The sequence below is a fragment of the Streptomyces sp. NPDC088923 genome, assembly GCF_044749745.1.
Lineage (GTDB): Bacteria > Actinomycetota > Actinomycetes > Streptomycetales > Streptomycetaceae > Streptomyces.
In genome coordinates, this window is sequence record NZ_JBIVIO010000001.1 from 2050600 (window position 1) to 2107583 (window position 56984).

47 protein-coding genes and 1 riboswitch (1 of these 48 running past the window's edge) are annotated in these 56984 nt (G+C 72.7%); of the genes, 27 read left to right on the plus strand and 20 right to left on the minus strand.

Going from position 1 to position 56984, the window contains the following annotated elements:
* The first annotated feature begins 300 nt into the window (after positions 1–300).
* The gene (locus tag ACIP4O_RS09280; protein ID WP_361329787.1) at positions 301–1887 is read left to right on the plus strand and encodes a regulator; all 1587 of its coding nucleotides are present in this window, start codon (positions 301–303) and stop codon (positions 1885–1887) included.
* A 188-nt stretch (positions 1888–2075) separates the two neighbouring features.
* On the opposite strand, the gene ACIP4O_RS09285 is transcribed toward ACIP4O_RS09280, so the two are convergent.
* Positions 2076–3392, minus strand: a complete 1317-nt coding sequence (locus tag ACIP4O_RS09285) for an NAD(P)/FAD-dependent oxidoreductase (protein ID WP_401573206.1) — start codon at positions 3390–3392, stop codon at positions 2076–2078.
* A 195-nt stretch (positions 3393–3587) separates the two neighbouring features.
* The gene (locus tag ACIP4O_RS09290; RefSeq protein WP_401573208.1) at positions 3588–4568 is read right to left on the minus strand and encodes a TIGR01777 family oxidoreductase; all 981 of its coding nucleotides are present in this window, start codon (positions 4566–4568) and stop codon (positions 3588–3590) included.
* Between the two features lie 70 nt (positions 4569–4638).
* On the opposite strand from ACIP4O_RS09290, the gene ACIP4O_RS09295 reads away from it, so the two are divergent.
* Positions 4639–5187: a GNAT family N-acetyltransferase gene (locus tag ACIP4O_RS09295; protein WP_401573210.1), complete on the plus strand. Its 549-nt coding sequence runs from the start codon at positions 4639–4641 to the stop codon at positions 5185–5187.
* A 115-nt stretch (positions 5188–5302) separates the two neighbouring features.
* The gene (locus tag ACIP4O_RS09300; protein ID WP_401573212.1) at positions 5303–6532 is read left to right on the plus strand and encodes a PP2C family protein-serine/threonine phosphatase; all 1230 of its coding nucleotides are present in this window, start codon (positions 5303–5305) and stop codon (positions 6530–6532) included.
* 39 nt (positions 6533–6571) lie between these two features.
* On the opposite strand, the gene ACIP4O_RS09305 is transcribed toward ACIP4O_RS09300, so the two are convergent.
* The 8 genes from ACIP4O_RS09305 to ACIP4O_RS09340 form a co-directional block, all read right to left on the minus strand.
* Positions 6572–7099, minus strand: coding sequence for a DUF4240 domain-containing protein (locus ACIP4O_RS09305; RefSeq protein WP_401573919.1), 528 nt, complete (start codon positions 7097–7099; stop codon positions 6572–6574).
* Between the two features lie 161 nt (positions 7100–7260).
* Positions 7261–8046: a VOC family protein gene (locus tag ACIP4O_RS09310; protein ID WP_401573214.1), complete on the minus strand. Its 786-nt coding sequence runs from the start codon at positions 8044–8046 to the stop codon at positions 7261–7263.
* A gap of 163 nt (positions 8047–8209) precedes the next feature.
* Complete coding sequence (aceE, locus tag ACIP4O_RS09315) at positions 8210–10906, minus strand: pyruvate dehydrogenase (acetyl-transferring), homodimeric type (RefSeq protein ID WP_401573216.1); 2697 nt, start codon at positions 10904–10906, stop codon at positions 8210–8212.
* 681 nt (positions 10907–11587) lie between these two features.
* Entirely contained in the window at positions 11588–12211 is a 624-nt protein-coding gene (locus ACIP4O_RS09320) for a GntR family transcriptional regulator (RefSeq protein ID WP_361329767.1), read from the minus strand.
* A 174-nt stretch (positions 12212–12385) separates the two neighbouring features.
* Positions 12386–14197 carry a 2-oxoglutarate dehydrogenase, E2 component, dihydrolipoamide succinyltransferase gene (gene sucB / locus ACIP4O_RS09325; protein ID WP_401573219.1) on the minus strand — a complete coding sequence of 604 codons (1812 nt, stop codon included), beginning with the start codon at positions 14195–14197 and terminating at the stop codon, positions 12386–12388.
* A 52-nt stretch (positions 14198–14249) separates the two neighbouring features.
* Complete coding sequence (gene lpdA, locus ACIP4O_RS09330; RefSeq protein ID WP_164283098.1) at positions 14250–15638, minus strand: dihydrolipoyl dehydrogenase; 1389 nt, start codon at positions 15636–15638, stop codon at positions 14250–14252.
* Positions 15639–16019: 381 nt separating this feature from the next.
* Complete coding sequence (locus tag ACIP4O_RS09335) at positions 16020–17525, minus strand: leucyl aminopeptidase (RefSeq protein ID WP_401573221.1); 1506 nt, start codon at positions 17523–17525, stop codon at positions 16020–16022.
* A 293-nt stretch (positions 17526–17818) separates the two neighbouring features.
* Positions 17819–18586 carry an adenosylcobinamide-GDP ribazoletransferase gene (locus tag ACIP4O_RS09340; RefSeq protein ID WP_401573223.1) on the minus strand — a complete coding sequence of 256 codons (768 nt, stop codon included), beginning with the start codon at positions 18584–18586 and terminating at the stop codon, positions 17819–17821.
* 85 nt (positions 18587–18671) lie between these two features.
* Between ACIP4O_RS09340 and ACIP4O_RS09345 the strand changes: the two genes are divergently transcribed.
* Positions 18672–19430: a hypothetical protein gene (locus tag ACIP4O_RS09345; protein WP_401573225.1), complete on the plus strand. Its 759-nt coding sequence runs from the start codon at positions 18672–18674 to the stop codon at positions 19428–19430.
* A gap of 9 nt (positions 19431–19439) precedes the next feature.
* On the opposite strand, the gene cobT is transcribed toward ACIP4O_RS09345, so the two are convergent.
* Both cobT and ACIP4O_RS09355 read right to left on the minus strand, forming a co-directional pair.
* On the minus strand, positions 19440–20501 hold the full coding sequence (gene cobT / locus ACIP4O_RS09350; protein WP_401573227.1) for a nicotinate-nucleotide--dimethylbenzimidazole phosphoribosyltransferase: 1062 nt from the start codon (positions 20499–20501) through the stop codon (positions 19440–19442).
* A 71-nt stretch (positions 20502–20572) separates the two neighbouring features.
* On the minus strand, positions 20573–21814 hold the full coding sequence (locus ACIP4O_RS09355; protein ID WP_401573229.1) for a bifunctional adenosylcobinamide kinase/adenosylcobinamide-phosphate guanylyltransferase: 1242 nt from the start codon (positions 21812–21814) through the stop codon (positions 20573–20575).
* An 80-nt stretch (positions 21815–21894) separates the two neighbouring features.
* On the opposite strand from ACIP4O_RS09355, the gene ACIP4O_RS09360 reads away from it, so the two are divergent.
* Positions 21895–22212, plus strand: a complete 318-nt coding sequence (locus ACIP4O_RS09360) for a hypothetical protein (protein WP_361329746.1) — start codon at positions 21895–21897, stop codon at positions 22210–22212.
* Between the two features lie 243 nt (positions 22213–22455).
* Here the strand turns inward: ACIP4O_RS09360 and ACIP4O_RS09365 are convergent, their stop codons facing one another.
* The 3 genes from ACIP4O_RS09365 to ACIP4O_RS09375 form a co-directional block, all read right to left on the minus strand.
* Positions 22456–23517, minus strand: coding sequence for a S1C family serine protease (locus tag ACIP4O_RS09365; RefSeq protein WP_401573231.1), 1062 nt, complete (start codon positions 23515–23517; stop codon positions 22456–22458).
* Between the two features lie 51 nt (positions 23518–23568).
* Positions 23569–24381 (minus strand): class I SAM-dependent methyltransferase, encoded by an 813-nt coding sequence (locus ACIP4O_RS09370; RefSeq protein WP_401573233.1) that lies wholly within the window; start codon positions 24379–24381, stop codon positions 23569–23571.
* A gap of 167 nt (positions 24382–24548) precedes the next feature.
* Positions 24549–25172: a DUF3043 domain-containing protein gene (locus tag ACIP4O_RS09375; protein WP_361330100.1), complete on the minus strand. Its 624-nt coding sequence runs from the start codon at positions 25170–25172 to the stop codon at positions 24549–24551.
* Positions 25173–25476: 304 nt separating this feature from the next.
* On the opposite strand from ACIP4O_RS09375, the gene ACIP4O_RS09380 reads away from it, so the two are divergent.
* The 5 genes from ACIP4O_RS09380 to ACIP4O_RS09400 all read left to right on the plus strand — a co-directional run bounded on the left by ACIP4O_RS09380 (position 25477) and on the right by ACIP4O_RS09400 (position 32317).
* Complete coding sequence (locus ACIP4O_RS09380) at positions 25477–26274, plus strand: PspA/IM30 family protein (protein WP_401573235.1); 798 nt, start codon at positions 25477–25479, stop codon at positions 26272–26274.
* A 58-nt stretch (positions 26275–26332) separates the two neighbouring features.
* The gene (locus ACIP4O_RS09385) at positions 26333–26614 is read left to right on the plus strand and encodes a hypothetical protein (RefSeq protein ID WP_007828100.1); all 282 of its coding nucleotides are present in this window, start codon (positions 26333–26335) and stop codon (positions 26612–26614) included.
* A gap of 286 nt (positions 26615–26900) precedes the next feature.
* On the plus strand, positions 26901–28196 hold the full coding sequence (locus ACIP4O_RS09390; RefSeq protein WP_401573237.1) for a sensor histidine kinase: 1296 nt from the start codon (positions 26901–26903) through the stop codon (positions 28194–28196).
* Positions 28193–28873 (plus strand): response regulator, encoded by a 681-nt coding sequence (locus tag ACIP4O_RS09395; protein ID WP_401573239.1) that lies wholly within the window; start codon positions 28193–28195, stop codon positions 28871–28873. The genes ACIP4O_RS09390 and ACIP4O_RS09395 overlap by 4 nt, the downstream gene beginning before the upstream one ends.
* Positions 28874–29176: 303 nt before the next feature.
* Entirely contained in the window at positions 29177–32317 is a 3141-nt protein-coding gene (locus tag ACIP4O_RS09400) for an efflux RND transporter permease subunit (RefSeq protein ID WP_401573241.1), read from the plus strand.
* Between the two features lie 90 nt (positions 32318–32407).
* Here the strand turns inward: ACIP4O_RS09400 and nadA are convergent, their stop codons facing one another.
* Complete coding sequence (gene nadA, locus ACIP4O_RS09405) at positions 32408–33589, minus strand: quinolinate synthase NadA (protein WP_401573243.1); 1182 nt, start codon at positions 33587–33589, stop codon at positions 32408–32410.
* A 292-nt stretch (positions 33590–33881) separates the two neighbouring features.
* On the opposite strand from nadA, the gene ACIP4O_RS09410 reads away from it, so the two are divergent.
* Positions 33882–34238, plus strand: coding sequence for an iron-sulfur cluster assembly accessory protein (locus tag ACIP4O_RS09410; RefSeq protein ID WP_164291724.1), 357 nt, complete (start codon positions 33882–33884; stop codon positions 34236–34238).
* Positions 34239–34383: 145 nt separating this feature from the next.
* On the opposite strand, the gene ACIP4O_RS09415 is transcribed toward ACIP4O_RS09410, so the two are convergent.
* Complete coding sequence (locus ACIP4O_RS09415) at positions 34384–35394, minus strand: hypothetical protein (protein WP_401573246.1); 1011 nt, start codon at positions 35392–35394, stop codon at positions 34384–34386.
* A gap of 383 nt (positions 35395–35777) precedes the next feature.
* On the opposite strand from ACIP4O_RS09415, the gene ACIP4O_RS09420 reads away from it, so the two are divergent.
* Positions 35778–36755, plus strand: a complete 978-nt coding sequence (locus ACIP4O_RS09420; protein ID WP_401573248.1) for a carbohydrate kinase family protein — start codon at positions 35778–35780, stop codon at positions 36753–36755.
* Positions 36756–36770: 15 nt separating this feature from the next.
* Here ACIP4O_RS09420 and ACIP4O_RS09425 read toward each other — a convergent pair whose 3' ends face one another.
* On the minus strand, positions 36771–38168 hold the full coding sequence (locus ACIP4O_RS09425; protein WP_401573249.1) for a cysteine desulfurase/sulfurtransferase TusA family protein: 1398 nt from the start codon (positions 38166–38168) through the stop codon (positions 36771–36773).
* Positions 38169–38609: 441 nt separating this feature from the next.
* Between ACIP4O_RS09425 and coxB the strand changes: the two genes are divergently transcribed.
* From coxB to ACIP4O_RS09445, 4 genes are all read left to right on the plus strand, one after another.
* The gene (coxB, locus tag ACIP4O_RS09430; protein ID WP_164288019.1) at positions 38610–39575 is read left to right on the plus strand and encodes a cytochrome c oxidase subunit II; all 966 of its coding nucleotides are present in this window, start codon (positions 38610–38612) and stop codon (positions 39573–39575) included.
* Entirely contained in the window at positions 39572–41308 is a 1737-nt protein-coding gene (gene ctaD / locus ACIP4O_RS09435) for a cytochrome c oxidase subunit I (RefSeq protein ID WP_401573251.1), read from the plus strand. Before coxB ends, ctaD begins: the two co-directional genes overlap by 4 nt.
* Positions 41305–41703, plus strand: a complete 399-nt coding sequence (locus tag ACIP4O_RS09440) for a cytochrome c oxidase subunit 4 (RefSeq protein ID WP_361325071.1) — start codon at positions 41305–41307, stop codon at positions 41701–41703. Before ctaD ends, ACIP4O_RS09440 begins: the two co-directional genes overlap by 4 nt.
* 131 nt (positions 41704–41834) lie before the next feature.
* On the plus strand, positions 41835–43094 hold the full coding sequence (locus ACIP4O_RS09445) for an Ig-like domain-containing protein (RefSeq protein WP_401573253.1): 1260 nt from the start codon (positions 41835–41837) through the stop codon (positions 43092–43094).
* 102 nt (positions 43095–43196) lie between these two features.
* Here ACIP4O_RS09445 and ACIP4O_RS09450 read toward each other — a convergent pair whose 3' ends face one another.
* A complete protein-coding gene (locus ACIP4O_RS09450; RefSeq protein ID WP_401573255.1) occupies positions 43197–43598 on the minus strand; it encodes a hypothetical protein in 402 nt (133 codons plus the stop codon).
* Between the two features lie 175 nt (positions 43599–43773).
* On the opposite strand from ACIP4O_RS09450, the gene ACIP4O_RS09455 reads away from it, so the two are divergent.
* From ACIP4O_RS09455 to ACIP4O_RS09480, 6 genes are all read left to right on the plus strand, one after another.
* Complete coding sequence (locus ACIP4O_RS09455; protein WP_361325080.1) at positions 43774–44394, plus strand: heme-copper oxidase subunit III; 621 nt, start codon at positions 43774–43776, stop codon at positions 44392–44394.
* Between the two features lie 62 nt (positions 44395–44456).
* On the plus strand, positions 44457–45266 hold the full coding sequence (locus ACIP4O_RS09460) for a c-type cytochrome (RefSeq protein ID WP_361325082.1): 810 nt from the start codon (positions 44457–44459) through the stop codon (positions 45264–45266).
* A complete protein-coding gene (locus tag ACIP4O_RS09465) occupies positions 45263–46315 on the plus strand; it encodes a Rieske 2Fe-2S domain-containing protein (RefSeq protein WP_361325085.1) in 1053 nt (350 codons plus the stop codon). The genes ACIP4O_RS09460 and ACIP4O_RS09465 overlap by 4 nt, the downstream gene beginning before the upstream one ends.
* On the plus strand, positions 46312–47961 hold the full coding sequence (locus ACIP4O_RS09470) for a cytochrome bc complex cytochrome b subunit (protein WP_361325088.1): 1650 nt from the start codon (positions 46312–46314) through the stop codon (positions 47959–47961). Before ACIP4O_RS09465 ends, ACIP4O_RS09470 begins: the two co-directional genes overlap by 4 nt.
* 168 nt (positions 47962–48129) lie before the next feature.
* On the plus strand, positions 48130–49194 hold the full coding sequence (trpD, locus tag ACIP4O_RS09475) for an anthranilate phosphoribosyltransferase (RefSeq protein ID WP_401573260.1): 1065 nt from the start codon (positions 48130–48132) through the stop codon (positions 49192–49194).
* A 99-nt stretch (positions 49195–49293) separates the two neighbouring features.
* Positions 49294–49411: riboswitch (SAM riboswitch) on the plus strand.
* 241 nt (positions 49412–49652) lie between these two features.
* Complete coding sequence (locus tag ACIP4O_RS09480) at positions 49653–51017, plus strand: aminotransferase class V-fold PLP-dependent enzyme (protein WP_401573262.1); 1365 nt, start codon at positions 49653–49655, stop codon at positions 51015–51017.
* A gap of 87 nt (positions 51018–51104) precedes the next feature.
* Here the strand turns inward: ACIP4O_RS09480 and ACIP4O_RS09485 are convergent, their stop codons facing one another.
* Positions 51105–51386 (minus strand): Lrp/AsnC family transcriptional regulator, encoded by a 282-nt coding sequence (locus ACIP4O_RS09485; RefSeq protein ID WP_007828132.1) that lies wholly within the window; start codon positions 51384–51386, stop codon positions 51105–51107.
* A 142-nt stretch (positions 51387–51528) separates the two neighbouring features.
* On the opposite strand from ACIP4O_RS09485, the gene ACIP4O_RS09490 reads away from it, so the two are divergent.
* The 5 genes from ACIP4O_RS09490 to ACIP4O_RS09510 all read left to right on the plus strand — a co-directional run.
* Positions 51529–51768: a hypothetical protein gene (locus ACIP4O_RS09490; RefSeq protein WP_007828133.1), complete on the plus strand. Its 240-nt coding sequence runs from the start codon at positions 51529–51531 to the stop codon at positions 51766–51768.
* 33 nt (positions 51769–51801) lie between these two features.
* Complete coding sequence (locus ACIP4O_RS09495; protein ID WP_401573263.1) at positions 51802–53277, plus strand: NYN domain-containing protein; 1476 nt, start codon at positions 51802–51804, stop codon at positions 53275–53277.
* Between the two features lie 462 nt (positions 53278–53739).
* Positions 53740–54786: an NlpC/P60 family protein gene (locus ACIP4O_RS09500; protein ID WP_401573265.1), complete on the plus strand. Its 1047-nt coding sequence runs from the start codon at positions 53740–53742 to the stop codon at positions 54784–54786.
* Positions 54787–55128: 342 nt separating this feature from the next.
* Positions 55129–56196, plus strand: a complete 1068-nt coding sequence (locus tag ACIP4O_RS09505; RefSeq protein WP_401573267.1) for an NlpC/P60 family protein — start codon at positions 55129–55131, stop codon at positions 56194–56196.
* Between the two features lie 89 nt (positions 56197–56285).
* A protein-coding gene (locus ACIP4O_RS09510; protein WP_401573268.1) for a hypothetical protein crosses the window boundary here: on the plus strand, positions 56286–56984 show its 5' portion. 522 nt of this gene lie beyond the right edge of the window; the window shows 699 of its 1221 coding nt (coding positions 1–699); the start codon lies at positions 56286–56288; its stop codon lies beyond the right edge, outside the window.

Consider the following 56984-nt stretch of genomic DNA (forward strand, 5'->3'; position numbering starts at 1 on the left):
GATGGGAGCGGGCGAAGGTCCGGAGGGGGGCCGGCGGGGGTGAACCGCGGGGCGGCCGGCTCCCGGGAGGGAGATTTCACGTAGCCGCGAAGCACCCGGTTCAGCGGAAAAACTGACGCGCCACGAAAGAGTGAACGCGTACGGCCTCCAGGGCCCGCTTTCCGTCAGTTCTCCGGGCAATCCTCACACGATCGGATGAACGAGGGGCGAAGGGCGTGATGGGGCGTTCGCCGACCGTTACATTCGCGCCGTTCCACGAGGGCAGCTTTCGGGCCCGGAAGGCAGGAGACCGCACAGCTGATGACGGACCGAACCCCTCAGCGCACCCCCAACCGACAGCTCGCCGCGCTCATCGCGGAGGCGGGGTTCTCCAACGCGGGGCTCGCCCGGCGGGTGGACCAGCTCGGCCTGGAACACGGGCTCGACCTGAGATACGACAAAACCTCCGTGACCCGCTGGCTACGCGGCCAGCAGCCGCGCGGCACGACCCCCGCACTCATCGCCGAGGTCTTCACCCGGCGCCTCGGCCGCAGGCTCAGCGCCCAGGACCTCGGTCTCGACGCCTGCGCCCCCGTCTACGCGGGGCTCGAATTCGCCGGGACGCCCGAGGAGGCCGTCGACATCGTCGGCGGCCTGTGGCGCAAGGACTCGGGGAGCCACGCCGAACTGCGCAAGATCGCCTTCACCCCCGCGGGCCTCGTCGTCCCGAGCCGTGACTGGCTCATCGGGCGCCCCGACGAGCGCGTGGGACGGTTCGCGGACGAACGCGCGGCACGGACCGGCCGCCCGGAACCCAAGGAGGGCGCGGAGAACGCGGAGACCCCCCGGCAGGACCCCGTCCCCGTGGGCGCGCTCGCCGTCCCCGCGCAGCCGACGGGAACCGCGGGCCGCGTCCCCCAGCAGGCCAGGCCGGGAGCCCTGCGCGGACCGGCCCCCGCGCCGGGCGCGTCCTGGGGACGCTCGGGGAGCGAACGCGGCCCCGGGCAGAAGGTCACGAGCGGCGACATCGCCGCGCTGCGCTCCGTCGCCGACCTCTTCCGCTCCCTCGACCACGCCTACGGCGGCGGCCACGCCCGCCAGGCCCTCGTCCGCTACCTGGAGCACGAGGCCGAGCCGATGCTGCGCGGCGTCTACGGCGAGCAGACCGGCCGCCGCCTCTTCGCCGCGGCGGCCGACCTCACCAGGCTCGCGGGCTGGACCTCGTACGACATCGCCGCGCACGGACTCGCGCAGCGGTACTTCGTGCAGGCCCTGCGCCTCTCGCAGGCCGCCGACGACCGCGTCTACGGCGCGTACGTCCTCATCACGATGAGCCGCCAGGCCGTCTACCTCGGCCACGGCAGGGAGGCGGTGCAGCTCGCGCGGGTCGCCCAGCAGGGCGTCGGCTCCGCGGTGCCGCCCGCCGTGCAGGCACTCCTGCACGCGGCGGAGGCGCGCGGGCACGGGGTGCTGGGCGAGACGCGGTCCTGCACGGCCTCGCTGGTACGCGCCGAGCGGGCGCTCGAAGCGGCCCGCCCCGGCGACGAAGTCCCGGGCTGGGCCCGCTTCTTCGACGAGGCGCAGCTCGCCGACGAGTTCGGCCACTGCTATCGCGACCTCCAGCAGTACCGGGCCTCGGCGCAGCACGCCGAACGCTCCCTGCAGCTGCGCGGGAGCGGCTACGCCCGCAGCCGTCTCTTCTGCCGCGTCGTCCTCGCCACGGCCCGCCTCGGCCTCGGCGACCTCGACGCGGCCTGCGCCCACGGGGCCGAGGCCGCCCAGGCGGCGGGCGAGATGCGCTCGGTCCGCGCGGTCGAGTACGTACGCGACTTCGAACGCCGCCTGGAGCCGTACCGCGACGCGGGCCCGGTGCGGGGGTACCGGGACCGGGTGGCGGCATATCAGTAACGGGGGGTGGCTGGAAGCGGTCTGTGGACAACTCGGGGTCCGCACGGAAAACGCTCACCGGATCGGGTGAGGGGCGTTGCGGGTTCACCGGAGTTGTCCACAGATTTGGCGGGGTGGTCGGGGGAGGGCGGCGATTTGCGGAAGACTGTTAACAGGGGAGCCCCCCGGGTGGGAGGGGGCTGTTCCGGTCAAGCCGCCACCACCTCCGGCAACCCCCGCGTCCGCGCCGTGGGCGTCACGCCGAAGTCGCGCAGGACCGCGTGGGCCGCGCGGCGGCCCGAGCTGAGAGCGCCCTGGACCGAACCCGTGTCGCGGTGGTCGCCGCACACGTAGAGGCCGTCCAGGACGCGGACCACGCGGCGCGGGTCGTGCGGTGGCGCCATCGCGGGGACCGCCGCCGCGTCGTGGTGCACGGCGAGCAGCTCCCAGTCCCCGGTCGGCACGCCGTACAGGGCCGCGAGGTGCGCCCGTACCGAGGCGTCGAGACCGGCCGGAGGACGGCCCGGGACCGTCGAGGAGACGAGCGTGCGCCCGGCGGGGGCGCGGCCGGGGTCCACGGCGCTCAGCACCGCCGTGTGCGAGACCGGGCCCGAGCGGTCGCCGTCCAGGACGAGCGAGGAACCCGTGGCGGGCGCCACCGGCGCGCTGTGATGGAAGACCGTCACCTCGTGGAAGCGCGGCACGCGGAGCCCGGGCAACAACTCCGCCGCGTCCCGCGCCCCCGTCGCCACGAGCAGCGCCCGGCAGCCGAGTTCGCCGTGCTCCTTCGTCGTCACGGAGGACGTCGACGCCGCCGTGACATGCACACCGGTACGGATCGTGCCCGGCGGCAGCGTCGCGGCGAGCCGTTCGGCGAGCGCCCCCGAGCCGCCCTCGGGCACGCACAGCCGGCCCCGCGCGAAATCGCGCAGCGCGAAGTCCGCGACGCGCGAGGACGTGGACAGCTCGGGGTCGAGGAGCAGCGCGGTGAGCAGCGGGCGCAGGAAGGTCTGCGCGGTACGGCGCGGCAGGCCCTGCGCAGCGAGCGCGTCGGCCGCCGTGCGCTCCTCGCGCGCGCTCAGCCGGGCGTCGTCGGCGTGCGCGAGCCGGGTGAGGACGGCGGAGAGGCGCGCCTGGTCGAGCGCGCGGACCCCGGCCCCGTACGGGCGGGGGGCGCTCGCGAGGGCGCGTGCCGCTGTCAGTGCGCCCCTGGTGCGCCTGCCGTCGCCGATACGGTGCAGCCGCCCCGCGCTGTGCACGAGCGCGCCGGGGGCGAAGGGCCGCAGCACGAGCCCTTCGAGCCCCGGCGTGCGGCGCAGTTCGGGGTGCGCGGTACTCAGCAGCCGGCCCACACGGTCGAGCCGGAAGCCGTCCACCTCCTCGGTCGCCATCCGGCCGCCGACGCGCGCTCCCGCCTCCAGGACGGAGACCGTCACTCCCGCGCTGACCAGGTGATGCGCCGCCGAGAGGCCCGCCACTCCGGCTCCGACGATGATCACATCCGCTTGCTGTGCCGTATCGAACACGGCCCCTCCCTCGGGGTCGGGCGTCTGCCGCTGGGGCGTGTGCCCCGAACAGCCCGCGCTATGAGCCCAGTTCCTCGACGAGCCTAGGAGCGGGGCACAGGGCCGGGGGAGCGCTCGCACGGGGGCGCGGGGTGGCACGGGGTGGCTCGGTACGGGGCACGGCGGGCCGCGCGGCCGCGCGAGGTCCCCGCCGCCTCAGCCCCGTTCCGCCGCCGCGATCGCCTCGTCCGCCAGCGGGAAGGCGAAGCGGAAGCCGGAGTCGAGGAGGCGGCGGGGGAGGACGCGCTGACTGCTGAGGACGTCGCCCGCGAACTCGCCGAGGGCGAGGCGGAGCGCCGGGGCCGGGACGGGGAACGGCGTGGGCCGGTGCAGGACACGGCCCATCGCCGCCGTGATCTCACGGTTGGTCACCGGCTCGGGCGCGGTGAGATTGACGGGCCCTTCTAGAGTGGGCGTGTCGATGAGGTGACGCAGCGCCGCGACGTGGTCGTGGAGCGCGATGAAGCTCCAGTACTGCCGCCCGTTCCCGATCCGTCCCCCCAGCCCCGCCTTGAAGAGCGGGAAGAGCCGCCCCCACGCCCCGCCCCCGCGCGAGACGACGAGCCCCGTCCGCGCGAACACCGTCCGTACCCCCGCCTCGGCCGCGGCCCCCGCCGCCTCCTCCCACTCCACGCACACATCCGGCAGGAAGCCCTCGCCCGGGCCCGCGCTCTCGTCCACCGCACGCTCGCCGGTGTCGCCGTAGTAGCCGATCGCGCTGCCGCACACGAAGACCTCGGGCCGCTGATCGAGCGAGGCGACCGCGTCGGCGAGCGTCGCGGTGCCCAGCACGCGGCTGTCGCGGATGGTCCGCTTGTACGCGTCGGTCCAGCGGTGGTCGCCGATGCCCGCACCCGCCAGGTTCACGACGGTGTCGCAGCCCGCGAGGGCCGCCGTGTCCACGTCGCCGCCCTCCGGGTCCCAGCGCGCCTCGTCCCCGGCCCGCGCCTCCCGCCGTACGAGCCGCACCACCGCGTGCCCGTCGGCACGCAGCGAGCGGGCGAGCGCACCGCCGATGAGACCGGAGGCCCCCGCGATCGCCACCCGCCGCCGCGCGGGCCCCTCCCGCCCCGCCGCCTCGTCCTCGTCGAAACCCAAGCCCGCCGCCGCGCCCGTCTCGTCCTCGTGCTCGTCCATGCCGTCATCGTGCCCCGCCGGGCCGGGAAAATGGCGTGAGCGAGGAGCGGCCCCGGTGAAGGATGACCCCATGCCGACCGAACAGCCCATAGCCCCGTCCGCCCAGCGGCCCGCGGCTCCCCTCGTCCGCCCCGCCCGCACCGGGGACGAGGCCGCGCTCGCCGCCCTCGACGCCGCCACCTGGTCCACGCTCCACGCCATCACCCCGCGCCCCGTGCCTCCGCTCCCGTCCTTCTTCCGCCCGGACCGCGGCCCCGAGGCCCACCTCGTCGCCGAAGTCCCCGAGCGCCCGGGCCACCCGGTCGGCTACCTCCGCCTCGTCCCCTCCGTCCCCCTGCCCGCCAACGCCCACGTCCGCGCCATCCAGGGCCTCGCGGTCGATCCGGCGGTACGGGGCCGGGGCGTCGCCCGCGCCCTGCTCCGCGCCGCCGTCGCCCGCTGCCGCGCGGAGGGCGCCCGCCGCCTCACGCTGCGCGTGCTCGGCCACAACACGCCCGCACGGCGCCTCTACGAGAGCGAGGGCTTCGTCGTGGAAGGCGTCCTGCCGGGGGAGATGTATCTCGACGGCGCGTACGTCGACGATGTCCTCATGGGCCGCCCGGTACACCCCGAGGAGTGACGCCGGGCCCACCCGGCGTGCGGCGCGGGCGGCACCGTACGAGGGTGGGACCCGCGCCGTACGAAGGCGGGGCGAGCGGTCCGGATCGACAGCGGGCCCGGAGGGAGCACACCCAATGCAGGGGCCGGAGCCCGTCAGGACGAGCCGCGGCGAGAACCGGCCGTGGCGGGTCGCGGTCGCGGCGCGCGCGGTGCTGCGCCGCCAGGACCGCGCCGACGACCCGCTGCGCGTGGCGCGCCCGCCCAGGTGGCTGCGGTGGCTCCCCGTCTACCTGCTCTTCGCGCTCGGCGTGATCCAGGGGATCGTGGGCAACAGGTTCGAACTCGGCTTCCTCATCGGCGCGATTCCCCCGCTCGCCGCGCTCACCTACAAGGCCTTCGGCACCGCCGTCTTCGGCGGCATCGTGCTCGTCCTGCTCTGGGTGCCCGCGATCCGGCTCGGCCGCGCCGGCGACTCCGACCTCGTCACCGTCGCCTTCGTCGCCGTCCTCAGCGTCGTCATCGCCTGGGCGCGGCGCCGCAGGGACGAACAACTCGTCACCGTCCGCACGGTCGCCCAGGCCGCCCAGTTCGCCGTCCTGCCCCCACTGCCGCCACACGTCGGCCCGGTGCGCTGCGCGGGCCTGTACCGCGCGGCCCAGCACGGCACGCTCGTGGGCGGTGACCTCTTCGACGTCCGGCAGGGCCCGTACGGGGTGCGCGCCCTCGTCGGCGACGTGCAGGGGCACGGGCTCCAGGCGGTCGGCACGGTCGCCGCGCTGCTCGGCGCCTTCCGCGAGGCCGTGCTCGACCAGGAACGGCTCACCGGAGTGGCCGGACAGCTCGACCGCAGGCTCAGCGTCGACGCCGAATCCGTCCTCGCCGCCGGGCGCCTGGAGGGCCTCCCGGACACCGTCTCCGAGCTGTTCGCGACCGCCGTGCTCCTCGAATTCCCGCCGGGCTCCACCGAGGTGCGGATCGTCTCCTGCGGGCACCCGCCGCCGCTGCTCATCCACGCGGGCGGTGCCCGCGAACTCCCCGTCATCGCGGGCCCCCCGCTCGGCCTCGGCGTGCCCTCCGAGGGCTACCGCACGCTGACGGTGCCGCTGCGCTCGGGGGAGTGGCTCTTCGCCTACACCGACGGCGTCACCGAGACCCGCGACCGCTCGGGCACCTTCTACCCGCTCACCGCGCGCGCGGCCCGGCTGCGCACGGACGACCCGATCGCCTTCACCGACACCCTCTGGGACGACCTGCGCGCGTACGCGCGCGGCGACATCACGGACGACGTCGCGATGCTCGTCTTCGCCCCCGACCCCCCGGACCTGCCCGACCCGGTGGTGGGACCGGAGGGCGGCGCGGACTGAGCGCCGGGGGCGTACGCGGCCCAGCTCCCCTCCGCCACCTCACCCCCCGTACCGCTCCCACAGCCGCGGATACCGCGCCGACAGCTCGTCCTCGTCGTCGAGCGGGAACGGCGTGCCCTCGGGGACCTCGGGCTCGGGCGGCAGGCCGAGCGCGGGCAGCGGGGCGCCGGTGAGCTGCTCGTAGGCGTCCTCGGCCGCCTCGCCCAGCTCGCCCGCGTCCCCGTCGATCTCCTCGTCGAAGTCGGGGAGCAACTCGGCGAGCGAGTCGGCGTCGGCGAGGCCGCCCTCGAAGACGGAGCGGCCCTGCGCGATGAGCCAGCAGCGGAAGTAGTCGAAGCTCTCCTCGTCGGCCCCCTCGGGCGCGGCGAGCAGCACCCCGGCAGCCCCCCACAGCTCCCACGTCCAGGCCCGGCGGAAGCGCACCGTGAAATGACGGGCGAAGTCCGCGACCGACTCGGGGTCGAGCTGGAGCAGTCGCTCGACGACCACCTCAGCCTGCTCCTCCGGATCGCCGTCCGCCGCCTCGCGCGCGGAGTCGATGAGCTCCCAGAACTGCGTCTCGTCCATCACCAGCACAGCATCCGCCCTCACCGCGCCCGGCGCACGCCGGACCGGGCGGGAACGTACGTTCTGCGACGTACGCGCGGGTTATGACGGCGGGAGAGCGGGGTAGAGGGCCGATGCCGCGCCGCGGGCGGGACCGCGCGGCGGGCCGGACGGCGCCCGGCTCAGGCCAGCTCCGCCAGGCCGCTCAGCGCGTTCAGCGCGAGCGCCCCGAAGACGGCACCCTGCGGGTCGCTCAGCACGGTGAAGCGGCCCGAGGCGATCGTGCGCGGCGGGACGAGCACGCCGCCGCCCGCCTTGGCGCAGCGCGCGGCCGTCGCGTCGCAGTCCGCCGTCGCCACGTACACCATCCAGTGCGGGGGCACGTGCGGCGGGAAGGAGTCGTTCATGCGCAGCAGCCCGCCGAACGGCTCGTCGGCGACGGTCCACATGCGGTAGCCGTTCTCGTCGGGACTCGTCGTCGCCCAGCCGAGCACGGTGGCGTAGAAATCGGTCGGCACGGCGGGTTCGCGGCTCGCCAGCTCGAACCAGCAGAAGCCGCCGACCGCGTTGACGACGCCGAAGCCGGGATGCGCGCGGCGCTGCCACAGCCCGAAGACCGCGCCCGCCGGGTCCGCGCACACCGCGTACCTGCCCTGGTCGAGCATGTCCGAAGGCCCCGCCGTGACCGTGCCGCCCGCGCCCTCGACGCGCGCGGTCACCGCGTCCACGCCCTCGGCCTGGAAGTACGGCAGCCAGGCGGCCGGGCGGTCCGCTCGCGCGGTCGGCGCGAAACCGCCCACGGCACGGCCGTCGTCGAGCGCGAAGAGCCCGTAGCCCCCGGCGTCCCGGCCCGGCAGCTCCCTGCCCTCCCAGCCGAGGACGGACCGGTAGAAGCGGCGTGCGGCACTCGGGTCGGGGGTCGTCAGATCGGCCCAGCAGGGGGCCGAGGGCACGTTGGCGATCTTCATGGACCGTGCTCCCGCTCCGGTCGGTGACACGGGCGGCGGCGAGGTGCGCGGGCGCCCGGGGACGAGTCCATTCACGCACGGGTCAGGGAAGCGGGCAAAAGGGCGGATACGGGTACGGGGCGGGGCGCGACCCGAAGGCCGCGCCCCGCCCCGTACCAAAGGCTCAGAGGCCGTAGCGCTCGCGGGCCTCCTTGACGGCGGCCGGCTTGACCAGGCCGCGGCGGGCGAGCTGGGCGAGCGTCGCCACGACGACGGACTCGGCGTCGACACCGAAGTAGCGGCGGGCCGCGTCACGCGTGTCGGAGATGCCGAAGCCGTCCGCGCCGAGCGAGGTCCAGTCCTGCTCGACCCACTGCGCGATCTGGTCGGGGACCTGGCGCATGTAGTCGCTCACCGCGACGACCGGGCCCGGCGCACCGGAGAGGGCGCGCGTCACGTACGGGACGCGCTCCTCGCCGCGCAGCAGCGCCTCGTCCGCCTCCATGGCGTCCCGGCGCAGCTCGCTCCACGAGGTCGCCGACCACACGTCGGAGGCGACGCCCCACTCCTCGGCGAGCAGCCGCTGCGCCTTGAGCGCCCAGTGGATCGCGGTGCCCGAGGCGAGGAGCTGGGCCCGGGGGGCCTTCTCGCCGAGGCTGATCCCGGCGGTCTCGGCCGTGTTGAAGCGGTAGAGGCCCTTGAGGATGCCCTCCTCGACGCCCTCGGGCTTCGCCGGCTGCGGCATCGGCTCGTTGTAGACGGTCAGGTAGTAGAAGACGTTCGGGTCCTCGTCGGGGCGCGCCTCGCCGTACATCCGGCGCAGACCATCCTTGACGATCGCCGCGATCTCGTACGCGAAGGCGGGGTCGTACGTGAGCGCCGCCGGGTTCGTCGCCGCGATGGCCGGGGAGTGGCCGTCCGCGTGCTGGAGGCCCTCGCCCGTCAGGGTCGTACGACCGGCCGTGGCACCGACGAGGAAGCCGCGGCCGAGCTGGTCGCCGAGCTGCCACATCTGGTCGCCCGTGCGCTGCCAGCCGAACATCGAGTAGAAGATGTAGAGCGGGATCATCTGCTCGCCGTGCGTCGCGTACGACGTGGCGGCGGCGATGAAGTCCGCCATCGAACCGGCCTCGGTGATGCCCTCGTTGAGGATCTGGCCGTTCTGCGCCTCGCGGTAGTACATGAGCTGGTCGCGGTCGACCGGCTCGTACGTCTGGCCCTTGGGGGAGTAGATCCCGAGGGACGGGAAGAGCGACTCCATACCGAAGGTGCGGGCCTCGTCGGGGACGATCGGGACCCAGCGCTTGCCGGTCTCCTTGTCGCGGATGAGGTCCTTCAGGAGCCGCACGAGGGCCATCGTGGTCGCGACCGGCTGCGTGCCGGAGCCCTTGTCGAAGGCGGCGAACGCCTTCTCGGCGGGGGCGGGCAGCGGCGCGAGCGGCTGGGTGCGGCGGGCCGGGGCGAGACCGCCGAGGGCCGCGCGGCGCTCGTGCAGGTAACGGACCTCGGGCGAGTCGGCGCCGGGGTGGCCGTAGGGGACCTGGCCGTCGACGAAGGCGGAGTCGGGGATCGGCAGGCCGAGCAGGTCGCGCATGTCCTTGAACTCGTCCACCGTGAGCTTCTTCATCTGGTGGTTGGCGTTCTTGGACTCGAAGCCCTTGCCGAGCGTGAAGCCCTTGACGGTCTGCGCGAGGATGACGGTCGGCTGTCCCTTGTGGGAGAGCGCGGCGCGGTAGGCGGCGTAGACCTTGCGGGGCTCGTGGCCGCCGCGGGAGGTCTTGAAGCACTCCAGGATCTTGTCGTCGCTGAGCAGCTTGCCCAGTTCGACGAGGGCCGGCTCGGCGCCGAAGAAGTGCTCGCGGATGTAGGCGACGTCGCGCGTCTGGTACGTCTGGAACTGCGCGTCCGGTACCTCGCGCAGGCGCCGTACGAGCGCCCCCGTCGTGTCGAGCTGGAACAGCTCGTCCCAGGCGGAGCCCCACAGCGTCTTGACGACGTTCCACCCGGCGCCGCGGAACTCGGCCTCCAGCTCCTGCACGATCTTGAAGTTCGCGCGGACCGGGCCGTCGAGGCGCTGGAGGTTGCAGTTGATGACGAACGTCAGGTTGTCGAGACCCTCGCGGGCCGCGAGCGTGAGAGCGGTCGTCGACTCGGGCTCGTCCATCTCGCCGTCGCCGAGGAAGGCCCACACGTGCGACTGCGAGAGGTCCTTGATGCCGCGGCTGGTCAGGTAGCGGTTGAAGCGCGCCTGGTAGATCGCGGAGAGCGGGCCGAGGCCCATGGACACCGTGGGGAACTCCCACAGCCAGGGCAGGCGGCGCGGGTGCGGGTAGGACGGCAGGCCCTTGCCGCCGGCTTCCTGCCGGAAGTGGTCGAGGTGGTCCTCGGTGAGGCGGCCGTCGAGGAAGGCGCGGGCGTAGATGCCGGGCGAGGCGTGACCCTGGACGTAGATCTGGTCGCCGGAGCCGTCACGCTCCTTGCCGTGGAAGAAGTGGTTGAAGCCGGTCTCGTAGAGCCAGGCCGCGGAGGCGAAGGTGGCGATGTGGCCGCCGACGCCGTGCTTCGAGCCGCGCGTCACCATGGCCGCCGCGTTCCAGCGGTTCCACGCGGTGACGCGGGCCTCCATCTCCGGGTCGCCGTCGATCTCGGGCTCGGCGGCGGTCGGGATGGTGTTGAGGTAGTCGGTCTCAAGGAGCTTGGGCAGCGCGAGACCGTTGCCCTCTGCGCGTTCCAGCGTGCGGCGCATCAGGTACGCGGCGCGGTGCGGCCCGGCCGCCTCGGTCACGGCGTCCAGGGACGCCTGCCATTCGGCGGTCTCCTCGGGGTCGCGGTCCGGGAGCTGGTCGAGCTCGCTGGGCTGGATGCGGGTGGGGTCGGTCATGTCGCCGCCTTCCGTGTCGAAGGGGGGTGTTAAGCCCTGTGGAGGCAGGACAGGGCGCGGGACTCGGTGGAGTCCGTCCTCGACTGTAAGCCGCTGATCGATGATCGATCAAAGGCTGAGAGGGAAAAACTTGCCCGGAACGGGAAATTGGCATCCAGTGCCCATCGAATCGGCACCGAGTGTCGCTTGACCTGGGGCGATTTGCCGGACTCGACGCTCGGGTGGCGGGTACGGCGCTCAGGTGGGGCGGGGTGATGCGCCTGTGGATAACTCGGGGGCCACGCGGAAACCGCTCACCGGATCGGGTGAGGGGTGTGGTGGGTTTCGCGGAGTTGTCCACAGATTGGCGGGGGTGGTCGGGGGGAGGGGGCGATTTGCGGAAGACTTGTATACGGGGCGCCCCCCGGGCGGGAGGGGGCTGTGCGCTGTGCGGGGGCGGCAGGGGCTGTGCGCTGTGCGGGGGCGGCAGGGGCTGTGCGCTGTGCGGGGGCGGCAGGGGCTGTGCGCTGTGCGGGGGCGGCAGGGGCCGTGCGCTGTGCGGGGGCGGGAGGGGCCGTGCGCTGTGCGGACGGGAGGCGGCTGCGCGCGGCGGCTGCGCGTGCGGCGGCTGTGCCCCCTCCGGGCGGCAAGGAGCTGTGCGCCCCCTTCGGGAGGACACTCCTTCCCCCCCCGCACCACCTCTCACGCCCTCGGCGCGCACCCCAGCACATGCGCCTTCACCAGCGGCCCGATGTGCGGGTCCCGCGCCCTGAAGGCGCGGACCAGTTGCTCGTGTTCCTCCGCGTACGACTGCTGCCGGGTCCCCAGCCAGCGGATCGACAGCGCCGTGAAGACCTCGATGCCCAGCCCCTCCCACGTGTGCAGCAGCACCGCGTTCCCCGCCGCGCCGACCAGCGCCCGGTGGAAGGCGACCGTGTGCCGCACCTGGCCCGTGCCGTCCGAAGCGTTGTCGGCCTCGTACAAAGCCGTCACGTGCGGCTCCAGGGCCGAGCAGTCGGCGGCGAGCCGTTCGGCGGCCAGTTCCGCCGCGATCTGTTCGAGCCCGGCCCGTACCGGATAGGACTCCTCCAGGTCGGCCGCCGTGATGTTGCGGACCCGGACGCCCTTGTTCGGCGCCGACTCGATGAGCCGCAGGCTCTCCAGCTCGCGCAGCGCCTCCCGCACCGGCGTCTGCGAGACCTCCAGCTCGACGGCGATACGCCGCTCCACGATCCGTTCGCCCGGCTTCCAGCGACCGCTCACGATCCCTTCCACGATGTGCTCGCGGATCTGGTCACGCAGCGAATGGACGACGGGCGCGGTCATGGGGGCTCCTACGACTCCTTCGACAGGGTGTCGCTACGAACCATACGGCGGCGCCCCCGCCCGGACATGGTCCGGACGGGGGCGCCGTGGGTGAGGAACCTTACAGAAAGCGGCGGAGTGCCACCCTCCGTGCTCCCCGGACCGCTGCGGTATGCACCGGTCCGTGCGGGAAGGTCACAGACCCAGTTCGACCTCGAACTCCCCGGCCTCCAGGATCGCCTTGACGGTCCCGAGGTAGCGGGCGGCGTCGGCGCCGTCCACCAGGCGGTGGTCGTAGGAGAGCGACAGGTACGTCATGTCGCGCACGCCGATGACGGTGCCCTCGGCGGTCTCGATGACGGCCGGACGCTTGACGGTCGCGCCGATGCCGAGGATCGCCACCTGGTTCGGCGGGACGATCACGGTGTCGAAGAGCGCGCCGCGCGAACCCGTGTTGCTGATCGTGAAGGTCGCGCCCGACATGTCGTCGGGCGTCAGGCCGCCACCGCGCGCCTTGCCGGCGAGCTCGGCGGTCTTCTTCGCGATCCCGGCGAGGTTCAGGTCGCCCGCGCCCTTGATGACCGGCGTCATCAGGCCCTTCTCGGCGTCCACGGCGATGCCGATGTTCTCCGAGTCGAAGTACGTGACGGTGCCCTCGTCCTCGTTGAGGCGGGCGTTGACGACCGGGTGGGCCTTGAGCGCCTGCGCCGCGGCCTTCACGTAGAAGGGCATCGGCGAGAGCTTGACGCCCTCACGCGCGGCGAAGGCGTCCTTGGCCTGCGCGCGCAGCTTCATGAGCCGCGTCACGTCGACCTCGACGACCGTGGTGAGCTGCGCCTGCGAGTGCAGGGCCTTCATCATGTTGTCGCCGATGACCTTGCGCATGCGGGTCAGCTTGACGGTCTGGCCGCGCAGCGGTGAGACCTCCAGCTTCGGCGCCTGCTTGCCCGCCGGGGCGGCGGGGGCGGCGGCCGGGGCGGCCGGAGCCTGGGCCTTGGCGGCCTCGGCGGCGGCGAGCACGTCCTGCTTGCGGATGCGGCCACCGACACCGGAGCCCTTGACCGCGGAGAGGTCCACGCCCTGTTCGTGGGCGAGCTTGCGCACGAGCGGGGTCACGTAGGCACCCTCATCGCTCGCCGAAGCGGCGGGCGCGGGAGCCTGCGCGGGCGCGGGGGCCTGCGCGGGGGCGGGCGCCGGGGCTGCCTGCTGCGGCGCGGGCTGCGGTGCCGGAGCGGGTGCCGGGGCCTCCTGCTTCGGGGCCTCCTGCTTCGGCGCCTCCTGCGCTGGGGCCTCCTGCTTCGGCGCCTCCTGCTTCGGGGCCTCCTGCTTCGGCGCCTCCTGCGCCGGGGCGGGCTGGGCCGGGGCCGGGGCGGCGGCCGGGGCGGCACCGGGCTGACCGATGACGGCGAGCTTCGCGCCGACCTCGGCGGTCTCGTCCTCGGCGACGGTGATCTCCAGGAGAACACCCGCGGTCGGGGAGGGGATCTCGGTGTCGACCTTGTCGGTGGAGACCTCGAGGAGCGGCTCGTCGGCCTCGACCGAGTCGCCGACCTCCTTGAGCCAACGGGTGACGGTGCCCTCGGTGACGCTCTCGCCGAGCGCCGGGAGGACCACGTCGGTGCCCTCGGCCGAACCGGAGCCGGAGGCGGCCTCGGCGGTCGGGGCGGGCGCGGGCGCCTCGGCCTCGGTGGAGGGCGCGGCCTGGGCGGGCTGCTGCGGCTCGGCGGCCGGGGCGGCCTCCTGCGCGGGGGCCTCGGCCGGGGCGCCGGAGCCGTCGTCGATGAGCGCCAGTTCGGCGCCCACCTCGACGGTCTCGTCCTCGGCGACCTTGATCGAGGAGAGGATGCCCGCGGCGGGCGAGGGGATCTCGGTGTCGACCTTGTCGGTCGACACCTCCAGCAGCGGCTCGTCGGCCTCGACGCGCTCGCCCTCGGCCTTGAGCCAACGGGTGACAGTGCCCTCGGTGACGCTCTCGCCGAGCGCCGGAAGGGTGACGGAAACCGGCATGGTTCCAGTTGCTCCTTACGAAAGTGGAAAAAGTCCGTGATCCCGAGGGATGTCAGTCGTGCGAGTGCAGGGGCTTGCCCGCGAGCGCCAGGTGGGCCTCGCCGAGCGCCTCGCTCTGCGTGGGGTGCGCGTGGATGAGCTGCGCCACCTCGGCGGGCAGCGCCTCCCAGTTGTAGATCAGCTGGGCTTCGCCGACCTGCTCGCCCATGCGGTCACCGACCATGTGCACGCCGACGACGGCGCCGTCCTTGACCTGGACGAGCTTGATCTCGCCCGCGGTCTTCAGGATCTTGCTCTTGCCGTTGCCCGCCAGGTTGTACTTGAGGGCGACGACCTTGTCCGCGCCGTAGATCTCCTTGGCCTTGGCCTCGGTGATCCCGACCGAGGCGACCTCGGGGTGGCAGTACGTGACGCGCGGGACACCGTCGTAGTCGACCGGCACGCTCGCGAGGCCCGCGAGGCGCTCGGCGACGAGGATGCCCTCGGCGAAGCCGACGTGCGCGAGCTGGAGGGTCGGGACGAGGTCGCCCACGGCCGAGATCGTCGGCACGTTGGTGCGCATGTACTCGTCGACGAGGACGTAGCCGCGGTCCATCGCGACGCCCTGCTCCTCGTAACCGAGCCCCTGCGAGACCGGGCCGCGGCCGATCGCGACGAGCAGCACCTCCGCCTCGAAGGTCTTGCCGTCGGCCAGCGTCACCTTGACGCCGTCCTGCGTGTACTCGGCGCCCTGGAAGAACGTGCCCAGGTTGAACTTGATGCCGCGCTTGCGGAACGCGCGCTCCAGGAGCTTCGAGCTGTTCTCGTCCTCGACCGGGACGAGGTGCTTGAGGCCCTCGATGATCGTGACGTCCGTGCCGAAGGACTTCCACGCCGAGGCGAACTCGACGCCGATGACGCCGCCGCCCAGGATGATCGCGGACTTCGGGACGCGGTCGAGCTTGAGCGCGTGGTCCGAGGAGATGATCCGGTTGCCGTCGATCTCCAGGCCGGGCAGCGACTTCGGCACGGAGCCGGTCGCGAGCAGCACGTGGCGGCCCTGGACGCGCTGGCCGTTGACGTCGACCGAGGTCGGGGACGACAGGCGCCCCTCGCCCTCGATGTAGGTCACCTTGCGCGAGGCGATCAGACCCTGGAGGCCCTTGTACAGGCCCGAGATGACCTCGTCCTTGTACTTGTGGACGGCCTCGATGTCGATGCCCTCGAAGGTGGCCTTCACACCGAACTGCTCGCTCTCGCGAGCCTGGTCGGCGATCTCACCGGCGTGCAGCAGCGCCTTGGTGGGAATGCAGCCGTTGTGCAGGCAGGTACCGCCGACCTTGCCCTTCTCGATCAGGGCGACGTCCAGACCCAGCTGCGCCCCGCGCAGCGCCGCGGCGTAACCGCCGCTACCACCGCCGAGGATCACTAGGTCGAAAACGGTGCTGGCGTCGTTCGCCACGTCACGTCCTCCATGCATGTGCGCCGTGCTCCGGTCGCGAGTGACCGGTCGGCGGCGGTCGTCGGCCGCTCGTTACTTCGGCCCTCGGGTGGGGCCCTGTCCTGCCAATCACCCATCTTCGCACCTGCCCGGGGGCGAAAGGACGCGCCCCCGGGGTGTGAGACGAGCGACACGCGGGACAGCGGTCCCACTTCGTCGCCCGCGTCAACGAAATAGACCGCTTTGTCATTCCCTGGAGCTCTTTGCCCGCTCTTGGCGGGCGGAGGCGGGCGGAGGCGGGCGGAGGCGGGCGGAGACGGCCGGAGGCGGGCGCGCGTACGGGAACGGCCGGTGCCCCCGTGGGGGACACCGGCCGTCTCACCGTCGTACGGGTGCGGGGCCTCAGCCCAGCTCGCCCTCACCGGCCGCCTCGATGAGCCGCACCAGGGTGCGCACCGCGCTGCCCGTGCCGCCCTTCGGGGTGTAGCCGTACGGGGCGCCCTCGTTGAAGGCGGGACCCGCGATGTCGAGGTGGGCCCAGCGGATGCCCTCGCCCACGAACTCCTGGAGGAAGAGCCCGGCGGTCAGCCCGCCGCCCATGCGGCCGCCCACGTTGGCGAGGTCGGCGACGGACGAGTCGAGGCCCTTGAGGAGCGACTTCGGCAGCGGCATCTCCCAGGACGGCTCGCCCGCCGACTCCGACAGCTCGTGCAGCGTCGCGCGGAAGTCGTCGTCGTTCGCCATGACACCGAACATCTCGTTGCCCAGCGCGACCATCATCGCGCCGGTCAGCGTCGCGACGTCCACGATCACGTCGGGAGCGTCCTCGCTCGCCTTCGCGATCGCGTCCGCCATCACGAGGCGGCCCTCGGCGTCCGTGTTGAGCACCTCGACGGTCTTGCCGCCGTACATGCGCAGCACGTCGCCCGGGCGCGTCGCCGAACCGGACGGCATGTTCTCGGCGAGCGCGAGCCAGCCGGTGACGTGCGCGGGGAGCTTGAGCTTCGCGGCGGTGAGGACGGAGGCGAGCACCGCGGCGGCGCCGCCCATGTCGCACTTCATCGTCTCGTTGTGCCCGGCCGGCTTGAGCGAGATACCGCCCGAGTCGTACGTGATGCCCTTGCCGACGAACGCGAGCGAGGCCTTGGCGCGCGCGCCCTTGTACTCGACCTTGACCAGCCGCGGCGGACGCTGCGAGCCCTGGCCGACGCCCATGATGCCGCCGAAGCCGCCCTTGGTGAGCGCCTTCTCGTCGAGCACGGTGACCTTGACGCCGTAGTCCTTGGCGAGGCCCTGGACGAGCGCGGCGAAGGACTCCGGGTAGAGGTCGTTCGCGGGGGTGTTGACGAGGTCGCGGGCGCGGTTCAGCTCCTCGGTGAGGACCTGCGCGCGCTCGGCGGCGGCCTTGTGCCCCTTGTCGCGCGGCTTCGCGCCGACGAGGACCACCTCGGCGAGCGGCGCCTTGACGCCCTCGTCGTCCTTGTACGTGGTGAAGGAGTACGCGCCGAGCAGCGCGCCCTCGCCGATCGCGGCGACGTCGGCCGCCTCGCCGACGGGCAGCGCGTAGACGGCCTTGGCCTTGCCGGCCAGGGAGCGGGCGACGACGCCGGCGGCGCGGCGCAGGGTCTCCGTGCCGAAACCGCCCTCGTCCTCCTCGGCGCCGAGGCCCACGGCGATCACGAGCGGGGCCTTGAAGCCGCTCGGCGCGGCGAGGCGGGTCAGCTCACCGGGCGCACCGGTGGCGCCCAGCGTCTCCAGGACGTCGGCGAGCTTCCCGTCGTAGCCCTTGTCGACGGCCTCGGCGCCGGGGGCGAGTCGCGGCCCCTCGTCGTCCTTGACCACACCGACGACGATCGCGTCGGCCCGCAGGCCGGGAACGGCGGCGGTGCTGAGTGTCAGAGCAGTCACGGTGGTGAAATCTCTCTCTCGTGTCTCGGGGCCTCGGATGCGCGAAGGCGCCTGCGTGCTCGTGCAGGGGTGACGGCCCGGCGCGCGGGGTCCGATGGGACCGGCGCCGGGGCAGAGCCTACGCTCCGTGACGGCTCTCGCCCATGGCGGCGGGGCCTACGGAGTGCGGAGCGCGGCGGGGCGGTACGGGACGCCGACCCCCCACACCCCGTCAAGTCCCGCACCACAGCCCCCACTCGGCACCCCCTCCGGCACCCCGCTCACCGCCTCCGCTCGCCCCTCCGGCACCCCGCTCACCGCCCCAGCGCCAGGACCACCAGCGCCACCGTCGTCGCCGCCTCCTCGACGCCGCCGAAGACGTCCCCCGTCACGCCCCCGAAGCGCCGCACACAGTGCCGAAGGAGCAGCGCCGCGCCCGCCGCGCCCGCGAGCACCGCCGCACCGAGCCGCACCACCGCGCCGGGGCCCTCGCCGAGCCCGGCCGCCGCGCACGCGAGCAGGCACAGGGCCCCGACCCCGTACGCCTCCCCGGGCGGCACCGTCCCCGCGACCGCCGCGCCGAGCCCCTCGGGGCGCGCCGCCGGGACCCCGCGCCGCGCCGCGAGCGTCATCGCGAGCCGCCCCGTCACCCCGGCGACCGCCGTCCCGACCGCGCCCTCGGCCCACCCGAGCCCGTACAGCCGGTCCAGGACCGCGACCTGCGCGAGGAGTACGAGCAGCAGCGTCACGACCCCGAAGGGCCCGATGTCCGAGCGCTTCATGATCGCGAGCGCGTCGGCGGACGGTTTCCCGCTCCCGAGCCCGTCCGCCGTGTCCGCGAGCCCGTCCAGGTGCAGCCCGCGCGTCAGCGCCGCCGGTACGGCCACGCTCGCGACCGCCGCGAGGAGCGCGCCCGCGCCGAGCGCGCTCAGCACCCCGCCGAGCGCCGCCGCGCAGAGCCCCACCACGAGCCCGGCGAGCGGCGCCCACAACATGCCCGCGCGCGCGGCGCCGCGATCCCAGCGCCGCACCCGTACCGGCAGCACGGTGAGGGTGCCGAAAGCGAAACGTATGCCGTCCATGGGGGGATTTTCGCAGGTACGGGGCCCGGGAAGAGACGGGCGGGGGATAGACAAGGGGCACACGGCGGCACGACGGGAGGCGCACATGGGGCACTGGCTGGACCGCAACTTCGTCGAGCCGGGCAAACTGCCCCTCCTGCTCGCCCTGCTCGCCTTCGTGCTGACCTTCCTCGTCACACGCACCATCACGCGCCTCATCCGCGCCGGACGCGGTCCCTTCCGCAACATCACCCCGGGCGGCGTGCACGTCCACCACTGCGTGCCCGGGATCATCCTCGCCGTCGTCGGCGGCTTCGGCGCCGTCGGCAGCGGCAAACACGGCATCGCCGCCGGGATCTGCGCCGTCGTCTTCGGCATCGGCACGGGCCTCGTCCTCGACGAGTTCGCCCTGATCCTCCACCTCGCCGACGTCTACTGGAGCGAGCAGGGCAGGCAGAGCGTCGAGGTCGTCGTCCTCACCACCGCGCTCGGCGGGCTCGTCGTCGCCGGAGCCGTACCGATCGGCGTCGACCAGGTCTCGCAGGGCGAGGCAGCCGGACGCGCCACGGCGATCGGGACGATCCTCTTCGACCTGTGCTTCGTCGTCGTCTGCCTCGCCAAGGGCAAGATCCGTACGGGCCTGATCGGCGTCTTCGTGCCCTTCGTCGCGCTCATCGGCGCGATCCGCCTCGCCCGCCCCGCCTCCCCCTGGGCCCGCCGCCGCTACGCCGACCGCCCCCGCCGCCGCGCCCGCGCCCTCCTGCGCGCCTACCACGCGGACCGCACCTGGTTCCGCTGGGCCCGCCGCTTCCAGGACCTCGTGGGCGGCGCCCCCGACGCGGACGTGCCGCCGACGGGCCCGTGAGCGCGGGGCTCAGCCGGCCGCGGTCTCCGCGCGCTCCGGGAGTTCGCCCGTCAGCGAGGCGGCGGCGCGCACCAGCGGCAGCGCGAGCAGCGCCCCGAGCCCCTCACCGAGCCGCACCCCCTGGTCGAGCAGCGGTTCCAGGGCCATCCGGTCGAGGGCCTTGGCCTGCGCGGGCTCCCCGCTCGTGTGCCCCGCGAGCCACCAGTCCGGTGCGCGGAACGCGGCCCGCTGCGCGACGAGCGCGCACGCGGCCGAGACGACGCCGTCGAGGATCACCGGGGTACGGCGCACCGCGCACTGGAGCAGGAAGCCCGTCGTCGCCGCGAGGTCCGCGCCGCCCACGGCCGCGAGGAGCGCGAGCTGGTCCCCGAGCACCGGGCGGGCCCGGCGCAGCGCGTCCCTGATCGCCGCGCACTTGCGCATCCACGTGAGGTCGTCGACCGGCTCGCCGCCGCGCCCCGTGACGACCGAGGCGTCGACCCCGCACAGCGCCGCCACGAGCGTGCCCGCCGCCGTCGTGCCGCCCACGCTCACGTCCCCGAGCACCACGAGGTCCGTGCCCGCGTCGGCCTCCTCGTCGGCGACGGCCATCCCGGCCCGTACGGCCGCCTCGGCCTCCTCGATCGTGAGCGCGTCCTCGCGGTCGATCCGCCCCGAGGAGCGCCGCACCCGGTGCCGCGTCACCTCGGCGGGCAGCTCGGCGGGATCGCAGTCGAGCGAGAGATCCACGACCCGGACGGGCACGTCCTGCGCCCGCGCGAGCACCGCGACCGGCGCGGTCCCCTCGAGCACGGCCCGTACGAGCGCGGCGGCCCCACCGGCCGGCCGCCGCGACACCCCCGCCTCGGCGACTCCGTGATCCCCGGCGAACAACACGACGCGGGGCCGCCGCACGGGCGCCACGGGCACAGCCGACTGCGCGGCGGACAACCACTCCCCGAGCACGTCGAGCCGCCCGAGAGCGCCGGAGGAGACGCTCAACCGCGTCCGTCGTTCCTCAGCGGCCCGACGTACCTTGCCGTCCGGCCGCTCGATGAGATCGGAGAAGTCGTCAAGATCAAGGGCGCTCATTCGCAAGACGGTACATCCATTCAGCCCCTCCGGCGTTTGCGGAGCGCGGTCCGGGGCGGAGCCCCGGGAACTCACCCCGGCAGCGGGATCACTCGCCCCGCGACCACGAGCACCACCTCCTCGCACTCCCCGGAAACCCCCGCGTTCACCCGCCCCAGCTCATCCCGGTACCGCCGCCCCGAAGCGGTCGCGGGCACGACCCCCGCCCCCACCTCGTTGGAGACCAGCACCACCCGCCGCCGCGCGCACCGCACCGCCTCGACCAGCTCGGCCACCCGCTTGCGCAGCGCGCTCCGCCCCCCGCCCGCCCACGCCGTGTCGTCCCACGCGTCGACCTCGTCCATCGCGTCCGTGAGCCACAGCGAGAGGCAGTCGACGAGCAGCGGGGGGCCCTCCTCGGCGAGGAGCGGCACGAGGTCGCAGGTCTCGGCGGTCCGCCAGCTCGCCGGGCGCCGCTCGCGGTGCGCGCCGACCCGTTCGGCCCACTCGGGGTCGCCCGCGCGCGTGCCGCCCGTCGCCACGTACAGCACGTCCGGGTACGTCTCCAGGCGGCGCTCCGCCTCGACGGACTTGCCCGAGCGGGCGCCGCCGAGCACGAGCGCGCGGCGCGGGACGCGCGGGGCGCGGTACGGGCGCTCGTCGCGCGAGAGCTCCCGTACGCCCGTGCCGGGCACCGGAGGGGTCCGTACGGACGTGCCGTCCGGCACCGCGCGGGCCCCGGCGGCGGCGAGGCGGCGCTCCAGCTCGACGCCCTGGGGGACGTCGTGGTCGAGGTGGACGGCGAGGAGGACCGTGTCCTCGCCGACGGCACCCGCGCGGCGCAGTCGCGCCACGGCGTCGGGGCGGCCCGTCACGTCCATGACGACGGTGTCGTACGGCTCGGCGGTGCCGCGGACGCCCGCGACCCCGGCGGCGGGCGGCAGGTAGAGCAGCCGCTCGCCCTCCGGGCCCGTCACCGCGTAGCCGGTCCCCGGGGCGTCCAGGGTCAGGGCGCGCACCCGGTGACCGCTCATCAGAGCCAGCTCGCGGCCGTCGGGGACGCGGGCCGGCTGCGGCAGTCCCGGGGGCACCTCGACGGGCGGGCCCTCGTGCGGATGGCTGAGGAGCACCTGCCGCACCCCGCTCAGCGCGTGGCCCGCACGGGCGGCGGCGAAGGCGGCGCCCGGGGTCAGGTCGAAGAGCAGCGTCCCGTCGACGAGCAGCGCGGTCGCCGCGCGCGCCCCCGCGTCGAGGGCGCGGGCGCAGCGGGCGCAGGGGCAGTCGGTCCTGGGCAGTCCGGCGGGGGCGCCGGTGCCGAGCAGAGTCACATCCACGGTGCTGATTTTCGCCTGCCCTTCCACCGGCCGCCCGTCCGGCTAGGCTTCGGGGAGGACCCGGATCATGGAGGCTTTCAATGGCGGCATGGACGTGGCGGTTCGAGAACGGTGACGGGGCGGAGATCCAGCCCGCCGTACAGCCCGAGGAGTTCACGACGCAGGGGGACGCCGAGTCGTGGCTGGGGGAGCAGTGGCGCGCCCTGCTCGCCGGCGGCACCGACCGGGTCCACCTCCTGGAGGAGGACGGAATCGTCTACGGCCCCCTGAGCCTGAGCGAGGCCGCCGCGACCGACGTCTCCGAGCCCGCCCTGACGGCGGACGAGGAGACGGCGGTCCCTGGGGACCCGCAGCCGGCCGAACCGGGGCAGGGCCTCGGCATCGGCGGCCTCGGCTGAGCGCCTGAAGGGGGCGGCGGTACGGGGGCGGGGGCGCCCCCCCCCCCGACCCCCCCCCCCCCCCCCCCCCCGCCCGGGCCCCCCCCCAGCCCCCCCCCCCGCCCCCCCGCCCGGGGGGGGGGGGGGGGGGGGGGGGGGGGGGGGGGGGGGGGGGGGGGGCGGGCGTGGGGGGGGGGGGGGGGGGGGGGGGGGGCCCCCCCCCCCGCCCCCCCCCGCCCCGCCCCCCGCCTCTCCGGGACCCGCCTACATCTCGCCCAGCGTCACCCGCGCCGTCTTCTCGTCCCCGTTCCGCGTGTACGTCAACTCCACCCGCTCGCCGGGGCGTTCGGCGGCCAGGAGGGAGGTCAGCGACTCGATCGTGGTGAGGTTCTGCTCGCCGAGGCGGGTGAGGATGTCGCCCGCGCGCAGGCCCGCCTTGTCGGCCGGGCCGTTGTCGCTGACGCTGACGATCGCGACGCCCGCCGGTTCGAGGTCGCGGCCGAGGACGGTGCGGCCCGTGATGCCGAGCGCCGCCCGGCCCGAGTCCGTGACCTTGCCGTTCTTCACGATCTGGCCCGCGATCGAGCGGACCGTCGCCGCCGGGATGGCGAATCCGATGCCCGCGGCGGCGCTGTCGCCGAGGCCGGGGTCCGTCGCCGCGAGCGTCGGGATGCCGATGACCTTCCCGTCGAGGTCCACGAGCGCGCCGCCGCTGTTGCCCGGGTTGATCGCCGCCGAGGTCTGCACCATGTTCGCGATCGTCGCGCCCGTACCGCCGCCCGAGCGTCCCTCCGTCACCGTGCGGCCCGTCGCCGAGACGATGCCCTGCGTCACGGAGGAGGAGAGGCCGAGCGGGGAGCCCATCGCGAGGACGATCTGCCCGACGCTCGCCTTCGTCGAGTCGCCGAAGGAGGCCGCCTTGAGGCCCTTGGGCGGATTGCTCAGCCTGATCACGGCGAGGTCCTGCTGCGGATAGCTGCTCACGAGGTCCGCGCTCAGCTCCTGCTCGCCCGTCGCCGTCGTGACCTTGAAGGACTTCTCCTCGCCGACGACGTGCGCGTTCGTGACGACGTGGCCCTTGTCGTCGTAGACGATCCCCGAGCCGAGCGAGTCACCGGCGGTGATCTGCACGACCGAGGGCAGGACGTCCTCGATGACCTTCTCGTAGTCGCTCTGCAACTCGCTCGACGCGCGCGGCAGCCCGGCCCGCTGGGCTCCCGCGGTCTTCTCGCGGGGTGCCTGGGCCTTTGCCGAGCAGCCGGTGAGCAGGGCGGTGGCGCAGAGGGCGGCGAGCAGGACGCGGGGCCGGGCGGCGAGGGAGTTCATGGCCCGGATTATGCGGAAGCGGGCGGTTTCGTACGGGCGGCGCGCGGCCGCTCAGCCCCGCACCCCGCACAGATGCAGCAGCGCGGCGACGCGGCGGTAGGGGTCGGTGCGGCCCGCCCGGTCCTCGGCGTCGAGGATGCGGTCGAACTCCTCGGCGCGGGGCGGGGCCGCGTGCGCCGGGTAGCGGTCCGTGAAGACGCGGACGCCGTACCAGGCGGAGAGCGGCGCGCCGATCGAGCCGAGGGTCTGCGTGAGGCGGCCGAGCCGGTCGGCGCGTACCGTACGGCCCCCGCTGTCACGCGTGAGGGGCGAGTCGAAGGCGGCGAGCGCCGTGTCCCAGTCGCCTTCGAGACCAGGGCGCAGGGCCAGCGCGTCCGCGTTCCGTACGAGCAGCGAGAGCAGTCCGCCGGCCGCGAGGACCCGCGCGAGGCCCGCGAGGACCGCGTCGGGCTCCTCGACGTGCATGAGGACGCCGTGGCACAGGACGACGTCGAAACTGCCCGGGGTGAAGTGTGCTCCGGTCCTGGTGCTCTCGGCCTCCAGGAGCCGCACGCGTTCCCGTACCTGCGGTGCCTCGGCGGCGAGGACCGCGCGGACCGCCGCCAGCGTCCCGGGGTCGGACTCCATGCCCGTGACCTCGTGCCCCGCGCGCGCCAGGCGCAACGCCTGGGTGCCCCGCCCCGTACCGACGTCGAGGACCCGCAGCCGGCGCCCGGCGGGGAAGGCGGCGGCGAGGCGCTCGTCGAGCTGGCGGGCGACGAGGACCTGGCGCACCGCGCCCGGCACGCCGCCGAGTGTGCGCAGCCACAGCTCGGTGGGTGAGGTCTCGCGGGAGGCGCCGCGCTGTCCGGGGACGCCGCCCACCTGCGGGAGGGGCGGCGGAGTGTCACCACCCGCCGCCCGCGTCTCACCGTCCGTACGTCCCCGTGCCGGGAGATGCGGGTGCCCCTGCCCGGCGAAGCCCGTACGCCCCTGACCCGCGAAACCGTCGAAACCGTCGAAGTGTTCGGAGTATCCGGAAGGGGCTGTACTCAGGGCCTCTCCCCGCGCTTCACCTGGGGCTTGGGCAGCCGCAGCCGCCGCATCTGGAGGGTGCGCATGAGCGCGTAGGCGACCGCGCCCTTGTGGCGGTCGTCCGGGAAGCGCGTGTTCAGCTCCTTGCGCAGGCCGAAGGCCAGGCGCAACGAGTCCGCGACGATCAGGACGATCAGCAGCAGCCAGCAGAGCAGCGCGACGCTCTGGAGCGCGCCGACGCGGACCATGCTGAAGACGAGGATCACGACGGCCGCGGGCAGGAACCACTCGGCGACGACGCGGCGCGAGTCCACGTAGTCGCGCGCGAACTTGCGCACCCGGCCCTTGTCACGGGCGGGCAGGAAGCGCTCGTCGCCGCTGTCCATCGCCTCCCGCTGCTTCTGGAGCGCGACCCGCCGCGTCTCGCGCTGCCGCTTGGCGGCGTCCTTGCGCGACAACGGCGTCGTGGTCACGCCGCGGCGCGGGCCCTGGGCCTCGCTCCGCTTCGGCGTGGGGCGGCCCTTGGGCGCCTGCGGGTCTCTGGTCGGCTTGGAGTCGGTCACCGGCGCGGAGGCGGGTGCCTTCTCATCCTTCGTACGGCTACGGAACACAAAACCCAAGGGTAAGGGGTAGCGGCGCATGGGCGGGGGCCGCACGGGGAACGATCCCGCAACGCCGAGCGTCCGCATAAGCGGGCACAGCGGGGATTTACCGGGGAATTCCGGCCACCGGGAGCGGGGCGCCGAGGCGGAGGGGAACCGGGCGGGAAGCCGGACGGGAGCGGCGCGGCTACTCCTCACGCCTGAGGGCCACGGGGCGCCAGTCGTTCTTGGGGAGGAGCGGAAAGCCGCTCGGACAGTGCGGTAATAGACCCAGGGCCCGTACTGTGGGTCTTGTTGGAAGTGCAGAGAGCCGAAAGCCGTCAGAAGGGGGCGCGCGAAGCCCATGAGCGGTGTGATGAAGCGTATGGGGATGATCTTCCGCGCGAAGGCTAACAAGGCCCTCGACAAGGCGGAGGACCCCGGCGAGACCCTCGACTATTCGTACACGAAGCAGCTGGAGCTGCTCCAGAAGGTGCGCAGGGGCGTCGCGGACGTCGCGACCTCGCGCAAGCGCCTCGAACTCCAGCTCAACGGGCTCCGCAAGGACTCCGCCAAACTGGAGGAGCAGGGCCGCAAGGCGCTCTCGCTGGGCCGCGAGGACCTCGCCCGCGAGGCGCTCTCGCGCCGGGCCGCGCTCCAGCAGCAGGTCAGCGACCTGGAGACGCAGCACGAGACGCTCCAGGGCGAGGAGGAGAAGCTCACGCTCGCCGCGCAGCGCCTCCAGGCCAAGGTGGACGCCTTCCGCACCAAGAAGGAGACCATCAAGGCCACCTACACGGCGGCGCAGGCGCAGACCCGCATCGGGGAGGCGTTCTCCGGTATCTCCGAGGAGATGGGCGACGTCGGCCTCGCGATCCAGCGCGCCGAGGACAAGACCGCACAGCTCCAGGCCCGCGCGGGCGCCCTCGACGAACTGCTCGCCTCGGGCGCGCTCGACGACCCCTCGGGGCTCGCCAAGGACGACCTCCAGGCCGAGCTGGACCGCCTCTCCGGCGGCAGCGACGTCGAGCTGGAGCTCCAGCGGATGAAGGCCGAGCTGGCCGGCGGCAGCTCCGGGCAGCAGGCGATCGAGCCCGGCACCGGCTCCGGTGAGCAGCAGGGGCAGCAGACCCGGCAGGACCCGCGCTTCGACAAGCAGTGAGCTTCCGCCCGGGGGAGCGCCGAGCGGGCGCCCCCCACGAGCCGCCCGAGGAGAGGTCATGATCGTCCGGATCATGGGGGAGGGCCAGTTCGCACTGGCCGAGAGCCACCTCGCCGAGCTGAACACGCTCGACGAGGAGCTGCTCGCCGAGATGGAGAACGGCGACGGCCCCGGTTTCCGCAAGACCCTGCACGCCCTGCTGGACAAGGTGCGCTCGCTCGGCAGCCCGCTGCCCGACGACGCCCTGGAGCCCTCCGAGCTGATCCTCCCGTCCCCCGACGCGAGCCTCGACGAGGTACGGGACCTGCTCAGCGGCGACGAGGGCCTCATCCCCGGCTGAAGCCGGGCCGGAACCCTCCTCGGGGCGCCCCCGCCGACACGGACGGAGGCGCCCCGAGGCGTACGTGTACCGGGGCACGGGCCCGCGGGTACCGGGGGAGGACCACTCCCGGGACCGTACGGGCCGGTCGGTACGGACCGGTGGGCATGTGCCGGTCGGTACGGGCCGGTGGGCGCGTGCCTGGAGGGGCGGTCGGCGGGGGCCGGTCGCCCGTCCGCGCCCGTACCCCGCCCCGCACACCCGCACCGCCCGACCGCCAGCCCGGGGGAGCCAGCAAAGGACCGCCATGGCCGACCACCTTCCCCCGTCCCTGCACGGCGTCCGCCGCTGGGCCAAGGCGCACCCCACGGGGCCGGACGCGCTGCTCGCCCTCTTCGTGCTCTGCGGGATGATCGTCGGCAGCTTCGGCAACCCGCACCAGCCCGAGGGCCCGCGCTGGGCCGAGCAGCCCCCCGAGACCCTCAGCGTCGTCCTCATGAGCCTCGCCGCCCTCTCCCTCGTGCTGCGCCGCAGGTACCCCGCCGGGGTCCTCCTCGCCGCCGCGCTGTGCACGGCCGTCGAACTGGCCACCGGGGACCCGCGCGCACCCGTCGTCGTGGCCTGCGGCATCGCGCTCTACACCTTCGCCGTGCACACCGACCGGCCCACCGCCTGGCGCATCGGGCTGCTCACGAGCGCCGTGCTCGTCGGCGTCGCGATGCTCACCGGGCCGCTGCCCTGGTACGCGCAGGAGAACTTCGGGCTGCTCGCCTGGACCGGGATGGCCGTCGCCGTGGGCGACGCGGTGCGCAGCCGCCGCGCCTTCATCACCGCGATGCGCGAGCGCGCCGACCGCGCCGAGCGCACCCGCGAGGAGGAGGCCAGGCGCCGCGTCGCCGAGGAACGCCTGCGCATCGCGCGCGACCTCCACGACGTCGTCGCGCACCACATCGCCCTCGTCAACGTGCAGGCCGGGGTCGCCGCGCACGTCATGGACCGCCGCCCCGACCAGGCGAAGGAGGCCCTCGCCCACGTGCGCCGCGCCTCGCGCTCCGCGCTGGACGAACTGCGCGCCACGGTCGGCCTGCTCCGCCAGTCCGGGGACCCCACCGCGCCCACCGAGCCGACCGCCGGGCTCGAACGCCTCGACGACCTCCTCGGCACCTTCCGCGACGCCGGGCTGCCCGTCCGCCTCGTCACCCCCGAGCCTCTCGCCGGCGGCCCCCTTCCCGCCGCCGTGGACCTCGCCGCCTACCGTGTCGTGCAGGAGGCGCTGACCAATGTGCAGAAGCACGCGGGGGCCGGGGCGCAGGCCGAGATCAGCGTCGTACGGGTCGGCAGCCAGGTCGAGGTGACGGTGCTCGACGACGGGCGCGGCGCCGAGGCCGCGGGGCCCGCCGACGACGGCGGGCACGGGCTGCTCGGGATGCGCGAGCGCGCCGCCGCGCTCGGCGGCCGGCTCACGGCGGCCCCCCGCTTCGGCGGCGGCTTCCGCGTCCACGCGATACTGCCCCTCGAACCACCCGACCCCACCGCACCCGTCGCCGTCCCCGGACAGAGCCCTCCCGGACCGGCCGCGGCCCGGGACCAGGAGCGCCGATGACGATCCGTGTGCTGCTCGCCGACGACCAGGCGCTCCTGCGCAGCGCCTTCCGCGTCCTCGTCGACTCCGAGGACGACATGCGGGTGATCGGCGAGGCGTCCGACGGCGCGGAGGCCGTCCGGCTCGCGGCGAGCCACCTGCCCGACGTCGTCCTCATGGACATCCGCATGCCCGGCACCGACGGACTCGCCGCGACCCGGCAGATCAGCGCGGACCCCGCGCTGGCCGCCGTGCACGTCGTGATGCTCACGACCTTCGAGGTGGACGAGTACGTCGTGCAGTCGCTGCGCGCCGGGGCCGCCGGCTTCCTCGGCAAGGGCGCCGAACCCGCCGAACTGCTCGGCGCGATCCGTACCGCCGCCGCGGGCGACGCGCTCCTCTCCCCGGCCGCGACCAGGAGCCTCATCACGCGCTTCCTCGCCCAGGCCCCCGGCACCGGCCCCGCCGCCGGGGTGGACAGCGCGCGCCTGGCCGCGCTCACCGGGCGCGAGCGCGAGGTCCTCGTCCAGGTCGCCGCCGGGCTCAGCAACGACGAGATCGCCGAACGCCTCGAAGTCAGCCCGCTCACCGTCAAGACCCACGTGAACCGGGCCATGGCCAAGGTCGGCGCGCGCGACCGCGCCCAACTCGTCGTCATCGCCTACGAGACGGGACTCGTCCGCCCGCGCACGGAATGACGGGCCACCGCGCGGAACGGGTCAAAGCCCCTCTTGTCGCCGCCGGTTGAACCGAGCTCATACGGTCTTCTCCACCCGCCCGCTCAGCCCGGGGGTTGACCCGGCGCGGGCCCCCGCCTACTCCGACCGCAGTAGAGCGCCCGTACGAAATGGTCCTGGGAGCGCTCGAACCGCCTTTCGGCATGCCGCATCGTGGAGGGGTACGGTCGCCCCGTCTTCCCCAGCGCACCGGGACCCGCCCGGCACCCGGCGGTTCAGGACCGTGCGCCCCGCCCTTGCCGCGTAGCCACAGAGAGAGAACACATGTCCTGGCTGTCGAGATTCAGCCTCGCTCAACGCGCCCTCATCGGGCTGATGTCGATCGTCGCGATCGTCTTCGGAGCGATCGCGATACCTCAGCTCAAGCAGCAACTGCTGCCCAATATCGAACTCCCGATGGTGTCGGTCATCGCGCCCTACCAGGGTGCCTCGCCCGACGTGGTCGAGAAGCAGGTCGTCGAGCCGCTGGAGAAGTCGCTCGACGCCGTGGACGGCCTCTCGACGACGACGTCGACCGCCAGCGAGGGCAACGCCGTCGTCATGGCGCAGTTCGACTTCGGCAGCGGCACCAAGCAGCTCGTCGCCGACGTCCAGCAGGCCGTCAACCGCGCCCGCGCCCAACTCCCCGACGACGTCGACCCGCAGGTCGTGGCCGGCTCCACCGACGACATCCCCACCGTCGTCCTCGCCGCCACCTCGCCCAAGGACCAGCAGGCCCTCTCCGACCAGCTCGACCGCACCGTGGTACCCGAGCTGAAGGAGATCGACGGGGTCTCCCAGGTCACCATCGACGGCGTCCGCGACCTCCAGGTCACCATCACGCCCGACAGCGCGAAGCTCGCCCGCGCGGGCCTGAGCGCCCAGGCGCTCGGTGACGCGCTCAAGGCCGGTGGCGTCACGATGCCCGCCGGTTCCTTCGACGAGGGCGGCGAGAACCGCACCGTGCAGGTCGGCACGCCCTTCACCTCGCTGAAGCAGATCGAGGACCTGCGCGTCGTCGGCCAGGCCGGTCAGGGCGGCGCCCAGGGCGAGGCGCCCAAGCCGGTCCGCCTCGGCGACGTCGCGAGCGTGAAGCAGCAGGAGGCGACCGCCACCTCGATCACCCGCACCGACGGCAAGCCGAGCCTCGCCGTCGCGGTGACGATGGACAAGGACGGCAGCGCCGTCGGCATCTCCAACGCCGTCAAGGACAAGCTCGGCGACCTGCGCGACTCGCTCGGCACGGGCGCCGACCTCAAGATCGTCGTCGACCAGGGCCCGCCCGTCTCCAAGGCGATCAGCGGCCTCACCACCGAGGGCGCGCTCGGCCTCGGCTTCGCCGTCGTCGTGATCCTGGTCTTCCTCGCCTCGATCCGCTCGACGCTCGTCACCGCGGTCTCCATCCCGCTCTCCGTCCTCCTCACGCTCATCGTGCTGTGGACGCGGGACCTCTCGCTCAACATGCTCACCCTCGGCGCGCTGACCATCGCGATCGGCCGCGTCGTGGACGACTCGATCGTCGTCCTGGAGAACATCAAGCGGCACCTCGGCTACGGCGAGGAGCGCAAGGAAGCGATCCTCATCGCCGTCAAGGAGGTCGCCGGAGCGGTCACCGCCTCGACGCTCACCACCGTCGCCGTGTTCCTGCCGATCGGTCTCGTCGGCGGCATCGTCGGCGAGCTGTTCAGCTCCTTCTCGCTCACCGTCACGACGGCCCTGCTCGCCTCGCTGCTCGTCTCGCTCACCGTGGTCCCGGTCCTCTCGTACTGGTTCCTGCGCGGCCCGAAGAACATCACGAGCCCCGAGGACGCCGAGGCCGCGCGCCGCGCCGCCGAGGAGAAGGAGTCCCAGGGCCGCCTCCAGCGCGCCTACCTGCCGGTCATCGGCTTCGCGACCCGGCGCAGGGTCACCTCGCTGCTCATCGCCGTCTTCGTCCTCGTCGTCACACTGGGCATGGCCACACAGCTCAAGACGAACTTCTTCGACGACAGCGGCCAAGACTCGCTGAGCGCCACGCAGGAGCTCCCGCCGGGCACGAGCCTCGCGAGCACCGACGCGGCGGCGAAGAAGGTCGAGAAGCTCCTCGACGGCATCGACGGGGTCAGCGACGTCCAGGTCACCGTCGGCTCCTCCGGCTTCATGGCGGCCTTCGGCGGCTCGACCGACTCCAACCACGCCTCGTACCAGATCAAGCTCAAGAGCGAGGACGACGCCGACAAGGTGCAGGACGCGCTCGAAGGCGGCTTCAAGAAGCTCGACGGGGCCGGGGAACTGAAGGTCTCCGCCGGCGGCGGCTTCGGCGACCAGGACCTCTCGGTCGTCGTCAAGGCCCCCGACCGCGACTCGCTCGCGAAGGCGGCCCAGCAGGTCACCGACGCCGTCAAGAAGATCGACGACGTCAAGTCCGTCGAGAACGACCTCGCCACCTCGGTGCCGCGCGTCTCGGTGACCGCGAAGCCCGCGGCGGCCGATGCCGGTCTCAGCCAGGCGGCCCTCGGCGCCCTCGTCGCCGAGCAGGTCAACGGCACCAAGACCACCACGGCGACGCTGGACGACACCGAGCGCGATGTCGTGGTCCGCTCCGCGCACCCGGCGACGACCGTGGCCGAGCTGAAGGCCCTGCCGGTCGGCGGTGCGAAGCTCGGTGACCTCGCGACGGTGAGGCTCGTCGACGGCCCGGTCTCGATGACGCGCATCGACGGCGCCCGCGCCGCCACCGTCACGGCCAAGCCGGTCGGCGACGACACCGGCTCGATCAGCACCGCGCTGACCAAGAAGCTCGACGAGCTGAAGCTCCCGCAGGGTGCCACCACCGAGATCGGCGGCGTGACGGCCGACCAGAACGACTCGCTCGGCAAGCTGGCGCTCGCGATGCTCGCCGCCGTGGCGATCGTCTTCCTGCTCCTCGTCGGCACCTTCCGCTCGCTGATCCAGCCGCTGATCCTGCTCGTCTCGATCCCCTTCGCGGCGACCGGCGCGCTCGGCCTGCTCCTCGTCACGGGCACCCCGCTGGGCGTCCCCGCGATGATCGGCATGCTGATGCTCATCGGCATCGTGGTGACCAACGCGATCGTCCTGATCGACCTCATCAACCAGTACCGCGACCGCGGTTACGGAGTCATCGAGGCGGTCACCGAGGGCGGCAGGCACCGCCTGCGCCCGATCCTCATGACGGCGCTCGCGACGATCTTCGCCCTCATCCCGATGGCGACCGGCATCACCGGCGAGGGCGGCTTCATCTCACAGCCCCTCGCGGTGGTCGTCATCGGCGGCCTCATCAGCTCGACCCTTCTGACCCTCCTCCTCGTCCCGACCCTCTACGCGATGGTCGAACTGCGCAAGGAACGCAGGGCGGCGAAGAAGGCGAAGAGGAAGGGCGAGGACGGCACGGAGGTCCCGACCCCGAGGGAGACGGTGAACGTCTGAGGAAGCGGTACGAGAACGACCTGAGCCCCCTGCCACGATCCTTGTGGCAGGGGGCTCGGCACTTCATCCGCTCCGGGCTCACATAAACCGCTACGGCAGCGCCAGCATCCGCTCCAGCGCCTTCTTGGCGAAGGTCTCCGTCTCCGAGTCGACCTCGATCCGGTTGACGACCTTCCCCTCCGCGAGCGACTCCAGCGTCCACACGAGGTGCGGCAGGTCGATCCGGTTCATCGTCGAGCAGAAGCACACGGTCCGGTCCAGGAACACGATCTCCTTGTCCGGGTGGGCCTTCGCGAGCCGCCGCACGAGGTTGAGTTCGGTCCCGATGGCCCACTTCGACCCGGCCGGGGCGGCGTCGAGCGCCTTGATGATGTACTCCGTCGAGCCCACCTCGTCGGCGGCGGAGACGACCTCGTGCTTGCACTCGGGGTGGACGAGCACCCGTACGCCGGGAATCCGCTCCCGCACCTCGCTGACCGAGTCGAGCGAGAAGCGCCCGTGCACCGAGCAGTGCCCGCGCCACAGGATCATCCTCGCGGCGCGCAGCTGCTCGACGGTGAGCCCGCCGTTCGGCTTGTGCGGGTTGTAGACGACGCAGTCGTCGAGCGACATCCCCATGTCGCGGACGGCGGTGTTGCGCCCGAGGTGCTGGTCGGGGAGGAAGAGCACCTTCTCGCCCTGCGCGAAGGCCCACTCCAGGGCCCGCTTCGCGTTCGAGGAGGTGCAGATGGTGCCGCCGTGGCGCCCGGTGAACGCCTTGATGTCGGCGGAGGAGTTCATGTACGAGACGGGGACGACCTGCCCGGCGACGCCCGCCTCGGTGAGGACGTCCCAGCACTCGGCGACCTGCTCGGCGCTCGCCATGTCCGCCATGGAGCAGCCGGCGGCGAGGTCGGGGAGGATCACCCGCTGGCGCGCGGAGGTGAGGATGTCGGCCGACTCGGCCATGAAGTGCACGCCGCAGAAGACGATGTACTCGGCCTCGGGACGCGCGGCGGCGTCGCGGGCGAGCTTGAAGGAGTCGCCGGTGACGTCGGCGAACTGGATGACCTCGTCCCGCTGGTAGTGGTGGCCGAGGACGAACACCTTCTCGCCCAGCTTCTCCTTGGCCGCGCGGGCACGGGCCACGAGGTCCGGGTCGGAGGGTTCGGGGAGGTCTCCCGGGCACTCCACTCCGCGCTCGCTGCGCGGGTCGGCCTCGCGGCCGAGCAGCAGCAGGGCGAGCGGGGTGGGCTGCACATCGAGGTCGACGGGGGGCTGGGCCGTGGTCACGTCACGCACCCTTTCTTCTGGACAGGCGGCGGTGCGGCCGCTCCGGGGACGCCGTCCGCAGGACGCCGCCCCCCTTTTCGTCGTATTGACGTTATTTATGATATCCGCTTACCGTCAGGTTGACGACACCGTGCGGCCCGATGTGATGTGTGCCCCTTCGCCGCCCCTGACCCGTCCCGGTGGCGTATGCGACGATGAGGGAACGCGGTCAGCGGCCGCGCGGGAATAACTCCCCGACCGTGCCGGTTGGAACGTCGGCAATCAGTCTCCGTACAACCCGGGAGAGAAGCAGATGTCCGTATCGGACGAGACCACCACCGCGAGCGAGGGCATCCTCCTGTCCGACGCCGCCGCGTCGAAGGTCAAGGCCCTGCTGGACCAGGAAGGCCGTGACGACCTCGCGCTGCGCGTGGCCGTCCAGCCCGGCGGCTGCTCCGGCCTGCGCTACCAGCTCTTCTTCGACGAGCGCTCGCTCGACGGCGACGTCGTCAAGGACTTCGGCGGCGTCAAGGTCGTCACCGACCGCATGAGCGCCCCCTACCTCGGCGGCGCCTCGATCGACTTCGTCGACACCATCGAGAAGCAGGGCTTCACGATCGACAACCCGAACGCGACCGGCTCCTGCGCCTGCGGCGACTCCTTCCACTGAGCCGCCCGCGTTCCGCGCGAGCGCGAGCAGGAAGAAGGCGGCGACCCCCTCCGGGGGGCCGCCGCCTTCGTCGTGTCCGGGTGGCGCAGTCCGCGCGGCGTGGGCTCAGCGCCCTCGGGCCTCGGCGGTCCCGCAGCCGCCGGGCTCAGACCGCCGGGACCGATGCTCCCGTCGTCGTCACGACGGTCCGGTTCCCCAGGGGGCGGTCGAGGGTCACCGAGCGGGTCAGGTCCTTCGCGATCATCACGCACACCTTCCCCGGCTCCTTCTCCTCCGTGAGGTGGACGCGCACCTGCGCCCCCTTCTCCTCGGCGTGCGCCCGGTAGCGGGCGCACACGCCCCCGGTGAAGCGGAGGCTCAGTTCGCGCCCGGCCGCCGCGTACGAGACGGGCGGTACGGAGCGGGTCGCCGCGCCGGGACCCGCTGACGTGGCCCCACCGGGGTGGCGGGGGCCGCCGCCCGAGCCGAGGTGCCGCTCGTCGATCGCGATCTGCGCGAGCGTCGCGGACCGCGAGGGGACGGAGAAGAGCCAGGCCGGTACGAGGACGGGGTGCCCCTCCCGCGTACGCGCCGCGAGCCCGAAGCGCGCCCGCGTGACGGGAACGACCGTCCCGTCCTCGCCCGCGCCCTCGTTGAGCGCGGCGAGCGACTCGGCGGCGGACCGCACCGCGTACCGCTCCGCTTCGGCGGTACGGGGCACGTCGAGCCGCCCCGTGCCGCCCACGATCTCGCCGCCCGCCGCGATCCGGAGCCGTGTCGACCAGCCGTCCGTGGGCAGCCCCCCGACCTCCGGGTCGGCCTGCACGACGCGGCTCGCCCCCCGTACCTCGTCGCCGCGTGACGGCGCGCCCGCGAGCCCCAGCGCCGCGAACACCGGCCGCGCGGCCTCCCGCGCCTCGGTCTCACCCGGCGCCGAACACCCCTTGCCCGCAGCGCACTTGTCGCCCTTGGTCACGTAGCTCCACGCCCCCGGAGCCTGCCGGGCGACGGTGAGCCCCGCACCCCGCCACTCGCCCCCCTCGGCCCGCACGCCCCCCGCGACCCCGAGCGCCCGCGCCAGCCGCTCGGCCTCCTCGCGCGACACACTCCCTTCGACCCCGTAGACCCCCGCCTTCTCCGGCCCCTTCGGCAGGTCCCCCTCGGCCCGGTACCGCACCCCACGAGGGTCCGGCTCCCCGGGCGCGATCCCCGGCGGCGACTCACTCGCGGCCACACTCCCGGCAGGCCCGGCATCCCCGCCCCCACCGCACCCCGCCACCAGCATCCCCACCCCGACGACCCCCGCGCAGACCCGAACCTTCATGCCCATGCCAACTCCACCCTCGCTACCGACAGGACAAAACTCTGACGCCCCACCACCCCACCCGGTTCCACCCCCGAAAACCGAGCCCGCCCCCAAGCCCAGCCCGCACCAAAATCAGCCCCTCCGGCGTTTGAGGAGCGGGGCCCGGGGCGGAGCCCCGCGAGGCCCACCCACGAACACGCCGAGCCAAGCCGGATACGGTGAACCGACACCCCCGCCCCGACGCAGGAGTACCCGTGCGGATCGCAGTCACCGGCTCCATCGCCACCGACCACCTCATGACCTTCCCCGGCCGTTTCGCCGACCAACTCGTCGCCGACCAGCTCCACACGGTCTCGCTCTCCTTCCTCGTCGACAATCTCGACGTCCGGCGCGGCGGGGTCGGTGCCAACATCGCCTTCGGCATGGGCCAGCTCGGCACCGCGCCGATCCTCGTCGGCGCGGCGGGCCCCGACTTCGACGACTACCGCGCCTGGCTCGACCGCCACGGCGTCGACACCACCTCGGTGCGGATCTCCGAGGTCCTGCACACCGCCCGCTTCGTCTGCACGACGGACGCCGACCACAACCAGATCGGCTCCTTCTACACGGGCGCGATGAGCGAGGCCCGCCTCATCGAACTCCAGGCCGTCGCCGAGCGTGTCGGCGGTCTCGATCTCGTCACGATCGGCGCGGACGACCCCGAGGCGATGCTCCGCCACACGGAGGAGTGCCGCGGCCGGGGCATCCCCTTCGCCGCCGACTTCTCGCAACAGATCGCGCGCATGGAGGGCGACGAGATCCGTACGCTCCTCGACGGCGCCACGTACCTCTTCTCGAACGAGTACGAGAAGGGCCTCATCGAGTCGAAGACCGGCTGGACGGACGCCGAGATCCTCGGCCGGGTCGGCCACCGCGTCACGACGCTCGGCGCCGACGGCGTGCGGATCGAGCGGGTGGGCGAGGACCCGATCGAGGTCGGCGTCCCCGAGGAGCGGCGCAAGGCGGACCCGACGGGCGTCGGCGACGCGTTCCGCGCCGGGTTCCTGTCCGGGCTCGCGTGGGGCGTGGGCCTGGAGCGCGCTGCGCAGGTCGGCTGCATGCTCGCGACGCTCGTCATCGAGACGGTGGGGACGCAGGAGTACCAGCTGGAGCGGACGCACTTCATGGACCGCTTCACGAAGTGCTACGGCATGGAGGCGGGCGAAGAGGTACGGGCGCACCTCGCCGTGTGACGGCAGGGGGACGGCTCAGCCGGTGCGTCGCACCCGGTACGCCGTCCCCTCCCGCCCCACGTACTCCTGCCCCCGCATCTCGCACCACGCCGGGATGTCCAGGGCCGCCGCCTCGTCGTCCGACAGAACGGTGACCGTGGCGCCGACCGGGACGCGCGGGAAGATTTTCGCGAGTTCGATGACCGGGATCGGGCAACGCTTGCCGAGCGCGTCGACGAGGAACGGCCCGGGGGAGGGGGCGGCGGACGAGCCGGGGGAGGGCGCGGCGGGCGGCTCCTCGTCCACGGGGGCGCCGAGCTGTTCCCGTACCCCCGCCACCACCCCCGGCAGCACCTCCAGGAAGAGGTCCACGTCCTCGGCGCGCACGTCCAGCGGGAGTGAGACGCGTACGTTGCCCTCGCTCAGGACGCCCATCGCGCGCAGGACGTGGCTCGGTGTCAGTGCCGAACTCGTGCAGGACGAACCGGACGAGACGGAGAAACCGGCCCGGTCCAGCGCGCTGAGGACGCTCTCGCCGTCCACGTAGAGGCACGAGAAGGTGAGCAGGTGCGGCAGCCGCCGCTCCGGATCGCCCACCACCTCCGTACGCGGCACGAGCAGCGGCACCCGCTCCCGCAGCCGCTCCGTCAGCGCGCGCAACTCCCCGGCCCGCGCCACCGCCTCGGCGCGCGCCGCACGCAGCGAGGCCGCCGCGGCGACGATCGCGGGCAGGTTCTCGAAGCCGGGAGAGCGACCGTTCTCCCTCTCGTCGGCGGGCCCGGCGGGAGCGAAGCGCGTGCCCTTGCGCACGACGAGCAGCCCGACCCCCGCCGGACCGCCCCACTTGTGCGCGCTCGCCGCGAGCAGCGACCAGTCGCCCTCCACCGGCCCCCACAGCAGCGACTGCGCCGCGTCCACGAGCAGCGGCACCCCCGCGGCGCGGCATTCCTCGGCCACTTCCGCGACCGGCTGCACCGTCCCCACCTCGTGGTTCGCCGACTGGAGCGCGGCGAGCGCGGTGTCGGTACGGAGCGCCGCCGCGTACGCGCCCCGCTCGACGGCACCCGTACGGGACACGCCGACCTCCGTCACCTCACCTCCCGTACGGGTGTGCGCCTCGGCCGCGTGCAGGACGCAGGAGTGCTCGACCGCCGAGACCACGAGGTGCGCGCCCACGCGCCGCCGGCCCGCGAGCGCCCCGGCGAGCCCGGCGTGGACCGCGCGGGTGCCCGAGGGCGTGAAGACGAGTTCGTCCGGGCGGCAGCCCACCGCCTCGGCGGCGGCCTCGCGGGCCGCGTCCAGGAGCAGCCGGGCCCGCCGGCCCTCGCGGTAGAGCCGGGCCGGGTCGGCCCAGCCCTCGTCGAGTGCGGCGAGCAGCGCCTGCCGGGCGACCGGATGAAGCGGAGCGGCCGAGGCCACGTCGAAATACGGCACGGGCCAAAAGTAACCCCGACCCACCGGCACCCCCGTTGCCGGCCCGCTTCGCCCCGTACCCTCCCCGTCCCCTGAGACAGACCGCCCACCCCGGTACCCGTACGACAAGCGCACCGCTGCGGCGGGTGCCGCTCCCCGTTTCTCCCGCGACGCGCCCGGACGCGCGTGCTTTCTTTTCACCGCGCTGTCCGGGGCCCCCGTGCGACACGCCGCGCGCGCCAGGGGAGAAGGGGCGTCAGTTGGCCTGCGCGAGGGGCGATTCCACCCCTTCGGGGAGTGCTGCGGCGCGTTGGGGACCCTCCCCGCGCGACCCCAAATTGAGTCCAGTAGGGTTTGGTCCGCATAAACATCCAAACCCTGCCCGCCGCGGGGGCACGGCGACCGACCAGCGTGAAGGCCGCGTACGCCTCGGTGCGGGCGAGACTCTCGGGAAGGCGCTACGTGAGTCCCAACGGCTCCGACCGCTCGTCGCGGCGCCCGATGCGGCGGAAGCTGCCGCAGGTGCTGACTGCGGGCCTGATCCTGGTAACCGCTACCGGTTGCTCATACAAGGACTTCCCCCGCCTGGGTATGCCCACCCCCACCACGGAGGAGGCGCCGCGCATCCTTTCGCTGTGGCAGGGCTCCTGGGCGGCGGCCCTCGCCGTGGGTGTCCTCGTCTGGGGGCTGATCCTGTGGAGCGCGTTCTTCCACAGGCGCAGCCGCCACAAGATCGAGGTCCCCCGGCAGACCCGGTACAACATGCCTCTTGAGACGTTGTACACGGTTGTACCTCTGCTGATCGTCTCTGTCCTCTTCTACTTCGTCGCCCGCGACGAGTCGAAGCTCATGGACGTCTCGGACAAGCCGGCCCACACGGTGAACGTGGTCGGCTACCAGTGGAGCTGGGGCTTCAACTACATCGAGAACGTCGACGGGAACGACTCCACCGGCGATGCCGCGAAGTCCAAGGAACTCAAGGCGATTCCGGACCGTTTCGCCGAGGACTTCCCCAAGGGCGCCGAAGGCGTCTACATCGCCGGCACCCCCGCCGACAGGAACCCCCAGACCGGGAACCCGGGTCCGACCCTGTGGCTCCCCAAGGGCGAGAAGGTCCGTTTCGTCCTGACCTCGCGTGACGTCATCCACTCGTTCTGGGTGGTCCCCTTCCTCATGAAGCAGGACGTCATCCCGGGTCACACCAACGCCTTCGAGGTGACCCCCAACAAGGAGGGCACCTTCCTGGGCAAGTGCGCCGAACTCTGCGGCGTCGACCACTCCCGGATGCTCTTCAACGTCAAGGTCGTCTCCCCCGAGCGCTACGAGGCCCACCTCAAGCAGCTCGCGAAGGACGGCCAGACCGGTTACATCCCGGCCGGTATCGAGCAGTCGGGCCACGAGAAGAACCGGGAGACGAAGAACCTGTGAGTATCGACAACGACCCTCAGCGGGTCGCGACCGCGGAAGGGACGCTCGTCTCCGAGCCCCCGGTCCGCCGCCGCGCGCCCGGAAACGTCGTGGTGAAGTGGCTGACCACCACCGACCACAAGACGATCGGCTCGCTCTACCTGATCACCTCGTTCGTCTTCTTCTGCATCGGCGGTGTGCTCGCGCTCATCATGCGCGCCGAGCTCGCCAGGCCCGGTAACCAGCTGATCTCGAACGAGCAGTTCAACCAGGCGTTCACGATGCACGGCACGATCATGCTGCTGATGTTCGCGACGCCGCTGTTCTCCGGTTTCGCCAACTGGATCATGCCGCTCCAGATCGGTGCCCCCGATGTGGCCTTCCCGCGGCTGAACATGTTCGCGTACTGGCTGTACCTCTTCGGCTCGGTCATCGCGGTGGGCGGCTTCGTCACCCCGCAGGGCGCGGCCGACTTCGGCTGGTTCGCCTACTCGCCGCTCTCGGACGCGGTCCGCTCCCCGGGCGTCGGCGCCGACATGTGGATTCTCGGCCTGGCCCTCTCCGGCTTCGGCACGATCCTCGGCTCGGTCAACTTCATCACCACGATCATCTGCATGCGCGCACCCGGCATGACGATGTTCCGCATGCCGATCTTCACCTGGAACGTGCTGCTCACCGGTGTTCTGGTGCTGCTCGCCTTCCCGGTGCTCGCCGCGGCGCTCTTCGCACTCGAAGCGGACCGAAAATTCGGGGCGCATGTATTCGACGCGACAAACGGCGGAGCCTTGCTCTGGCAACACCTCTTCTGGTTCTTCGGCCATCCAGAGGTGTACATCATCGCTTTGCCGTTCTTCGGCATCATTTCCGAGGTCATTCCGGTCTTCGCGCGCAAGCCGATCTTCGGCTACGTGGGCCTCATCGGCGCGACCATCGCCATCGCCGGCCTCTCGGTGACGGTCTGGGCGCACCACATGTACGTGACCGGCGGGGTGCTCCTCCCGTTCTTCTCCTTCATGACGTTCCTGATCGCCGTGCCAACAGGCGTGAAGTTCTTCAACTGGATCGGAACGATGTGGAAGGGCTCCCTGTCCTTCGAGACACCGATGCTCTGGTCGATCGGCTTCCTGATCACCTTCGCCTTCGGCGGTCTCACCGGCGTGATCCTCGCGGCCCCGCCGCTGGACTTCCACGTCTCGGACTCGTACTTCGTCGTCGCGCACTTCCACTACGTCGTCTTCGGCACCGTCGTCTTCGCGATGTTCGCCGGATTCCACTTCTGGTGGCCCAAGTTCACCGGCAAGATGCTCGACGAGCGGCTCGGGAAGATCACCTTCTGGACCCTCTTCGTCGGCTTCCACGGCACCTTCCTCGTCCAGCACTGGCTGGGCGCCGAGGGCATGCCGCGCCGCTACGCCGACTACCTGGCCGCCGACGGCTTCACCGCGCTGAACACGGTCTCGACCATCAGCTCCTTCCTGCTCGGCCTGTCGATCCTGCCGTTCTTCTACAACATCTGGAAGACCGCCAAGTACGGCAAGAAGATCGAGGTGGACGACCCGTGGGGCTTCGGCCGCTCCCTGGAGTGGGCCACGTCCTGCCCGCCGCCGCGCCACAACTTCACCTCGCTGCCCCGTATCCGCAGTGAATCCCCGGCCTTCGACCTCCACCACCCGGAGATCGCGGCCCTCGACCAGCTGGAGAACGGCGACCAGCGCGACACCGCGCTCGTCGGCGGCAAGGAGGCCGGACGGTGAAGGTCCAGGGCAAGATGTTCATCTGGCTGAGCGTCTTCGTCCTCGCCATGGCGGTCGTCTATGGCGTGTGGTCGAAGGAGCCGGCCGGTACCACGGCGCTCTTCCTCGCCTTCGGGCTCTGCATCATGATCGGTTACTACCTGGCGTTCACCGCCCGGCGGATCGATGCGGGCGCGCAGGACAACAAGGAGGCCGACGTCGCGGACGACGCCGGCGAGGTGGGCTTCTTCAGCCCGCACAGCTGGCAGCCGCTCGCCCTCGGCGTCGGCGGCGCGCTGGCCTTTCTCTCCGTGGCCGTCGGCTGGTGGCTGCTCTACTTCTCGGCCCCGGTCCTCGTGATCGGCCTGCTCGGCTGGGTCTTCGAGTACTACCGCGGAGAAAACCAGAACCAGTAGCACATGCCGCGTCAGGAGGGGCCCGGACACACCGCACGGTGTGTCCGGGCCCCTCCTTTCGCGCCGCCCGGGGCCACCCGAACAGCTCAGCCGACCGCGCTGAACGGGCGTCGGCTTCGTACGTTGAGGCCATGAGCCACACACCGCGAACCCGTACGGTACTGAGCTGCACTGTGCTGGTGGCCGCTCTTGGAGCCGGCCTCTCGGCCTGCGGCGGCGAGGCCCGTGGAAACTCGTTGACCGCCCGGCCGTACGACGCCGCGGCGCACGTCACCTTCAACACGGCGGGCGCCGAACGCGTCGACCCCGACAAGCCGCTGGAGGTGACAGCCAAGGACAAGGACAGCCGGATCACCGACGTCACGGCCACCGACGGCCTCGGCCGCCAGGTCGCGGGCGCCCTCTCCGCCGACGGGACCCGCTGGCACTCGACAGGACCCCTCGCCGCCGCCGCCGACTACACGGTGCGCGTCGCCACCGAGAACCGGGACGGCGCGCCCGGCCTGAAGACCCTCCGCTTCCACACCGCCGACGCGGGCAAGAACCGCCTCAAGGTGACCTTCGGCCCCAAGGCCGGCACCTACGGGGTCGGGCAGCCGATCACCGCCGAGCTGAGCGCCCCGGTCAAGGACAAGGCGGCCCGCGCCGTCGTCGAACGCTCCCTCAAGGTCCACTCCTCCGAGGACGTCGAGGGCGCCTGGTACTGGGTGGACTCCAAGGAACTCCACTACCGGCCGCGTACCTACTGGCCCGCGCACTCCAAGGTGGACGTGAGCGCGAACCTCAACGGTGTGAAGGTCACCGACACCCTGCGCGGCGCGGACGCGAAGCCGCTCTCCCTCACCTTCGGCGACCGCGTCGAGGCGCTCGTCGATTCCGGCAGTCACCACATGACGGTGCGCAAGAACGGCAAGGAGATAAAAACCCTGCCGGTGACCACCGGCAAGCCGGGCTTCTCGACCCGCAACGGGATCAAGGTGATCCTGGGCAAGGAGTCGTTCGTCCGGATGCGCAGCGGCAGCGTCGGCATCGCCGCGGGCAGCTCGGACTCCTACGACCTGCCCGTCTACTGGGCCACCCGGGTGACCTGGAGCGGCGAATACGTGCACGCCGCGCCGTGGTCGGTCGGCTCCCAGGGCTCCGCGAACACGAGCCACGGGTGCGTGGGGATGAGCACGGGGAACGCGCACTGGTTCTTCGACACCGTGCGGGAGGGGGACATCGTGCGGGTCATCAACAGCGAGGGGGAGGAGATGGCCCCGTTCGGGAACGGGTTCGGGGACTGGAACCTGAGCTGGGCCAAGTGGGGGGAGGGCAGCGCGGTGACCGGGAGCGGGCGCAACACGGCCCCCGGCGGGGTGGAGCAGGCGCGGCTGCGGCCGCAGCTGTAGATCATCCGGGGGAGTGAATCCCCGTGGCCCTCCCCGCGCCGTTCAGGGCGTGGGGAGGGCCCTCCGCGTGGGTTCGCGGGGCTCCGCCCCGGACCCCGCTCCTCAAACTCCGGAGAGGCTGGAATTCTTCAGCAGTCCCGCCAGGGACGTCGCGAACTCCACCGGGTCCACCGGAAGGGTGACGGCGGCGTCGGCGCGGCTCCAGGTGGCGAGCCAGGCGTCCTGGGGGCGGCCCATCAGGAGCAGGACAGGGGGGCAGCGGAAGATCTCGTCCTTGATCTGGCGGCAGACCCCCATACCGCCCGCGGGGGCCGTCTCGCCGTCCAGGACGCACACGTCGATGCCCCCGCGCTCCAGTTCCTTGAGCACGGCGGGGAGTGTCGCGCACTCCACGAACTGCACCTCGGGCGCGTCGGGGGCGGGCCTGCGACCGGTGGCGAGCCGTACCTGGGTGCGGGTTTCGGCGTTGTCGCTGTAGATCAGCACGGTGGCGATCGGCTGCATGTCTCCTCCTGGCCTCGGGTGTGACCGGGTCCCCGGTGGGCCGGATGCTACTCCGTCCGACTGCCCGTCAACACCGCTGCGAACAGCTCAACGATGGGCCGTTCGGGCCCGACACAGGGGGCGGACACACCGAACGGCACCCCCGGGAGTGAGGGCGGGATAAGCGACCGACATAATGTCGGTCGTGGCGACAGCAACGACAGTAGAAACCGGGCCCGCGCACCCGTCGGTCAACAGGCCGAACCTCACCAGCGTCGGAACCATCATCTGGCTGAGTTCCGAGCTGATGTTCTTCGCGGCCCTCTTCGCGATGTACTTCACCCTGCGATCGGTGACCGGACCGGATCACTGGAAGGAAATGGCGGATGCCCTGAACGTTCCGTTCTCGGGTACCAACACCGCCATCCTGGTGGCCTCCTCCCTCACGTGCCAGCTCGGCGTCTTCGCCGCTGAGCGCGGTGATGTGAAGAAGCTCCGTACGTGGTTCTCGATCACCTTCGTGATGGGTGCGATCTTCATCGGAGGTCAGATCTTCGAATACACGGACCTGGTCAAGGAAGAGGGGCTTTCGCTCTCCTCCGACCCCTACGGTTCCGTCTTCTACCTCACGACCGGATTCCACGGACTGCACGTGACGGGCGGCCTCATCGCCTTCCTCCTGGTCCTGGGCCGGACGTACGCGGCCAAGAGGTTCACACATCACCAGGCCACTGCGGCCATCGTCGTGTCCTACTACTGGCACTTCGTCGATGTTGTCTGGATCGGCCTCTTCGCCACGATCTACCTGATCAAGTAATCCGGGCGAGAAGCCCACATCCAGTAGCACCGACGCAGAAGATCCTGACACCGGGGTAATCCGTGAAAAAGCTCTCCGTACGACGACGCCATCCGCTGGCGGCGGTCGTCGTCCTACTCCTCGCGCTGGCGGCCACCGGGGGGCTGTACGCCGCGTTCGCGCCCGCGGACAAGGCACAGGCTGAGGAAACAGCCCAGTCCCTGAAGATCGACGAGGGCAAGAAGCTCTACGACGTCGGCTGCGCCAGTTGCCACGGAACCGGTGGACAGGGCAGCAGCGACGGCCCGAGCCTCGTCGGCGTGGGCGCCGCGGCCGTCGACTTCCAGGTCGGTACCGGCCGTATGCCGCTTCAGCAGCAGGGCGCCCAGGCGCCCCGCAAGAAGGTCATCTACTCCGAGAGCGAGATCGACCAGCTCGCGAGCTACGTCGCCTCGCTCGGCGCCGGTCCCGAGGTGCCGACCAAGAACCAGTACGACCCCGCCGGGTCGGACAGCGCCAAGGGCGGCGAGCTCTTCCGTACCAACTGCGCGCAGTGTCACAACTTCACCGGTGAGGGCGGTGCGCTGACGCACGGCAAGTTCGCTCCCTCGCTGGAGGGCGTCGACCCGAAGCACCTCTACGAGGCCATGCAGACCGGCCCGCAGAACATGCCCTCCTTCCCCGACACCACGATGCCGGAGAAGCAGAAGAAGCAGATCATCGCTTACGTCCGCGACGTCAACGGGGACAAGGCCACCAACCCCGGTGGTCTCAGCCTCGGGGGTCTCGGTCCCGTCAGTGAGGGTCTCTTCGCCTGGGTCTTCGGGCTCGGTGCGCTGATCGCCGTCGCCACGTGGGTCGCCGTCCGGACCGCAAAGGCCAAGAAGTCATGAGCAGCCAAGACAATCCCGAAGAGAACCTGCCCGCCGGGCAGGGCGCCGAGGAGCACTCGGCCGAGCTGGCGAAGAACCCCTTCGCCGACCCGGGGCTGCCGCCCCACGAGCACCGCATCCAGGACCTGGACGAGCGGGCCGCCAAGCGCAGCGAGCGCGTGGTCGCCTTCCTCTTCACCCTGTCGATGCTCGCGACGGCCGGCTTCATCGCCTCGTACGTGATCTTCAAGCCCCGCAAGATCGTCTACATCTGGCCCTTCGGGCACGTCAGCGCGCTGAACTTCTCGCTCGGCCTGACCCTGGGCCTCGCGCTGTTCTCGATCGGCGCCGGCGCCGTCCACTGGGCGCGCACCCTGATGTCGGACGTCGAGCTCGTGGACGAGCGGCACGACATCGAGGCCGACAATGACACCCGCGCGAAGGTCATCGCGGACTTCAAGCAGGGCGCCAAGGACTCCGTCCTCGGCCGCCGCAAGCTGATCCGCAACTCGATGTTCGGCGCGCTGGCCCTCGTACCGCTCTCCGGTGTCGTGCTCCTTCGCGACCTCGGTCCGCTGCCCGAGAAGAAGCTCCGCACCACGAAGTGGAAAAAGGGCTCGGTCATCGTCAACATGAACACCAACGAGCCGCTGCGTCCCGAGGACGTCATCACCGGTTCGCTGACGTTCGCCAAGCCCGAGGGCCTGGAGGAGACGGACCACGACTTCCAGAACCAGATCGCCAAGGCCGCCCTGATGATCATCCGGATCGCTCCGGAGAACATCAAGGACAAGCGCGAGCTGGACTGGTCGCACCAGGGCATCGTCGCGTACTCCAAGATCTGCACCCACGTCGGTTGCCCGATCAGCCTGTACGAGCAGCAGACGCACCACGTCCTCTGCCCGTGCCACCAGTCCACCTTCGACCTCTCCGACGGCGCCCGAGTGATCTTCGGCCCGGCCGGTCACCCGCTGCCGCAGCTGCGGATCGGCGTGAACGACGAGGGTTACCTCGAAGCGCTCGGCGACTTCGACCAGCCCGTCGGCCCTGCCTTCTGGGAGCGCGGATGAGCACCGAGACCACACACGCACCCGGCGCGGACGCGCCGGACCGCAGTCAGGCGCCCGCCGGGGAACGGCTCGCCGACTGGGCGGACGGACGGCTCGGCATCTACAGCCTGGCCAAGTCCAACATGCGGAAGATCTTTCCGGACCACCCGAGCTTCATGCTCGGCGAGATCTGCATGTACAGCTTCCTCATCATCATCCTCACGGGTGTGTACCTGACGTTGTTCTTCCACCCGAGCATGAACGAGGTGGAGTACAGCGGGCCCTACACGCCCATGCAGGGTCAGCTCATGTCGGAGGCGTTCTCCTCCACGCTGAAGATCAGCTTCGAGGTCCGCGGCGGTCTGCTCATCCGGCAGATCCACCACTGGGCCGCGCTCATCTTCCTCGCCGGCATGTTCGTGCACATGATGCGTGTCTTCTTCACGGGCGCCTTCCGCAAGCCGCGCGAGATCAACTGGCTGTTCGGCTTCCTGCTCTTCGCCCTCGGCATGTTCACCGGGTTCACCGGTTACTCGCTCCCGGACGACCTGCTCTCCGGCACCGGTGTCCGCTTCACGCAGGGCGCGATCCTGTCCGTGCCGATCGTCGGCACGTACATCTCGATGTTCCTGTTCGGCGGGGAGTTCCCCGGCGGCGACTTCGTCGCCCGGTTCTACTCGATCCACATCCTGCTGCTGCCCGGCATCATGCTCGGCCTCATGGTGGGCCACCTGATCCTGGTCTTCTACCACAAGCACACGCAGTACGCGGGTCCCGGCCGGACCGAGAAGAACGTCGTCGGCATGCCGCTGCTCCCGGTGTACATGGCGAAGGCCGGGGGTTTCTTCTTCCTCGTCTTCGGCGTCATCGCGGCCATCGCGGGCATCGCGACGATCAACCCGATCTGGGCGATCGGCCCGTACCGGCCGGACCAGGTGTCCACCGGCGCGCAACCCGACTGGTACATGGGCTTCGCCGAAGGCCTCATCCGTGTCATGCCCGGCTGGGAGATCAACCTGTGGGGCCACACGCTGGTCCTCGGTGTGTTCATCCCGCTGGTGGTCTTCGGCCTCGTCCTCGGCGCGATGGCGGTCTACCCGTTCATCGAGTCCTGGGTCACCGGCGACAAGCGCGAGCACCACATCCTGGACCGCCCGCGCAACGCCCCGGTCCGTACGGGCCTCGGTGTCGCCTGGGTGACGATGTACATGATCACGCTCGTCGGCGGCGGCAACGACCTGTGGGCCACCCACTTCCACCTGTCGCTCAACGCGATCAGCTGGTTCGTGCGGATCGGCTTCTTCGTCGGCCCGGTCCTCGCCTTCATCATCACCAAGCGCATCTGCCTCGGCCTCCAGCGCCGCGACAAGGAGAAGGTGCTGCACGGGCGCGAGTCCGGCATCATCAAGCGCCTGCCGCACGGCGAGTTCATCGAGGTGCACGAGCCGCTCAGCGCCGAGCAGCGCTACACGCTCACCGCGCACGAGCAGGTCAAGCCCTTCGAGATCGGTGAGACCACCGACGAGAACGGCGTCAAGCGCAAGGTCTCCGGCGCCGAGAAGGTCCGCTCCAAGCTCTCCAAGGGCTACTACGGCGACGGGACCCAGATCCCGAAGCCGACGGAGGAGGAGTACAAGGAGATCACGAGCGGCCACGGCCACCACTGATCCCCGCACTGTCACGCGACACGCCACCTGAGGGCCCCGCCCCGTCCCACCTTCCCGGTGGGCGGACGGGGCCCTTCGCGCTGCCCCCGCGCCGATAGGGTGGGGGGCGTCGAAACGGCGGCCGGCGCGCTGCGTCCCCGCCCCCGCACCCACACACCAGGAGCGGCCATGAGCGCTGTGCACCCCGTCGGAGGCGATACCGCGGCGGCCCGCTCCTGGCCGGCCGTACTCGACGGACTCCTCTCCGGCCGCGACCAGTCCGCGGCCGACACCGCCTGGGCGATGGACCGCATCATGCGGGGCGAGGCCACGGACGCGCAGATCGCGGGCTTCGCCGTGGCCCTGCGCGCCAAGGGCGAGACCGTCGAGGAGATCAGCGGCATCGTCGAGGCGATGTACGCGCACGCCCGCACCATCGAGGTGTCGGGCGAGTGCGTCGACATCGTCGGTACGGGCGGCGACGGGGCCAAGACCGTCAACATCTCCACGATGTCCGCCGTCGTCGTCGCGGGGACGGGGGCGAAGGTCGTCAAGCACGGCAACCGCGCCGCCTCCTCGGCGTCCGGGGCCTCCGACGTCCTGGAGAAGCTCGGCGTGAACCTGGAGCTGAGCCCGGAGCGGGTGGCGCGGGTCGCCGAGGAGGCCGGGATCACCTTCTGCTTCGCCGTGAAGTTCCACCCGGCGCTGCGGTACGTGGCGGCGGCGCGTGGTGAGCTGGGCATCCGGACGACCTTCAACTTCCTCGGCCCGCTCACCAACCCGGCGCGGGTCCGCGCTCAGGCCACCGGCGTCGCCGACGCCCGGATGGCGCCGATCATGGCCGGGGTGCTCGCCGCGCGCGGCTCCTCCGCGCTCGTCTTCCGCGGCGACGACGGCCTCGACGAACTCACGACGGCGGCGACCTCACGGGTGTGGATCGTCCAGGACGGCGCGGTGCGCGAGGAGAGCTTCGACCCGCGCGACGTGGGCCTCGGCCTCTCCCCGGTCTCGGCCCTGCGCGGCGGCGACGCCTCGCACAACGCCGAGGTGGCCCGGCGCCTCTTCGCGGGCGAGCGCGGCCCGGTCCGCGACGCGGTGCTCCTCAACGCGGCGGCGGCCCTCGCGGCACTGCGCCCGAGCGGGGAGGCGCTGAGGGACCGGATCGGCGAGGGCATGGCGCGGGCGGCCGAGTCGCTGGACTCGGGTGCCGCGGCGGCGGCGCTGGAGCGGTGGGTCGAGGCCAGCAACGCCTGAGGCGTCGGTGCGGGGGGTGGCACGGAGCCGTGTCACCCCCCGTTTCGCATCGTGGAACCCCCTGGGCCTCGCCCAGGTCTCTGTGGCAGGATGCGGGCAGGTCATGAGTGACAGCGACTACGGCCCCGGCCTGCTGTCCGGCAACCCTCCGTCCGTGGCGGGGTGCCCCGGGTGAAGACCTGGCCGCAGGCAGCGAGGTCTGCGGCAAGCGCGGACCCCTCCGCGCCCGACAGGGGCGTTGGCACACCTCCCTTTCGCGGCGTCAGGCACCAGGGGTCCTGGTCGTCGAGGGAGCGGTTCTCCGTGAGCAAGCGAATGTCGTAGGGCGCACACCCTTCATCACCCCAGGGTGCGGCGCCCTTCGCCGTCCCACACCGCCGGGCACTTCGTACCGCCCGCAACCCCAGCCTTCGCAGCTCGCCTTCCGCTGCCCTCCGTCTCACGTACGGGAGTTCGCCATGTCCGTTTCCGCCGCCTCCGCCTCGGTTCCCGCCTCCGCCGCCACCCCCGCCGCTCCGCTGCCCGTCCTCGGCCGCGAGGTGCGCGTGCCGCTCGTCACCGGGGGCGAGGTCGAGTACGCCGCGCTCGACTACGCCGCGAGCGCCCCGGCCCTGGAGCGCGTCTGGAACGATGTCGCCGCCTACGCCCCGTACTACGGCAGCGTGCACCGCGGTGCCGGTTACCTCTCGCAGCTCTCCACCGAGCTGTTCGAGACGGCCCGCGCCGACGTCGCCGCCTTCCTCGGCTGCCGCGAGGACGACGAGCTGGTCTTCACGCGCTCCACGACCGACTCGCTCAACCTCCTCGCCGCCGCGCTGCCCGAGGGGTGCGAGGTGTACGTCTTCGAGACCGAGCACCACGCCTCGCTGCTGCCCTGGCGCACCGCCGCCGTGACCCACCTCGACGCCCCGCGCGGCCCCGCCGAGGCCGTCGCGACGCTGGAGAGCGCGCTGAAGGCCCGCACCGGCACCGGGGCGGCGCTCGTGTGCGTCACGGGCGCGTCCAACGTGACGGGCGAGCTGTGGCCCGTCGCCGAGCTGGCCCGGGTCGCGCACGCGCACGGCGCGCGGATCGTCCTGGACGCCGCGCAGCTCGCCCCGCACCACCCCGTCTCGGTCAGCGCGCTGGACGTGGACTGGGTCGCCTTCTCGGGCCACAAGCTGTACGCGCCCTTCGGCGCGGGCGTCCTCGCGGGCCGCGCGGACTGGCTGGAGGACGCGGAGCCCTACCTCGCGGGCGGCGGCGCGAGCCGCGCCGTGAGCAGGCGCGCGGACGGCGGCGTGGACGTCGAGTGGCACACCGGCGCCGCGCGCCACGAGGCGGGTTCGCCGAACGTCATCGGCGCCTACGCGATCGCCTCCGCGTGCAAGGCCCTCACGGAGGCCGGTTTCGACGCGCTCGTCGCGCGCGAGCAGCAACTCGTGGCGCGGGTGCGGGACGGGCTCGCCGCGATCGAGGGCGTGCGCGTCCTCGGGCTCTTCGGCCCCGAGGCCGAGCGGGTCGGCGTGCTCTCCTTCGTCGTGAGCGGCTGGAACAGCTCGCACCTGGCGGCGGCCCTCTCGGCCGAGTACGGGATCGGGGTCCGCGACGGGCTCTTCTGCGCCCACCCGCTGGTGCGCACGCTGCTCGGCGCGGACGCCGGGGCGCCCGGCGAGTGCGGGGCGCCCGAGGGCGGCTCGCTCAACGCGGTGCGGGTCAGCTTCGGCGCCGGGACGCCCGACGAGCACGTCGAGCGCTTCCTGGGCGCGGTGCGCGAACTGGTCGAGCAGGGCGCGCGGTGGACGTACCGGACCGAGGGCGGGCGCTGCGTGCCGGCGGTCTGAGGGGGACGCACGGGAGGGGCGCCGGTCGCGGGACCGGCGCCCCTCTCTCGTACCTGCGCGGGGAAGGCGTCCCCCGGGAACCCGGTCTCAGGAATCGAGACCGATCGCGAAGGCCGCCTCCAGGTCGTGCTGCGAGTACGTGCGGAAGGCCACGTGCGTGTCGGTCGCGGCGACACCGGGGATCTTGCTGATCCGGTTCGGGATGATCTCGGCCAGGTCCTCGTGGCGGCCGACGCGGACCATCGCGATGAGGTCGTAGGAGCCGGTGACCGAGAAGACCTCGCTCACGCTGTCCAGCGCGGCGATGGACTCGGCGATCTCCGGGATTCGGTCGACGCTGGTCTTGATGAGCACGATCGCGGTGATCACGGCTGTTGGTCCCCTTCACTGTCCTGGTGGGCCCACTTTAGTCCGGGCCTCCGTCCCCGCCGCGCGGTCCCGTCCACAGGCCGTAGGGTTACGGGCAACATAAACGGCCTTTACCGAGTACGAGAAGGAAGCGAAGCGGACGATGACCGTTCCCCTGCCCACGGAGACCACGCGCTGGCGCTGCACCCTGTGCGGCAACCTCACCAGGTTCGACGTGAGCCGGTCGTCGAAGGTCGTCGAGTACGTCCACCTCGACCTCGCCGGGAAACCGAACGTCGAGGAGCGCGAAGTCGTGAGTGAGACGATCGACTCGGTCCGCTGCCGCTGGTGCAACGCGGTGGACCAGATCGAACTGGTGGACAGGCCGGGGCCGGCCGCCTGAGAGCCGGCCCGCACGAGCGAGTGGGGTGAGGACATGGTGGAGGAAGCGAACGCCGAGCCCGCCGGTGCGCCCCACGGCGCGGAGCGGGACGGTCACGAGGGCGGCGCTCACGAGGGCGGCGCTCACGAGGGCGCGGGGCAGTCGGCCGACGAGAGCGGACCCGAGCACGGGGCGCGCGGGCACGACGGGGACCGGGCGGGGGAGGCGCTGGAGGGGCCCTTGCCCGAAGGCGTCCGGCACCGGGTCGTCCAGTACGTGGCGACCTGTTTCGGCGGTCTCACCGTCGCCGAACTCCCCCCGCAACTGCGCCAGTACGCGCGGTTCACGCCGAGCAGACGGCTCAAGTACGCGGGCAACGCGATGGCCGCCGCGGTCGAGAACGACTCCGCCTTCCGCGCCCGGGTCGCCGAGCGGCTGTGCGCCGCGCAGCCGGAGTTGTGCGCGGCGCTGAACGAGGGCACCCCGCCGCCCGCCGCCGAGCCGGTGGACGTCGCCGCCGTCGCGTACCTGCTGCGGCCCCCGGGCTGGCTCAAACTCGTCGCCGCCGCCGGTGAGGAGGCCGAGCGGGCCGGGGCCGAGCGGATGGACGAGGCGGCCAGGGAGGAACTGGACCGGCTGCGCGCGGAGCGCGACGAGGCGCGCGAGCGCGGGCGGGCGGACAGCGAGCGGCTGCGCGGCGAGGTCGAGGGGCTGCGCCGCGAGAGCGACGCGGTACGGCGCAAGCTGCGGGCCGCGCAGAGCGACATCAAGCGCGGCGAGGCCGCGCTGCGCAAGGAGCAGGAGCGGGCGGAGGCCCAGCGCGTCGAACTCCAGGCACAGTTGAGCGCGGCCGAGAGCGAGACGCGGCGGGTGCGGGCGCGGCTCGGCGAGGTCGAGGCGGCCCTCGAGGCGAGCCGGAAGGCGACGCGCGAGGGGCGCAGCGTCGAGGACATGCGGCTGCGGCTGCTGCTCGACACGGTGCTCGACGCGGCGCAGGGGCTGCGGCGCGAACTCGCGCTGCCGCCCGTCTCCGTACGGCCCGCGGAGACCGTGGACGCGCGGGAGCCGGCGAAGTTCAGCCCGAAGGACATCGCGGCCCGCGCGCTCGCCGAGGACGACCCGGCGATCCTGGACCAGTTGCTCGCGCTGCCGCAGGCGCACCTCGTCGTGGACGGGTACAACGTCACGAAGACCGGTTATCCGATGATGCCCTTGGAGAAGCAGCGGCTGCGGCTGCTCGGCGGGCTCTCGCAGCTCGCGGCGCAGAGCGGGGCCGAGGTGACATGCGTCTTCGACGGCGCCGAACTCGCCGCCCCCGTGCTGCTCGCTCCGCCGCGCGGGGTGCGGGTGCTGTTCAGCAAGGCGGGTGTGACGGCGGACGAGTTGATCCGGCAGCTGGTGCGGGCGGAGCCGGTGGGGCGGCCGGTCGTCGTGGTGTCCACGGACAAGGAAGTGGCGGACGGGATCGCGAAGGCGGGAGCGCGGCCGGTGCCGAGTGTGATGCTTCTGAAGCGGTTGTCGCGGGGGTGACGTCGCGGGGCTCCGCCCCGGGCCCCGGTTTCGGGGCTCCGCCCCGCGCCCCGATTCGGGACTCCGCCCCGGACCCCGCTCCTCAAACGCCGCAGGGGCTGGAGATTGTGCGGTGGGATTTTCGGTGCGGGTTGGTTCGAGCTGGAGCATGCCGCGAACACATGTGCCCGGTATGGCTGTTGCGGCTTGGTTCGTATGATCTGTGACTGACGCGTTATCTGGTGTGCTTCGTGGGGCTTGGGGCGCGACGCTCGGTCAGTCCTTCGTCACCGCAGGTGGCTTACGGGTAAAGAAACCCCGGAGTCGCAGGTTTTTACCGGTGAGGATTTGAACTGATCACAAGAAGGTCACTACTGTCGGCCCGAACTCTCGCTCGGTTGATCACCCATCCGGGGTGGCGGTGAGAGGGCACCGCCCACCGGTGGATCGGTAGGCGGCTGGAGGAAGAAGGAGCTCGCCTTCGTGGCGTCCCACCGTCGACCGAAGCAGCCGAGCCGCGCCCGCGTGACCGTGCTCACCGCGACCGCCGCTGCTGCCGTGGCCCTCACTTCGCAGGCCGCGCACGCAGATCCCAAGCCCACCAAGTCCGAGGTGAAGTCGAAGGTCGACAAGCTCTACGACGAGGCGGAGCAGGCGACCGAGAAGCTCAACGGGGCGACCGAGAAGCAGAAGAAGCTGGAGAAGGAGGTCGACGCCATCCAGGACAAGGTGGCGCGCGGCCAGGACGAGCTGAACGAGCAGCGGCAGTCGCTCGGCGCCGTCGCCGCGGCCCAGTACCGTTCCGGCGGCATCGACCCCTCCGTGCAGCTCTTCCTCTCCGCCGACCCGGACTCCTTCCTCCAGCAGGCCGGTGCCCTCGACCAGCTCAGCGCGCAGCAGACGCAGCAGCTCAAGCAGATCCAGGCCAAGCAGCGCAAGCTCGCCCAGGAGCGCAAGGAGGCCGCCGACAAGCTCGCCGACCTCGCCGACACGCGCAAGGAACTGGGCAAGAAGAAGGGCGAGGTCAAGGCCAAGCTCGCCGAGGCCCAGCGCATCCTCAACTCGATGACGGCCGCCGAGAAGGCCGCGATGCAGGCGGAGCAGGACCGCGCCAACCGCGCCAGCGCGCGCACCGCGCTCACCTCGGCCCCCGGCACCACGGCCAATCCCGGCAAGGGCTCGGGCATGTCGGGTGCCGCGTTCTCCGCCGCGCAGACGCAGCTCGGCAAGCCGTACGTCTTCGGCGCCACCGGCCCCAGCTCCTACGACTGCTCGGGCCTCACCTCGTGGGCCTACCGGCAGGCCGGGGTCTCGCTTCCCCGTACCTCGCAGGCGCAGGCGAACGCCGGGACGCGCATCTACTCGCAGAGCCAGCTCCAGGTCGGCGACCTCGTGCTCTTCTACGGCGACCTGCACCACATCGGCCTCTACGCGGGCAACGGCCAGGTGCTGCACGCTCCCCGCACCGGCACCGTCGTGCGCTACGAGGCGATCGGCAACATGCCCTTCCAGTTCGGCGTGCGCGTCTGAACCTCGAACGGCCGTAACGGCGTTCACCGGAGCCCCGGGAAGCACCCGCTTCCCGGGGCTCCGTCGTGTCCCGTAACGGTCGCGCCACACCCGCCCGATCGGGGGAATCCCGCGCCGCCGTGCTGACCCGAAGGACCCGTCGTGACCTGCGTGGCGGCGGCGGAAGGCGGACGAACTCGCCCAAAGCGTGCGTCCGTCGGTCGTTGGTGCGCGCCCCGGGGTGCGGCTACTGTCGGCGCGCGTTCCGGCACAGCCGCCGGGTTCCGGCCCGGCGCGCGCCCGGGACCGCCCCGACGCACCGGGCCCCCGCGCCCGTGCCCCAGCGAAAGGACAGCGAACGCCGTGGCGTCTCACCGCCGTTCCCTCTCCACCGGGCGCACCGCGCGCGGCGCCGTCCTCACCGCCGCGGCCGCCGCCGCACTCGCCGCCGTACCGGCCGCCGCGCCCGCCGAGGCCGCCCCGCACCCCGACCGGCAGGAGGTGAGGGCGGGACTCGACCGGCTCTACGCCCAGGCGGAGCGCGCCACCGAGGCGTACAACAGGTCCGACGAACGCGCCGACAAGCTGCGCGCCACCGTGCGCCGCTCCACCGACGCCGTCGCCCGCGCCCAGGAACGCGTCAACACGATGCGCGACGCCGTCGGTTCGCTCGCCGCCGCGCAGTACCGCTCCGGGGGCATCGACCCCGCGCTCGCCCTCCTGCTCACCTCCGACCCCGACCGCTACCTCAGCCACGCGGCCCTCCTCGACCAGGTCGGCAACCAGCGCGCCGCCGAACTCGGCCACCTCCTCGGCGCCCAGCGCGAACTCGCCCAGGACCGCACCGAGGCGCTCCAGGCGCTGCGCCGCCTGGAGCGCACCCGCGAGGACGTCGCCCGGCACAAGCGCACGGTCGAGGCGAAGCTCTCCGCCGCGCGCCGCCTCCTCAACTCGCTGCCCGCCGAGGAGCGCGCCGCGCTGCGGGACGGGACCGCCGGGGGCCTGGGCGACCTCGCGGGCGCGGCGCACACACGGGCCGCGCGGGGCGCGGGCCCGGACCTGCCGCCCGGGACGGCCGCGGTCTCCGGGCGCGCCGCCGCCGCCGTCGCGGCGGCCCGTTCCGCGCTCGGCCGCCCCTACGTGTGGGGCGCCTCGGGGCCCGGGGCCTTCGACTGCTCCGGGCTCATGCAGTGGGCGTGGGGGAGGGCCGGGGTCGGTCTGCCCCGCACCTCGCAGGCCCAGGCGGGCGCGGGCCAGCGGGTGCCGCTCTCGCAGGCACGCCCCGGGGACCTCGTCACGTACCGCTCGGACGCGAGCCACGTCGGCATGTACGTCGGGGGCGGCCAGGTCATCCACGCGCCCCACCCGGGCGCGGCCGTGCGCTACGAGTCCGTCCACATGCTCCCGATCAACTCGGTGACCCGGCCCTGAGCCCCGGCGACGACGAGTTCCCGGCCGGTCGCGGGGACGCGGGACGGGGGTGCCCGGGGAGGGGTGGAGCCCCGCCGTATGCTCGCCGCGTGGCCCGAAGCCGACCCTCCCGCCCCCGCCCCGGACGCGCCGCGGCGCTCGCTCTCCTGCTGCTGCTCGGCGGCTGCGCGGGAGGGGGCGGCGAGAGCGGCGGCGACACGGGGAAGCGGGTGCGGGCCGTGCTCGACGCGCGCGGCGACGCCGTACGGGAACGGGACCGCGCCGACTGGCTCGCGACCGCGGCGCCCGGCCAGGCGCGCGAGGGCGCGGGGACCGTCTTCACCAATCTCGACGCCCTCCGGCCCAGCGCCTGGAGCTACCGCGTCACCTCCGTCACGCCCGAGGGCGACCACGCGGCGGTCCGCGCGACGCTCTCGTACCGTGTCCAGGGCTACGACAGCGCCCCCGTCACCGCACAGCGCGCCCTCACCCTGCGCCGCGTCTCCGGCCGCTGGTACGTGAGCGCCGACAAGCCCGCCCCCGGGGCCCCGCAACAGCTGTGGGAGCAGGGCCGGATGACCGTCGTGCGCGGCGCGGACTCGCTCGTGCTCGGCGTCGGACAGCCGCGCGCGAAGCTCGCGGACGTCGCGGGGCTCGCCGACGAGGCCGTGCCCGCCGTGCGCCGCGTGTGGCCCGAGCGGTGGGCGGGGCGGCTCATCGTGCTGCTGCCCGCCTCGCTCGACCGCATGGCAGCCCTCCTCGGCGAGAAGCCCGCCGACTACCGGGGGATCGCCGCCGTCACCACCGGC

Coding starts and splice junctions, on each gene's coding strand:
- ACIP4O_RS09280 (WP_361329787.1), top strand. CDS start 301: ATGACGGACCGAACCCCTCAGCGCACCCCCAACCGACAGCTCGCCGCG.
- ACIP4O_RS09290 (WP_401573208.1), bottom strand. CDS start 4,568: ATGGACGAGCACGAGGACGAGACGGGCGCGGCGGCGGGCTTGGGTTTC.
- ACIP4O_RS09295 (WP_401573210.1), top strand. CDS start 4,639: ATGCCGACCGAACAGCCCATAGCCCCGTCCGCCCAGCGGCCCGCGGCT.
- ACIP4O_RS09300 (WP_401573212.1), top strand. CDS start 5,303: ATGCAGGGGCCGGAGCCCGTCAGGACGAGCCGCGGCGAGAACCGGCCG.
- ACIP4O_RS09305 (WP_401573919.1), bottom strand. CDS start 7,099: ATGGACGAGACGCAGTTCTGGGAGCTCATCGACTCCGCGCGCGAGGCG.
- ACIP4O_RS09310 (WP_401573214.1), bottom strand. CDS start 8,046: ATGAAGATCGCCAACGTGCCCTCGGCCCCCTGCTGGGCCGATCTGACG.
- aceE (WP_401573216.1), bottom strand. CDS start 10,906: ATGACCGACCCCACCCGCATCCAGCCCAGCGAGCTCGACCAGCTCCCG.
- ACIP4O_RS09320 (WP_361329767.1), bottom strand. CDS start 12,211: ATGACCGCGCCCGTCGTCCATTCGCTGCGTGACCAGATCCGCGAGCAC.
- sucB (WP_401573219.1), bottom strand. CDS start 14,197: ATGCCGGTTTCCGTCACCCTTCCGGCGCTCGGCGAGAGCGTCACCGAG.
- ACIP4O_RS09340 (WP_401573223.1), bottom strand. CDS start 18,586: ATGGACGGCATACGTTTCGCTTTCGGCACCCTCACCGTGCTGCCGGTA.
- ACIP4O_RS09345 (WP_401573225.1), top strand. CDS start 18,672: ATGGGGCACTGGCTGGACCGCAACTTCGTCGAGCCGGGCAAACTGCCC.
- cobT (WP_401573227.1), bottom strand. CDS start 20,501: ATGAGCGCCCTTGATCTTGACGACTTCTCCGATCTCATCGAGCGGCCG.
- ACIP4O_RS09360 (WP_361329746.1), top strand. CDS start 21,895: ATGGCGGCATGGACGTGGCGGTTCGAGAACGGTGACGGGGCGGAGATC.
- ACIP4O_RS09365 (WP_401573231.1), bottom strand. CDS start 23,517: ATGAACTCCCTCGCCGCCCGGCCCCGCGTCCTGCTCGCCGCCCTCTGC.
- ACIP4O_RS09375 (WP_361330100.1), bottom strand. CDS start 25,172: ATGCGCCGCTACCCCTTACCCTTGGGTTTTGTGTTCCGTAGCCGTACG.
- ACIP4O_RS09380 (WP_401573235.1), top strand. CDS start 25,477: ATGAGCGGTGTGATGAAGCGTATGGGGATGATCTTCCGCGCGAAGGCT.
- ACIP4O_RS09385 (WP_007828100.1), top strand. CDS start 26,333: ATGATCGTCCGGATCATGGGGGAGGGCCAGTTCGCACTGGCCGAGAGC.
- ACIP4O_RS09390 (WP_401573237.1), top strand. CDS start 26,901: ATGGCCGACCACCTTCCCCCGTCCCTGCACGGCGTCCGCCGCTGGGCC.
- ACIP4O_RS09395 (WP_401573239.1), top strand. CDS start 28,193: ATGACGATCCGTGTGCTGCTCGCCGACGACCAGGCGCTCCTGCGCAGC.
- ACIP4O_RS09400 (WP_401573241.1), top strand. CDS start 29,177: ATGTCCTGGCTGTCGAGATTCAGCCTCGCTCAACGCGCCCTCATCGGG.
- ACIP4O_RS09410 (WP_164291724.1), top strand. CDS start 33,882: ATGTCCGTATCGGACGAGACCACCACCGCGAGCGAGGGCATCCTCCTG.
- ACIP4O_RS09445 (WP_401573253.1), top strand. CDS start 41,835: ATGAGCCACACACCGCGAACCCGTACGGTACTGAGCTGCACTGTGCTG.
- ACIP4O_RS09450 (WP_401573255.1), bottom strand. CDS start 43,598: ATGCAGCCGATCGCCACCGTGCTGATCTACAGCGACAACGCCGAAACC.
- ACIP4O_RS09455 (WP_361325080.1), top strand. CDS start 43,774: ATGTCGGTCGTGGCGACAGCAACGACAGTAGAAACCGGGCCCGCGCAC.
- ACIP4O_RS09465 (WP_361325085.1), top strand. CDS start 45,263: ATGAGCAGCCAAGACAATCCCGAAGAGAACCTGCCCGCCGGGCAGGGC.
- ACIP4O_RS09470 (WP_361325088.1), top strand. CDS start 46,312: ATGAGCACCGAGACCACACACGCACCCGGCGCGGACGCGCCGGACCGC.
- trpD (WP_401573260.1), top strand. CDS start 48,130: ATGAGCGCTGTGCACCCCGTCGGAGGCGATACCGCGGCGGCCCGCTCC.
- ACIP4O_RS09480 (WP_401573262.1), top strand. CDS start 49,653: ATGTCCGTTTCCGCCGCCTCCGCCTCGGTTCCCGCCTCCGCCGCCACC.
- ACIP4O_RS09490 (WP_007828133.1), top strand. CDS start 51,529: ATGACCGTTCCCCTGCCCACGGAGACCACGCGCTGGCGCTGCACCCTG.
- ACIP4O_RS09495 (WP_401573263.1), top strand. CDS start 51,802: ATGGTGGAGGAAGCGAACGCCGAGCCCGCCGGTGCGCCCCACGGCGCG.